This is a genomic window from Corynebacterium sp. ACRPE, from assembly GCF_022347435.1.
GTDB classification, from domain to species: domain Bacteria; phylum Actinomycetota; class Actinomycetes; order Mycobacteriales; family Mycobacteriaceae; genus Corynebacterium; species Corynebacterium tuberculostearicum_D.
In genome coordinates this window covers 1-56,266 of sequence record NZ_JAKRNA010000011.1, presented here as the reverse complement: position 1 = coordinate 56,266, position 56,266 = coordinate 1, and the positions used below count along the sequence as shown (strand labels likewise).

Below are 56,266 nucleotides of genomic sequence, written 5' to 3'. Positions count from 1 at the left end.
TTCCTGCTGGACACACCGTAGCTTTAGTGGGAGCTTCTGGTGCGGGAAAGACCACGGTCGCAGCTCTTCTAGCCGGACTGCGAGTCCCGGCTACCGGAACAGTCTTGGTGGATGGAGTAGAGGTATCGGCCCTTTCTGATTCCGAAAGGGTGGCGCGTTTAGCGATGATTTCCCAAGAGGTTCACGTATTCTCAGGAACCCTGCGCGAAGATTTGTCATTGGCCGCCCCGCAAGCCTCAGACGCACAAATGGAAGATGCACTACAGCGCGTCGGCGCACAGTGGTATCTGCAGCTAGAAGAGGGCCTAGATACGGTCATTGGTGCTCGGGGAATCCACCTTGACCCAGTAGCAGCGCAGCAACTAGCGCTGGCGCGAATATTGCTTTTAGATCCCAAGATCGTCATCATGGATGAGGCCACCGCAGAAGCCGGATCGGTGGGGGCAGGAGCTCTGGAAGAAGCCGCCGTAGAGGTCACCCGTGGGCGAACATCACTGGTAGTGGCGCACCGATTAGATCAGGCCGCACGAGCCGATAGCATCGCCGTGATGGATAACGGGCGGGTGGTGGAGCAAGGCAGTCACCACGAACTGTTAGATTATGGTGGCCGCTATAAGCAACTATGGACCGCATGGCAGAAGGGACGACAAAGATGAACGCGAGGTCGCTACGGGCCGTGGTCGGTGCGGTAGCAGTGAGTTTCCTTGCGGTTGCCGGCGCATCATGTTCGGCCGATTCGCCCGACTCCGCGCCCCAAGCAGTCCCAACTGAGACGAAAAACCTAGGGATTCCAACCTCCGCACCGCTGAGTGGACCCGAGCCAGGAAGCTATACCACCGTTAATCTTCCCTCGGGCCGTTCCTTCATCCTCAGCGTGCCCAAGGACTATACGGGGGATAAAAAGTGGCCCATCGTCCTGGCCTTTCCAGGCTGGGGACAATCTGCCGAAAATCTCCGCGGCTATTCCCGCCTCGATGCCGCTGATGCCATCACCGTTTTCGCGGAAGGCAAAAAGAAGGCATGGAGCCCTGCTCCCTATGCCAAGACGTCAACAGCAGAAGACAAAAAATTTGTTCGCGACATCATTGGTGCCGTTCGAGCAACATATCGGGTAGATGACTCCCGAATTTTTGCCACCGGCATGTCGAACGGCGGCGGGTTTGCCGCCTACCTGGCCTGTCAGATGCCCGATGTCTTTAAGTCCGTAGCTACAGTTTCCGCTGCCTACTACAAAGATATTCTCAAAGACTGCGCTCATTCCCCCGTCGGGCGATTGGATATGCACGGCACCGTGGACCCCGTGGTGGGTTACTACGGTGGAACGCGCCATAAGACCAAGTATTATTCCGTGGAATCCGTGCTGGAACAAGACCGTAAACGTAATGGTTGCTCTACCAAGGTCGATACGACCCGCCTGGTTAACAATGCACTCGATATGAAGTGGAGCGGCTGTACCGCACCGCTGGAACACATTCGTATCGCCGGAGGCTCACACGTATGGCCTGGTGGTACAGCAGATGCGCACAATGAAGTAGGTAAATTCTTCGCTACCGATCGCGTCCTAGACTTCTTCGGCATTCCCGGTCGCCCGTCTGGTACCGCACAGACTTAGTCCGGTCTATAGACCTGAAAGGATGCGCCTGGAACCTTGCGCACCCTTTCAATGCAAATATCTGCAACGGTAGAAAAGCCCGTGCGATGAGCAGCGCTACGCGGGGAGGTAGGCTCTGGAATTTGCACAAGGTGAAAAGACCGAGTGCCCCCATCGTCGTTATTGAGTTCCACTACCGCCTGTGCAGTGGTGCCGGAGCCCGCAAAAAAGTCAAGGACGCGCGCATCCTTTCCACCCGCAATGGAAATGAGGTGCTTAATCAAGCGCACCGGTTTGGGAAACTCGAAAACACCCTCTAGCCCCATGACGTCCTCAGCATCGCGCCGGCCAGTGCGGGTCACCCCAAAGCGCTCCCCGTCCAAGATGGAGCGTGGGCGCGCTCCCACCTTTTGATAGTTCTTGGTATAGACAAAACCTCGCCGGAAGACGAGCTCATCGAAGCGCTGTTCAACCTTATCTCGGCCCCAGCGCCAACGGGCGACTTTTTCTTTTCCCACCGGCTGGTCCGGCCAATATTCCTTGCCATCGGGCCCGGTGATAGGGAAGTCGAGGGAGGGAAGGTACCCAAGGGTCTTAGAGTCCAAACGCACCAAGGAGTACTTCCCTTTGTCGTCCTCATGGTTGTATTTCGTGGAAGTATAGCCTTGGAGATCGACATTGAATCCAGGATTATCAGGAGTACGGGCGTAGCACAGAATATATTCGTGCTCTACCACTGCGTACTTAGAATCATTCTTGCCGGTTCCTGCCTTCTTCCAAATCAATTGGCCAGCAAAGCACTCCTCTCCAAAAACTTCATCGAGTACCTTGCGCGTATTGGCCACTTCGTCTTCTCCAATGGAGACAAAAATGAAACCTTGTGCGGAAAGTACGTCTCGGGCCAAGATGAGTCGGGGAAGCATCATCGACAGCCATTGCGAGTGCCATTCTGCATAGCTTCCGGAACGCATTTGACGGCGTAAACGATAGTTATCGCGGTAGACAAAGTCTTTGCCGGTATTATAAGGCGGGTCGATATAGATGACGTCAAAGAGTTCCCCGCGGTTGGCAAGCCCTTGCAGAACCGGAAGGTTATCTGCCGCAATAATCGCGTTGTCCGTGTCGCAGGCTGTGCTGAGCGCAGAATCACGCGTGAAACGTTGCGTCAGCGGCGCGCTGGCGGCTGCTCGGGCAGCCTCTTTGCCCGGCCATACTAAGCCAAAGAATTCCGTTGCCGCCTCCGAAGTGGACGGTGGCGCTGGGGTAGTTGAAGCCATGGTGCGAAGCCTTCGTTGGTAAATCGTCGATACCGTCTAACGCTATCATTTGCAAGACTGAGGAAAATTGGCCTGAAGCTAAATTGTGCACCCTGATTTTGCTTATACTTCGCTAGGGAAGGGCTAAAGCAGCAGGCCTTATTGGGTGTTCGATAGGCTGCGGAGCATCTGGATGCCCCCTGAGAACAATCGCGCTGTGGGGCGGCAGAATATTTGGTCTAGTGACCAAAGAGACTTTTCGGTGGCATGTTGGCCCAAGTGTCGGTACGTTGGGGTGTGTTGCCGGACACGGCAGCTTTTAGATAAAGCTAGAACTAGAAGAAAGGAAAACCACATGGGTATCTTCGATAAGGCAAAGGACGCACTGAACTCCGACAAGGGCGAAGAGCTCAGCGACAAGGGCTTGGACAAGGCAGCTGACGCAGCTAAGGGCAAGCTGGGCGAGGACAAGGCAGATCAGATCGACAAGGCTCGTGACGCAGCTGACGACAAGCTCGGTAACGAGTAAATAGCTTCCGCCCGCTTAAAGGGCGAATGCCTACTTTCTATTTTGGCCCCCAGCCCGCAAGGGTAGGGGGCCAAAGCTATATAAAGACCAGCGGCATAAAGCTGGCAAAGGTCTATATTGGCGCTCCCACCTTTTCGTGGGTGACTCAACTTATAAAGTGAACGTATCCCAAGCAATTTTGCATGAAATCGCTAGGATTATATTTGTGAACAATCTTGAAGGCACCGTTTCCCATGCGGGCTCAACTAAGCAGCGGTTGCTGGAGCAGGGTGCCCGGATCCTAGCTAAGGGCGGGCGCGACGCCTTAAAGGTTTGTGCTGTGGCGGAGAAGATCGCGGTTCCAGTCGATGAAGCTAAGTCTTTCTTTGAAGATGACCACGACCTTTACATTCAGACCAGCCGGTTCTTGGATGAGCGTCTCCGAGTAGCGTCTTTCGAGGCACTCGATAAATTGCCGGGTGACGCGACCGCGATTCAGAAACTTCGCGAGTCTGCCAAGGGCTACTTCAACTGGGCTGTTGAAAACCCCACTTACTTCTCCGTCTATAACAACTGCGAGACGGCAACGAGTTTTCCCAACTTTGAGGAAGGCATCGAGGAGGGGAAAAGCTTTGATGCCTTCCCGCCCACATTCCGCTGGATGCTTGAGCACATGCGGGAAGCCGCCATTGCAGCACGCGGCGATTTTGATCACCGCTTGGTAGTGATCCAAGCCCTTACTTTCCTGTCTGAGCTGCAGGGTATTACCCACTTGGCCACGTTCGGCATTATGCGTCACCTCTCGCCCACGGCGAAGAAGCAGACCTTCAATGCTTGCATTGAGACTTTATTCTCTGGGCTGGAAGATAGCCTGCGTGACGGGAAGATTGCGCCCTTTGAACCGCTAGCACTCGTTGGAGAGCCAGCGGAACCATTTACTACAGCAGCCAAGGACCTGCCAAAGACTACTGCTGAGGAAAAGCGTGCAGCCATCTTCCGTGGTGCGGCCGAAGAGATTGCCTATAACGGTCTTCCTAGCTTGCATCTCGGCTCTGCTGCTGCACGAGCAGGCGTAGATTTGGCAGATGCGGAGCATCTCTTCGATGGTAATTCTCACCTGCTGCGGTCTTTGGAAGAGTTTTTGGATGAAGCCAATACGCTAGCGATCATGCGTCAGAACCGGGCCGTGCCGGAAGGATCCCACGGGTTGGCTTATATTAAGGCAACCGGCTTCGGATATTTGGAGTTTGCGCTGGAAGACCCCGTCGGCTTCGTTGCCCTCATTGAGGTATCAAGCCGCTCGATTGTCCCCGTCTCTTTCGATGAGCCCGGCGATACTGAGCAACCATTTGATATGGGTAAGGCCTTTACCTTCATCATGAATCTGGTGCGCGATGCTATTTCTGAGTCGAATGGGCCACGATCGCCATGGATTCTCTTTTCCCAAATTGCGGCGCTGTGGGCTTCCATCCACGGTCTCTCGCAGTTGAGTACCGTAGGAGCCCTGCGCTATCACTCGGCTGATTTCTACTTCAACCTAGCTTCCAAGGTGATGGACGTGGTTCTTCAGGGCATGGTCAATGTCCTTGAGCTAAAGAAGCCAGAATAGGAAACCAAGCAATAGGGGGGACCCGCAGCGGGATCCCCTTTCTATATCCATCCCCGGGCATGTGCCGTAGTTGCTGCCTCAAAGCGGTTCCCAGTTCCTGTCTTGGCGATAAGGGAAGAGACAATATTGCGCACTGTGCCAGTGCTCAGGTGAAGTTGTCCGGCAATCTGGCGGGTGTCGCTGCCCTCCAAGACATGACGTGTGACCTCCTTTTCGCGTGCGGTTAGTGGATTGTCGGGCGTGAAAATTGTCTCTTGGGCCAGTGCAGGGTCAATGACCTTTAGACCGGCGTGCACTCGCCTAATGGCTTCGGCAAGTTGTTCGGGTGGGGTGTCCTTGACTACGAAGCCAGCTACGCCCGTTTCCAAAGCACGTTTGACGTAGCCACTGCGCCCAAAGGTCGTGACAATCAGGCTGCGGCAACCCGTGTCCTCAAGCTCAGCGGCCGCATCAAGACCGCTTTTACCGGGCATTTCGATATCAAGTAGCGCAACGTCGACGCCATGCTTGGCGACGAACCCCGCAACCTCCACGCCCGTTGCGCACTCAGCCACAACGCTGATATCTGGCTCTGCGTCCAAGAGGGCAACTAGCGCCCCACGCACCAATGATTGGTCCTCAGCAATGAGAACTCGGATGGGATTAGTCATTGCCCGAGCCTCCGGCGGTAGTAAGAGGAAGAAAATCCGTGTCGCCATTCATAGTAACCAAGGCCAAAGTGCAGCCATTGCGGCGCGCAAAGAGCAGCTGTCCGCCAGCATCTGTTATGCGCTTGCGCAAACCGGCAATCCCACCGTGGGCACGAGAAAGACTTTCGTCAGCGTCAAACCCGCAGCCATCGTCCACCACTTGGAGTTGGTGGCCTGTCACCTGGACCCAACAGTGCGCTGCACCCGAGTGGCGGACCACGTTTGTGATCAGCTCTCGCAGAGCCCAGGAAAATTCGGCGTCGTAAAGCCCAGCGCTATTGGCAGCAGAGGGCAAGTACGACACAATGCCGGCAGTGTCGAGAGCCCTGTGAGCCGCGTGGATTTCCCCTTCAAAAGTAGGCATGCGCATCCGGGTTACTGTGGAGCGGACTTCCGCCAAGCCTCTCCGAGAAAGCGTGCTCACCTCCTGGAGCTCCTGCTGCGCCCGTTGCGGATCCGAATCTATTAGCCGGCGGGCAAGCTCTGATTTGAGGTTGATAACGGTTAAAGAGTGGCCCAAGAGATCGTGAACATCGGTAGCGATGTCCTCGCGTTGGCGTGCCAAGTCCAATTCATGTTCCAATTCAGCGCGGCTATCTTCGCGCTGGAAAAATGTACCTAACAGCACTAGTAGTATCGGCCAGGCGAAGAGGATTATCAGGGCCCAGCCGGTGCTTTCAGGAGCGAAGAACCACGTGGTGGTGGCGAGCACGGTCCCCATTAGCAGGGTAAGCGCAAATGCTCGTCGTAGCGGAAGGTTAAAGCCGAGCAGCGCCGCAAGGTAAGGCACATACGTGACGGCTATTATCCCGAAGAAACCAATTGATGCCGCTGCGATGACCGCGAGTGACACCCAGTAAAGCCCGATCCGCTGTCCTAACCGCCATCCGCGTGGGTAGTAGCCCACTGCGCCAAAAGAAAAGAAGTAGACAGCACTAAACGCTAAAACGCACGCAGAAGCCCCAATTCGTTCAGTGAGCGTCGTGCCCGGCGCGGCAAAGGTCATCACCAACCCGGGAATGAGGAAGACCAACCATACGCTGGCAAAAAGAGCGCTGTTGAGTCTAAAACCACGCCACGGCTTGCGAAAGGGGCCCATTAGCGGCGCGCCTTGTCGCGAGAGCGCAGGACCTGGCAAGCTGTGAGAAAGATGGTCGTCCATACCGCGAAGTTTAACCATGCGGCCCACATGGGGTGCGACACGGTGCCTTCCTCCCCGTTGAGAATCTGCATGCCTTCTGCAAGGGGCCACTGGGCGAGCACGACCGGGCCAAAGAGGGGAGTGAAGCGGCCCAATTCCATCAGCGGCTCGGTAAGTGGAGTGAATACATTGGCGGCAAAGAGGAAGAGGACAACGGAGGTCGAGGCGATTGCGACAGAATTGTCGGTGGGCAAAGCCATGGCCCACACCAAGCCATAAAAGCCAAAGGGAATGGAAACTAGGACGCAGGCGATAAAGGCTAAAACCCATTGGTGTGGTTGCATTGCAGCTTGTGTCATGGCACCGGTGATAAACACCGCGGTTATGGGGAGCAGTGCCTGAAAGCCGATTGATATGAGGTTTGCCCACAGAATCTGCCGTGCGTGTAGGGGAGTAAGTGCTAATTGGCGCTCCCACCCAGTCTTCGCAGCGGTCACGGCGGAGCCAGCGGCAGACACGGAACCTGCGACGCCGCCGTAAAGAGCCATGCTGATCATCTCTAAGGCGGCGAAGTTTCCTCCCTTAAAGGAGGTATCGCCAAAATCCATCATGGTGCCAAAGAGAAGGTAGAAAAATACCGGCAAGATGGTGCTGAAAAACAGCGGAGTAAGGTTGCGACGAAGGCGCAGCAGGTTGTGAGTGGCAAACCGGAGAGTGCGCGCACTGGTCGTTACAGCTTGTGTGGTCATGGCATGTTCCTTTCACGAAGTGGCCAACGGAGTGACGGGTTAGGACTGGGATGCTGTCAAAGCAAGAAATGCGTCCTCTAAGGAGTGTTTGCGAATAGTCAGGTCATGGGCCGAGGTGTGGTTGAGAAGGAATTTCGCAAGTACATCGGAGTCACTGGTGGTCATCCGGGCGTAGCCGCCAGACAAGGAAATCTCGGCGACGGTGGGTAGCTCTTTCGCATTTAAAGGTGTGCCGTCGAACTTCGCCTCGACTATGCGCTTGCCTGAATGTTCGCGCAGTTCTGTGGCCTTTGCATCGGCTCGCAGCTTTCCTTCGTGTAGGAGAATTATCCTTTCTGCAAAATTGTCTGCCTCTTCGAGGTAGTGCGTAGCGAAGACAATGGTGCGTCCGTGGTCTGCTTGTTTGTGCATGGTGGACCAGAACTCGTGGCGCGTTTTCGCATCCATGCCAGCTGTTGGCTCATCGAGCAATAGGATTTGGGGATTGCCCAAAATAGCGAGGGCGAATCGCACACGTTGTTGCTCGCCACCAGAGCATTTTCCTACTGGGCGGTGCAGGATCCGGTCTAGGTCTGCTTGTTTGGCAACTTCTCCGATGGGAAGGGGATGGGGAAAGGCAGAGGAAATCATCTTTAGGGTGTCCTGGACTGTGAGCTCGGGTAGCAGGCCACCGGTTTGCAGCACGGCTCCAATCTGCGCTGCGCGGATCGCAGCGTGCGGTGTGTGTCCGAGCACGGAAATGTTGCCGGAGGTGGGTGTGGTGAGCCCGAGGATGAGATCAAATAGGGTGGTTTTACCTGCTCCATTGGTGCCTAGTAGGCCTACGATCTCGCCTTGGGCGATGCTGAAGGAAATATCGCTGAGCGCACGGATAGGTCTGGAGGATTTACTAGCAAAGGATTTGCTTACTCCGGATACGTCGATGGCTGGCGGCTGTGCAGTAGATGGGCTTAAAGTGCTCATACCTGGAAAGTATCCGTAGCCAGCAAGAATGATGTATAGACCCTGTCATTACATTTTCATGACAAGTGTCATGACGCGATAAGGTAGGAGAGTGCTTACTACTCTCGCAGCAGCTGCTGGACTATTCATGGCCACCAACATCGATGACATTGTGGTGTTGTCCCTCTTCTTCGCCCGTGGTGCTGGTCGCAAGGGCACGACGCCCGCGATTCTGCTAGGTCAGTATGTGGGTTTTCTCGGCATACTAGCGGCCTCGGCCATTGTCGGATTGGGCTTCAATGCCGTATTACCTGAGGAATTGATTCGCTACTTTGGCCTCATTCCATTGCTTCTAGGCCTATGGGCAGCGTGGCAAGCATTCCGGGGTGAGGATGACGATGAGGATGTTTCGGGTAAGAGGCTGAGCGCACTTGCGGTAGCCGGGGTGACCTTTGCCAACGGTGGCGACAATATCGGCGTCTATGTACCAGTGTTTACCACCTCTACGCCGGCTGAGGTTGCGACTTATTGCGTGGTCTTCGTAATCCTCGTGGCGCCCCTAGTGTGGGCAGCGCGGTTTGTAGCCACGCGGCCGGGCATTGCAGAAGCACTGGAAAAGTGGGAAAGCGTACTGTTTCCAGCGGTTTTAATTCTGTTAGGAATTGCGATCTTGCTCGCGGTGTAAAAGCAGAATAGAAAAAGCCGGCACCTTCACGGTGCCGGCTGAACTTTTTGTCGGGCTAACAGGATTTGAACCTGCGACCCCTACACCCCCAGTGTAGTGCGCTACCAAACTGCGCCATAGCCCGCCGTCGAACTGTGCGACTTGTCTAGATTACATCAGTAGGATTCTACTGTGAAATTTGGGGTGTAACCTGCGCTAAAACTCGCCGCTGGAGTAGACCCAAGCGCCGCCGACGCGGCGAAACGACGACCGCTCGCGTTGTGAGCCAACGGCTGCTCCCTTATAAAAGGCCTCAAACTCCACTTCGCCGGAATTATCGAGCAATCCGCCTGCTTGGGTATCCAGGATATCGAGGCGATAAAACCGGACGGGGGAATCAGCCAAGTCAAGGGTTGCAGGGCGAGTATCGGGATCCCACGTACGGAGCAGATAGGCTTCGTCGCCGGTAACAAACGCGCTAAAGCGCGAACGCATGAGGGCCTCTGCGGTAGGCGCATTGGTGCCGGCATGGTACTTGCCGCAGCACTCGCCGTAGGTCAGGCCGGTGCCGCACGGGCAGCGGCGTGAGGAATCAAAGGCTGCCATTAGTGCGCGTCCACGTCCACGATGGTGACGTTGCCGAGCATGCGTTCAACGTCGGTGTCCTTCGCTGCAGAGCGCAGCGTGGATTCTTCTGATGCAGACAGGTTCCCTTTAAGCTCGATGCGGCGCTCGAAGCTGGTGGGGCCGGTTTGGGTGATGCTCACGTGGACGTCGTCAAGCGCAAGCTTCTTGCCGGCAGCCTTGATTGCTTGGGTCGCGGCCGTAGCCAGGGCGGACATAATAAGACCCTCGGCGGTAAAGCCCTTACCCTTGCCGCCATTCTTCTTCGTGCGGTCGGCGCTGAGGCTATGGTCATTGTGGCGGACGACTACGCCGAATTTGGTGCCGGTGGCCGGCTGTGCAACGGCGGCGTCGGTGCCTACTTCCTCCGGGCGGTAATCAGGAACGATGAACTGCTCGGCCCATGCACCGATGAGATCCGCAGCGCGGGCGGCCGTGCCCTGCTTGGTGAGAAGGTGATCGGTCTTGTCCAAAGAAACCAAGGACTTGGGGTAGCGCGTGAGCAGGAAGATATTTTGCGCATTGTCAATACCCACCGTCTGGTCAATGGGCGAGTGCAATACCATCAGCGGCTTGCGGAGCTTGGGCAGGTATTCCTCGGGGTTAGTATCCGCCAAGTCCTCGAGGAACTTGCGGGAAATGATAAGGCCGCGGCCGCCGAGGATGACTTCCACCTCGCCGTTGGCGTCGACCTCGCCGATCTTGTCCGCATAGTGCAGCACGGAGTGGGCAGGATCAAAGGGAGCGCCAATGGTGGCTACCGCCTTAAGTGACTTCATGGTGGTGGCCGCCTTCAACGCAGCGGCGCCACCTAACGAGTGGCCCATGAGCAATTGTGGGGCAGAGTAGTTCTCCGTTAGCCAGGCGGCAGCGGCATGGATATCGTCAACATTCTGGCTAAAAGTAGTATCGCCAAATTCACCGGCGGACTGGCCAAGGCCGGGAAAATCGAAACGCAAAGTGGCGATGCCGAACTCGGTGAGCTGCTTCGCGGTGCGGGCAGCACCGGGAGTGTGGCGGGAGCCGGCGAAGCAATGGGCAAAGATGGCGTAGGCGATCGGGGGAGAGTCCGGGAAGTCGATGGTTCCGGCCATCTCGGTACCCCGGCTCGAAGGCAGCTTAACGTTGACGGATTGCATGAGAACTAGAATAACGGGCCTCTTACCCGCAAGCCATACCAGGTTGACTACAGTCGATAGGAGCAATCCAAATAAGGAGGATGAGGTATGGGCGCGTTCGATTGGTTCTGGAAGGCAATGGGTTCGCAAAGCGAGCGTAACGATAAGAAATCCAAGGCCATCGTGGGTTCAGCCGATGAAGCGGCACGGGCATTGGTCCAGCAGGACGACACAGCTGTAGCCCAAGCTGCACGCGATGCCGTGAAAGGCGGCGAGATCGCCGATAAGGCGCAGTTCCTCGCGGCCTTAGCAGTAGCGTGCGAGCGCACCCTGGGCATGCATCCCTTCAACGTGCAATCCCAGGCAGTCCTGCGCCTGCTCACCGGAGACGTCATCCAAATGGCAACCGGCGAAGGCAAGACTTTGGTGGGCGCCATGGCGGCTACAGGTTTCGCGTTGACTGGCAAACGCGTCCACGTTGTCACCGTCAATAACTATCTCGCTGCCCGCGACGCCGAATGGATGCGCCCTGTCGTGGAGTTCTTTGGCTTAAGCGTTGCCTCGGTGACGGAGGGCATGACACCGGACGAGCGCCGCGCTGCCTATGCGCAGGATATTATCTACGCACCGGTCAACGAGCTGGGCTTTGATCTGCTCCGCGATAATCAAATTACCGACCGCTCTCACACGGTGCAGGCCGCCGGCGACGTTGCCCTCGTGGATGAAGCCGATTCCGTCCTAGTGGATGAGGCCCTTGTGCCCCTAGTGCTGGCCGGTAATCGGCCGGGTGAAGCCCCCACCGGGCACATCACCAATGTGGTTTCCCGCCTGCGCGAAAAGCTGGACTATTCCATCTCTGAGGACGGCCGCACCGTTCAGCTGACCGAGAACGGTGCCCGCCGCGTGGAGCAGGAATTGGGCATTGATTCGCTCTATTCGGAGGAGAATATCGGCACCATCTTGGTGAAGGTCAACCTCGCCCTGCATGCCAAGGCCCTGCTTATCCGAGACATCCACTACATCGTGGCGGATGGCAAGCTGCAGCTTATCGACGCCTCTAGGGGCCGCGTTGCCGACCTACAACGCTGGCCCGACGGGCTCCAAGCGGCAGTAGAAGCCAAGGAAGGCCTAGAGGTTTCCGAAGGCGGGCGCATCCTCGACACCATCACGCTGCAAGAACTTATGCGGCGTTATCCATTGGTGTGCGGCATGACTGGTACCGCGGTGGAGGCGACCGATCAGTTGCGGCAGTTCTATGATCTTCATGTATCCGTGATTGACCGCAATAAGCCGCTGCAGCGCTTTGATGAGCAAGACCGCATTTTTGCGACCGTCGATGATAAATCCGCCGCCATCGTGGAGGAAATTGCCACCATTCACGCCACGGGCCAGCCCATCTTGGTGGGCACGCAGGATGTTGCCGAGTCGGAAGATCTGGCGGATGCTCTCCGCGAGCGGGGCATCGATGTCAATGTGCTCAACGCTAAAAATGATGAGCAGGAGGCAGAGATCGTCGCCGAGGCCGGCGATATTGGACGCGTTACCGTCTCTACCCAGATGGCCGGACGCGGCACCGATATTAAGCTGGGCGGTGCTCACGAAGTTGACCACGATGCAGTAGCGGAACTGGGCGGCTTGGCGGTTATCGGTACCTCCCGTCACCGCACAGCCCGCTTGGACAACCAGTTGCGCGGCCGTGCAGGCCGGCAAGGTGATCCGGGCCTGTCCTTATTCTTCGTCTCCCTCGAAGACGATGTAGTCCAGCAAGGCGGCGACGGCGAGACTGTGCGTGCCCAACCGGCAGAAGACGGGCGCATTGAATCCAAGCGAGTGAGCGACTTTGTAGCGCACTGCCAGCGCGTTACCGAGGGCCAACTGCTCGAAATTCATGCCCAGACCTGGAAGTATAACCAGCTCCTAGCTGATCAGCGCATCATTATTGATGAGCGCCGAGCCAAGCTGTTGGATACTGATCAAGCCTGGCAGGAACTATCCGAGCGCGCTCCGGAGCGCGCAGCAGAGCTAACAGAGGTTCCGGAGGAAGCTCGCATCAAGGCCGCGCGTGAGATCATGCTCTATCATTTGGACTTAGCCTGGGCCGACCACCTGGAGCTCATGGACGATGTGCGCGAGTCGATCCACCTGCGGGCCATCGCACGTGAGACGCCGATCGACGAGTACCACCGCATTGCAGTGAGGGAGTTTAAGGACTTGGCTCAGAGGGCCGTCGACAAGTCTGTGGAGACTTTCCGCACAGTGCTTATCGACGCCGCCGGGGCGCACCTTGATGACGCCGGCCTCGCTCGTCCGAGTGCTACATGGACCTACATGGTCTCCGACAACCCCCTTGCCGGCAAGGGAAATTCCGTGCTGAGCGGCATCGGAAATATTTTCCGGTGAAATAATTCCCCGCGAAGGAGTCATGGACTCACATGAGTCGCTAGTATTGTTATAAGTAACTCGTAACTAATCCCCGGAGGTAACAATGAGCGAGAACACCGGAACCCCGGAACCACAGGTAGAGACCACATCTGTATTCCGCGCAGACCTGCTCAAGGAGATGGAAAACGGCGCTAATGGCAATGATGCTACCGCTGCCGGCACCGACAACCTGGCGGAAGGTCAGGCTCTCCTCGTGGTCAAGCGTGGCCCGAACGCGGGTGCCCGCTTCTTGCTGGATCAGGCGACTACTACCGCCGGCCGCCACCCCGAGGCAGATATCTTCCTCGATGACGTTACGGTGTCCCGCCGCCACGCGGAGTTTCGCAAGAATGATGACGGCAAGTTTGAGGTAGTTGATGTGGGATCCCTGAACGGAACCTACGTGAACCGCGAGCCCCGTAACTCCCAGGTCCTCGAGGTGGGAGACGAAATCCAGATTGGCAAGTTCCGCTTGGTTTTCATCGCTAACCAGAGCTAATTTTTTACGTAGACTAGCCGCGCTTCCTTACCAGGAGGGGCGGTGTAGTCTACTTATGGCACGATAAGAACTTTCAGTACCCCTAAGAGATAGACACAGTGAGCGCAGCAGATTCTTCGGCAGCAGCAGTACGCCGCACCAGCCCTAAAGCTAAGAAGCCAAAGACCATGTCCATTGGCGTGGTTTTGGAAACGCTGAATCAGCAATTCCCAGACGTCACGGTGTCCAAGATTCGCTTCCTCGAATCTGAGGGGCTCATCAGTCCACAGCGCACGGCTTCTGGCTATCGCCGCTTCACCCAAGAAGACGTGGACAGACTGCGGTATATTCTCACCACTCAGCGCGATAACTATACCCCGCTGAAGGTTATCCGTGAGCAGCTAGAAGCCATGGATTCCGGCCAGGTGACCGCCATCGTTTCCGCAGGAAATGCGGAAACCCTGCTCTCGCCGCAGCAGTTTAAGGCCCCTGTGGTCACCCGCCTGACCGATGTAGAGGTAGCTACCCAAGCTAGTGCCACCGAAGATGATGTAGCCTCCCTGGTTAAATTTGGCCTCATCCGCCCGGATGCCGCAGGCTTTTTCAATACCGACGACGTAGCCATTGTCTCGGCCGCAGTGGCGCTGAAGGCATTTGGTTTCGGCTCCCGTGAACTCAAGTCCCTGCGCAACAACGCCCGCCGACAGGCAGACCTGATCTCCCAGGCAGCGGCTCCAGTGGCGCACTCAAACTCCGATACCGCGCATCAGAAGGCGGAGGAAATCTCCCAGCAAATGACCGCGCTCGTGGTGTCTTTGCACGCAACTCTGGTGAAGTCGGATCTGCGCGACGAATACCACTCCTAATACACACCCGCTCCCGTCTTTGTGGGAGAGTGGTAGCTATGAGTGATGTATCCCTAGAGTTCCACGGTATCCACCAGGTCGGTCCCGAAGACGATGTGTGCGCTGTGCTGCGCTGGCCCGAAGAAAACCGCTTGATACCCGTGTGGATTTCTCCCATCGAGGGTATGCAACTGGCCGCAGTCTTGGACGGACACCAGCCAAACCGTCCCACCTCGCACGATCTTATCTGCGAGGTACTAGAGGGCACTGGCGGGGTAGAGGCCATTGAAATTGCCAACTACCACCAGGGAACCTTCATGGTAGACATTAAGGCTCCGAACGGCGAGGTTTATGACTCTCGGTTAAGTGACGCACTTGCCGTATCCGCATATTTCAACGTCCCTATTTCAGCCGAGGCGGAACTTCTTGCCCAGGTATCCGTATATGCCAGCGATGCGGACGTGAAAGAGTACTTCGACCTGGAAATTTCCACCCCCGGCGCCGGCGATGATGTGCAGACCAGAGAAAACAAAGATTCCTCGACCTCTGCATCGGGAAATGCGCAGGCAGATGCTGATTTTGAAGCCATGATGAGGTCTTTGGGCATGGAGGAAAAGGATTTTCTTTCAGGGGATGATGACGAAAAAAGTTAATGACACGCGTGTGACTAATGGTGACAATGGGGTTTGAGAAGTCTAAAGTTGTACTTGACAGTTGAGCAAGCAGCGCTTGACGGGCGTATGCGCTTGGCTTTTAATTGATCTTTAGAACTTCCAACAAACCCCATTGGAGTAATTACGTGAGCATTAACGAGGACACCCAGTCCGCATCCACCTACGTGCAGGAATCGCTTTTTGACGTCGGACCCGACGAAGAGGTGGGCTACCGCGTTCCCATCGCTTGCCAAGTTGCCGGCATCACCTACCGCCAGCTTGACTATTGGGCACGCACCAACCTGGTTAACCCTTCCATCCGCACGGCACGCGGCTCCGGCTCCCAGCGCCTGTACTCCTTTAAGGATGTACTGGTGCTCAAGATTGTGAAGCGCCTGTTGGATACCGGCATCTCTCTGCAAAATATCCGTTTGGCAGTTGAGTCCCTACGGGATCGGGGTGTGAATGACCTAGCAGAGCTGACCCTCGTATCCGACGGCACTACCGTTTATGAATGCCGTTCCAACGATGAGGTCATTGACTTGCTCGCCGGCGGCCAAGGCGTCTTCGGTATTGCAGTTCCGGGTATCTTGAAGGAACTGTCCGGCACCATTTCTTCCTTCCCTTCGGAGCGCATCGAAGACTTCGCCGAGGACAACGTCGTCGGCCTCGACGAGTTGGCTGCTCGCCGCAAGCGCAAGAGCTCCTAAGCTCGTCCACACAGAATCCACCCTGCTTCCCAGCTCACGGGGAAGCAGGGTGGATTTTTAATCTCTATCGCCACGAGTACACCATGCAAGACAGTTCCTCTCTGCGCTATGTAGCTGGTGGTATCGAGGTCGAGCCCAGGCGCCTAGTGCCCGAGCCGACTCTCAGCTTATATTTGGGAAAGTGCCCGTAGCTCCGCGGCGTAGGGGAGCAGTAGTCACTACGGTCGACAATAAAGGCATCGAACGAGTCGTCGTTCGGTGCCTTGGAAAAGAAAGAGTCGCGTATTAAACCCCTGCGGCCTTAGTAATCGCCCCAGAAACCGTGGCCTCATCGGCTGAGTCAACGGAGGTGAAGCTATCAGCTGCGGACTTCAGTGCGGCATCGACATTGCCTTCACCGACATGGACGACGCTGAGGGAAACGTCCTTAGAGGCGGCGTCGTCAAGAGCGGACGTGAATTGCGCGTCATCCATGTCCTGCTCGGTACCAGTAGTTACCACGACCACGCGCGCCTTGTCGCCAGTCCCTGTGGCTTGATCGGCGGCATTGGCGACAGCTGCTATAACGGCGCTGCGCGTTTGCGGAACGCCGCCGGTTCCAAAGCCACCGAGCGTTCCGGATACAGCGTTGCCATCACCAAAGCCCAGATTTTGGCGGAAGCCAACCGTGGCGGTCTCAGAAATAGGAGAGGAGTAGTTCCACAACGAGACTGCCCCGCCGTCCGCGGCTAGGTCAGAAGCAGTGTTGCCCAAGGCTTTGGATACAGGTCCGTACATTGGCGCCATGGCCGAAGAGGTATCCAAGAGCAGGAGCGTATTTGCCGCCATTGTCACATCGGGTTTGGGTGCTGCTGCGGAACTCGTCGCAGGAGCGGAGCTCTTCGGGGAAGAAGAGCTCGTGGGCGCAGCGGACGTGGAAGCACTGGAAGTAGCTGCCGTGCTGGTCTCCGGTGCAGCCTCGGTGGTGGTTTCCACTGCGGCGGGGGCGGCGGAGTCTTCGCCGTCGTCGTTGCCCGCGCCGCGCAAGAGGAAGGCCACCAAGGCAATTATGGCCAGCATCGCGATAATAGCCACCGCAATAACCCATCCCGCTACTGCGAAGCTATTTTTCCCGTTTGAATGCCGTGCCATGTGGTGTCTTCCTCCCAAGCAAACTGCCGTTGTTAGTGGCTCATTCTAGCGGGGCAAGTGCCTGATCTATCACAGCGACAAGCCGGTCTCGCAGTGGTTTAGCTTTGTGTGCCAGCGTTCTTTGCCTCGAAACGTACTCGGCCTTGCCCTCAGGGGTTTCGATGGGCACGACGCCAAGTCCCCAATCACGGCAGTCATAAGGGGATGCCTCCATGTCAAGGATGCGCGCTTCAATCGCCAGATCCAGGCACTCAAGGAAAAGTTCGCCTGGAACTAGTGGTCCCAGCTTCCATGCCCACTTATATAAATCCATCGTGACGTGTACGCAGCCTGCCTGGTCATTGTCGGGCTGGTCTTCACGGTGCAAAACGGTGAGGTTGAGGGGCCGAGCGGGAGGAGTAAAGAACCGGAAGGCATCATAGTGAGAACACTTAATTGAGTGCTCATCTACAACCCGGTTGGTGCCGTCCGCACCGAGCCGCAAGGGCAGCGAATGGCGCGGGGAATCCGTGTGGTAGACCATCGCCCATTCATGTAGACCAAAGCAGTCAAAGTGGGCCGGATTGGTAGCGGAACGCCGAAGCAGATTAGAAATATACCGAACCGAGTCACCACGACGCTCTAGAAAGCTGCCGATGTCGACGGTGATGCCGTCTGAGGTGGCGTGGTAATCCCGCCATTCGGCGTGCGGAGGAGTGCCTGCTAGCGCAGTTCCTACACCCGGGTGCCAGCGCTTTAGGTGAGAAGGGCGTACGGGGTAGTACTCAAAGAGGAAATCGAAAACAGGGTGGTAGCTGCCAGGATGCCGGAAGCGCTCCAAGCGGTCGGTGGCTTGCTTTTCGTGTTCATGCTGTTGAGCACTCCATTCCTCAGGGCTCAAGATGCGCATGAGCGTTTACCTCCTTGACTTAGCGGCGTCGGCGGCGGGCGACTTTGCCGCCCGAGCGGCGGTATTGGGAATTGGACTTCTTGACAGATTTCGCCGGTTTCTGGGGCGCGTCCTGCCCGGGTGGGGGAAGGGCAGGGCCATTGGGTTTGCGAGCGCCCGTAATCTCCTTAAGGATCGGTGCGCCAGCAGGATTGTCACGGTGGGAAATATCGTGCTCAGTAGCCGTGACGCCAGCCTTTTCTATGAGAGCAGCTACTTCTTTGCGCTGTTCATCCATAACCAAAGTGATCACGGTACCCGCAGCACCGCCGCGTGCCGTGCGGCCGGCGCGATGGAGATAGGCTTTGTGCTCCGCGGGCGGATCGACGTGAACGACGAGTGAAACGTCCGCAATATCGATACCGCGGGCGGCAATATCGGTGGCGACCAAGACTGGAATGCTGCCATCGGCGAATCCTTCGATTGCACGGGTACGCGCGCCTTGGCCTTTATCGCCATGCAATGGATAAGCGTTGATGCCGGAGCGACGCAATTTCTTGACCTGCCTGTCCACGCCGTGCTTGGTGCGCATGAACATGATGGTTTTTCCTTGGCGGGCAGCGATGCGTAGCACCACCTCGTTGCGCGCGGGCCGCTCCTCGACGAAAAAGAGGTGATGGGACATGGAATCCACTGCAGCTTGCACCGGGGCAGTGGAGTGAACCACCGGATCATGGAGGAATTGCTCCACCAGCTTGTTGACGTCGCCGTCGAGCGTTGCCGAAAACAGCAAGCGCTGGCCTTGCGCCGGAGTTAGGCGCAGAAGCTTGCGTACCTGGGGCAAAAAGCCCATATCGGCCATCTGGTCGGCTTCATCCAGCGCAGTGATCTGGACCGCATCCAAATGCAGCTTGCCCTGGTCAATCAAATCCTGGGCACGGCCAGGGGTCGCGACAAGGACATCAACGGGGCGGGCGAGGGAGCGGATATGGTGTTTGATATTTACCCCGCCCACGACATCGAGCACTCTTAAGCCCAGCGTCGCCGCTGGTTCATCAAGGCGCTGGTGAATCTGAGTGGCCAACTCACGGGTCGGGGCGAGGATAAGCGCACGGGGATGAGCAGGCTTGGATGCACCTGTTCCGGCAAGGCGGGCAAGCATGGGCAGGCCAAAGGTATAGGTCTTGCCCGACCCGGTAGGGCCGCGGCCGAGGACGTCTTTGCCTGCGAGGGCGTCGGGAATCGCGGCTTTTTGAATAGGAAACGGTTCGGTAATGCCTTCGTTGTGCAGAACGTGCACTAGGCGCTGGGGAAGGCCGAGATCGGCAAAGGTAGTCATCGCTTTCCCATCCTATCGGCAGCGTGGCGGATCGCCGCATTCCACGAGAAAGACCTGCTTGGAAAAGGCGAAAGGGCCCCCAAAGGGCCCTAATCACGTCACTGCGAATCTAGTCGGTTTGGGTCAGGCTGCGGTCACCGGACCACTCAATGTGGAAGGTGCCTGGCTTGTCGGTGCGCTTGAAGGTGTGGGCGCCGAAGAAATCGCGCTGGCCCTGAATGAGAGCCGCCGGCAGGCGCTCGGCACGCAGGCTGTCGTAGTAGGAGAGGGATGACGCAAAGACCGGTGCCGGCAGTCCCAGCTGGGTAGCGGCGACGACCACGCGGCGCCAAGGGTCGATGAGGTCTTCCAGCTCGCCCTTGAAGTAGGGGTCGAGAATGAGGGCGGGCAAGTCCGCATTATTGTCATAGGCTGCGCGGATGCGATCCAAGAACTTGGCGCGGATGATGCAGCCGCCGCGCCAGATCGTTGCCAGATCGCGCGGGTCAACGTCCCAACCGAATTCTTCGGACCCGGCCTTAATCTCGTCAAAGCCCTGGGAGTAGGCGATGAGCTTGGCGGCATAGAGCGCGCGGCGCACATCCTCGATGAACTCGGCCTTGTCCACGTCCAGCGCCTTGATGGTGCCGGCGGGAAGCTGGCCTTCTTGGGCGGCGCTGCGCTGCGCGGTGGAGGAGGACAGCGCGCGGGCGAAGACGGATTCGGCAATACCGGTAATCGGAACGCCGAGTTCCAATCCATTGATGGCAGTCCAGCGTCCGGTGCCTTTCTGGCCGGCGGCGTCCACGATGACGTCGAGAAGCGGGGCGCCAGTCTCCGGATCCTTTTGGGCCAGAACCTCGGCGGTGATTTCAATGAGGTAGGAATCAAGGTCGCCGGAATTCCATTCGCGGAATACCTCTGCGATTTCGGCCGGCTCCATGCCTGCGCCATAGCGCAGCAGCTGATAGGCCTCGCCGATGACCTGCATATCGGCGTACTCGATGCCATTGTGGACCATCTTGACAAAATGGCCGGCGCCGTCTGGACCAATGTGGGTTACACACGGAGTGCCGTCCACGTTGGCGGCGATGGACTCAAGAATCGGGCCGAGGGTCTCCCACGACTCCTTGGGGCCGCCGGGCATGATGGCCGGACCGTTGAGCGCACCCTCCTCGCCGCCGGAGATTCCGGCGCCGACGAAGTGCTTGCCGCGGGCGGCTACGTCCTTCTCGCGGCGAATGGTGTCAGTGAACAACGCATTGCCGCCGTCGATGATGATATCGCCATCATCCATGGCCTCAGCCAGCTGATCGATGACGGCATCGGTGGCCTTGCCAGCCTTGACCATGATGATTGCCTTGCGTGGGCGCTCCAAGGAAGCCACAAAGTCCTCGATGGTTTCCGAGGGCACGAAGTTGCCTTCCTCACCGTGAGCCTCAATGAGTGCATGAGTCTTTTCAGGGCTGCGGTTATACACCGCTACGGTATTGCCGTTGCGGGCAAAGTTACGGGCCAAATTAGAGCCCATGACCGCCAATCCCACGACGCCAATCTGAGCAAGTTCATTCTTATCAGTCATGCTGCCTATCCTACGTCACTAGGATGCGAGGCTGGCATCAATGGCTAGGCTGGTGGACTATGTCGGATACGCAGAAACTCAATCACTTGCTCCACCTCGCGCACACGCGAGTGCTCAACGCAGAAGAACTGGAGTCTCTCAATGCCTTAAACGGCGGCCTTGCAGAATTGCTAGGACTGCAGTTCACCCACGTGGGCCCGCGCGAGGCCCGTGCGAAACTGCAGGTGCTGCCGGAGCATCACCAGCCCTGGGGAGTAGCCAACGGTGGGTTGTATTGCTCCATCGCAGAAACCGTGGCCTCCATTGCCAGCGTTGCGGCTGCCGACGCCCCCGCGGTCGGCGTTAATAACTCCAGCGACTTCATCCGCTCCACAGGTGAGGGCGAGCTAGAAGCCGTGGCTACACCCGTGCAGCTAGGCGGCCGCACCCACGTGTGGAGCGTCGAGATGCGGCAAGGCCGCGACCTTATCGCCCGCACCACCTTGCGCACAATGATTCTGCGCTAGTTCACCCGAGCGGCGGTAAAAGTCATGCCGTGGGTGGAAAGCCGCTCAAGATAGGACTTTCCAAGCCCGGTGGCCGGGGTAAGTACGCCGCCTGCGCGGCTAGTAGCGGAGCGCGAATCGAGCAAGCAGAGCGCAGCCTGGCTCAGCATCATTGCGGTGACTTCATAGCCTGGGTCGCCTTGTGCCGACACAGTTGCCCGCCAGCGTTCGCCATCTTCGGTAATGCCGTGGTGGCTGACCTGGAAATGTGCGCCGCTAGGTCCGGGTTTGGGCAGGATCTTTTCCACCAGTGGGCGCAGGCGCGATTGAGTGCCATCAAAAAGTAGCTTGGTGGCGAGCGCCAGCCCATAGGCGCGTGCGCGACCGGGAAGACCGGTGCCAGCCCACCATGCTTCCTTGTAAAACAGACGTGCTCCCCACGCGCGCCCCAGCAGAGCGTTAGAGCGGCGCACCACGCGGGTATTAAACATGGACATGAAAAATGGTCCTACCCAGCCCACGCCGTCGACCTCTTTAATTTCGAAGTCATTCTGGAGGCCGTCTAAGCGTGGTCCGGCCTTGGGATCTGGGTCCAGCGAGTAAGGATTGTGCAGGTTACGGGCTACCTCTTTGTCCGCGTGCGCGGCATGCGAGACCTGCAGGGAAGACTCGATGGTGCCTGGCGAGATTCCGCCTTTGAGCTTGTCGACGACCATCTGTACTCGTGCAAACGGCTTTCCTGCTGCCTGGTAGAGATTGAGTATGCCAATATCCGAGGGCACGGAATCAAAGCCACAGGAGTGAACGATGCGCGCACCCGTGGATTGGGCAGTGGCGTGGTGAGAATCGATGCTCCGGCGAATAAAGGGAACCTCACCGCAGAGGTCAACATAATCTACGCCATGGCGCGCACAGGCGGCAACGACGTGGCCGCCATACAGGCTGTAGGGACCCACCACGGTGATTAGTACCTTGGTATTTTCCACCATGTGCTCTACAGCGTCGGCATCATCGGCGGCGGCGATGGCGATGTCCCAGTGCTGATTGAGTTCATCGCGCAGCGCGGCTAGCACCGGTCGGTTCCGGCCGGCCAGAGTCACAGAGGGCGCGTTAATCGAGGCAAGGTAGCGCGCCACCAATTGGCCGACCAGCCCGGTAGCGCCGTAAACAGTGATATCGCTCATAGTGTACGAGCGTACCGGAGGGATTAGAGCCAGTGGTTCTTTCGGAACCAAGCCCACAGGCCTACCACTACCAAGATCATAATGATAATTGCCATGGGGTACCCCAGCGCCCAGTGCAGCTCCGGCATGATGTCGAAGTTCATCCCGTAGATACCCGCCACCAGGGTAGGCGCGGCCCACATGCCAACGACCGCGGAAATGGTGCGCATATCCGAGTTCTGTTGCATCGTTACCTTGGCCACGGAGGCGTCGATAAGCGAGGTAAGGCGCTCATCGAAGCTGGAGACCTGGTCCTTGACCACTAGCTCATGGTCGTTGACGTCGCGCAGGTAGGAGCGCAATTGTTTGGAAATTAAATCCTTGTGGTCAGAAACCATGGACTTCAGCGCCACTGAGAGCGGGTCAATGGCATGCTTCATCTCTAGCACCTCGCGCTTGAACATGTAGATGCGGTCCACATCAAACTTGAGGCTCGGGGTGAAGATTTCTTCTTCCAGCTCATCGACTTCGATGCTGATAAGGCGGGAAATCTCCGAGTAGCGGTCCACCATCATATCCAGGATCTTCCAGGCCATGGCCACCGGTCCAAGCTCCACCAAGTCCTGTTCATCTTCTACCGTATAAGCCAGGTTGGGCAGCTTTGCGCCGTGGCGCACGGTGATGATGAAGTTGGAGCCCATGATCATCTGGATCTCACCGGTGGAAATGATCTGGCGCTTATCCGTGACCTCATCGTGATCGCGGTAGTTCACGGAACGCGCGACCACGAAGAGCTGATCATCGTAACGCTCGAGCTTGGGGCGCTGGTGGGCCATAACGACGTCTTCCACGATAAGTTCATGGATGCCAAACTGGGAAGCCACTTTGGTCATTTGGGACTCGTAGGGCTCATGGAGGCCCACCCAAATAAATCCGCGGCCGTATTCCTCTATGGCTTCCAGCGCGGAGCTGGTGGAATACTCCCCGGGAAGCGCCTCGCCATCCACAAAGACGCGGCAATGTTCGATGGCGCGCTCCGGTGGTACCGGCAGGGAAGTAGGCTTACTAGGAGGCTCGGATTTCTTGCGGCCCCTAAAGGGTGAAGGTACGGATGGCATCTTTTCAGCCTCCTTTGCGCGGTAGTGCGGGTATTTTCCCAATGGGCAGGCAGCGATTTTACGCAGCGGGTAAATCTTACACCGAAGCCGGGTAATATAATCGAATCTATGCCTACGTGGAAAGAAGTAACCGAAGCTAATCCCGAGCACTCCCATAACTTTGCCCGCAAATGGAAGGTGCTTGCCGCACAGGGCAAAGACATCAATGGCGAGGCCCGGCTTATCGACGCCATGGTGGAGCGCAACTCCACCATCCTCGATGCCGGCTGTGGCACCGGCCGCGTCGGCGGCGAGCTGCTTCGCCGTGGCCACAGCGTTGTGGGCGTCGATGTAGACCCCATTCTCATCGAGCACGCTGAGCACGATTTCCCAGAGGGTCAATGGTTCGTGGGAGATCTGTGCGAGGAAGAGGTGCCAGAAGGCCCCTTTGATATCGCCGTGTCCGCGGGCAATGTCATGGGCTTTCTAGCGAAGGACGGCCGCGAAGCCGCGCTGCGCAATATCTATAATTCCCTAAAACCAGGCGGTCGCCTCGTCAGTGGCTTTGGCGAGGGCCGTGGGTGGGAATTTGCTGATTTCCTCGACATGGCGCAGAAGGTGGGCTACCGAGTCGACTTCACTTTCTCCTCGTGGGACATGAAGCTCTTCTCGGAGCATTCCACCTTCCTCGTCGCCGTCCTTTCGCGGCCCGGCTCAGACCTTCTGGCTTAAAAGCGCCTATCGGCTTGGTCGAAGAAATCGACCTCATGGTGGCTGGCGGTAATATAGGCGCGCTCGGCACGCAGGCGGGTGCGCTCATCCGCCCCGGCGAGAGCTTGTTCGACGATGTCGAGGCTCGCGCGAACCCCGTTGAGGAAGTCCTCGCCGCCGTACATGGAAAGCCAGGAGTGATAGGGGTGTTCGGGGGAATCAAATTCTGCAAGGTGGAGGCCTACCTCTGCATATAGCCAGTAGCAGGGCAGTACCGCCGCAGCACCTACCACGTAGTCATCCGTATGCGTCGAGCGGATAAGGAAATCCGTATAGGCGCTAGTTACCCGGGAGGCTGCGGTCGTGATATCGCTCTCGAGCCACCCGCGGTGCAGCTCCGCCTCTACAGCCAAGCAATCATGCGCTCCCTCAGCCCAGTGCAGTTGCTGTGCCGCTTCTGGGGCTTGGCTGGCGAGGCGAGCCAACGCCTTGGAGTAAGCATTCAGGTACTGGGCATCTTGGTCGAGGTAGAAGCCAAAGGCATCCTTCTCCAACGCTCCCGTGCCCAAGGCCCGAATAAAGGGCAGCGCCTTGATCGCCTCCCAGTGGTCCCCGGCTAGGTTCCACAGGCGTTGCGTGTGTGGGCCGGCCGCAGGAACGCGGGGCTGGTCGACGTTTTCCGGTTCTACCAGGTTGCCGGATAAGTACGGCTGGGGCAGGGTAGAGGCAGCCTGCATGAGACGCTGCGAGCGATGCAGGTGGTCCACGGGCCCGTGTCCCTTGCCCACGTGAAGCGCATCCGCATGGGCAATGGCCTCGTGCAGCCATTGGGTGGACCACGTTAGAGCTGCCGCGGGACTATCGCCGGCTCCCAGGCGAGTGGCTAGGGCAGAGGAAAGGGAACAGCCAGTACCATGCGTATTCTTCGTGTCCACACGGCTGGAAGCAACGCGGTGCACAGCCTCATCCGCATTGACCACCGCATTATCGGCGATGTCGGAATCGAGGTGCCCGCCCTTGACGACGACCGCGGTACCAGCACCCTTCGCCCATTCCTTCGCCGTGGCAATAGCCTCTTCTAGGTCGCTCGCCTCGTCCGTCTGGGTAAGGACTGCCAATTCCTTCAAGTTGGGGGTGATGAGGTCCACCTGGGAGCAGAGTTCGCGCACGGCCTGTTCTGCTTCCTCTTCCAGCAGGCGGTCTCCGCTGGTAGCCACCATGACCGGATCAAGGACCACGGGAACATCGTCCGGCAGGCGGCGCAGGAAGTCTGCGACCTTGGCGGTAATGGCGGCGTCGGCAAGCATGCCAATCTTTACCGCATCAATCTCCACATCATCGATGACGGAGTCTAGCTGCTCCTGCAGAAAGTCGACCGGTGGTACGTGGACGCTGCGAACGCCCTGGGTGTTTTGAGCCACCAACGCCGTCACCACGCTCATACCGTAGCCGCCTGCGGCAGAGATGGATTTCAGATCGGCTTGAATGCCTGCTCCGCCGGTGGGATCGGTTCCGGCAATGGACAGTACTCGGGGATAGATGCCTTTAGCCATGGAAAGCCTCCTTAAGGTGAGCGGCGGCTGCTGCGGGGTCCTTGGCCGCCATGATGTCGCTGACTACGCAAATTCCAGCAAAGTCGCTGCCCGCCAGCTCGTGCGCATTATGGGTCTTGATTCCGCCGATGGCGACGGATTCGATACCTCGCTCATGTGCGGCGTGGGCGAGTGCTGCGGCCGCAGCCGTACCCATGCCGGCTGGGGCGTTTTTCTTCGTTGCAGTCGAATGCACGGGCCCGATGCCGATGACATCTGGGCGCGCATCGTCCGCAATAGCAGCAAGCTCCTCGTTACTGCCGATGGATAAGCCAATAAGCTGGTCCTCACCTAGCTTCTCCCGGGCCTCGCGAAAAGCCATATCATCCTGCCCAATGTGTAGGTGGCAGCCGAGTTTTGCGGCCACTTCTACGCGGTCATTGATGAATAGCGGGACATCGCCCAGTACGCCAAGCAGCTCGCGGGCCGTGCGCTCAATCTGTTCATCGCTAGCTTCCTTGTCCCGGAGTTGGACGACGCTAACGCCGCCGCGTACAGCCTCCTGCACGATGGAGACCACGTTGTCTCGCCCGCCAGCTAGATCTGGATCGGTGACCAGGTAGAGAGTCCAGTCAATAGACACTTAAACCTCCTCGACGTCAGTGAGCTTGACCAGGCCCTCGATATCCGCCGTTGGGACATCGTAGAGCGCATCCAGCCAAGCGACGGCAAAGGAGCCGGGGGCGTGGTGTTTTTCGGCGGCCACGCTACCTGCCGCGCCAACGTGCGCGTGGGCGGCGATGATCGCTTCGAAAGCATCCTCCCACGCTGCCAGATATGCGGCGCAGATAGCACCAAGCGAACAGCCGGTACCGATGACGTTCTGGAGCATCGGGTGCCCCGATTCGAGGTAGACGGCACGCGTTGTATCGCCGACGTGGACGATAAGGTCCCGTGGGCCGGAAATGGCCACGACGGCGCCGGTATCCCGGGAAAGTGCTACTGCCGAATCTAGGGCGGCTTCCACGCCATCGGTGGATTCGACGCCTCGGCCGCCCTGCCCGGTTCCTGCGAGGGCAATTATTTCTGATGCATTACCCCGAATCGCGGCCGGTCCAAGTGGCAGCACCTCGCGCATGAATTCGGTGCGGTGGCTCAGGCCGCCGGCGCCTACCGGATCGAGTACCCAGGGGGTGTGGGCGGAGTTCGCCCCGGCGATGGCCTCGCGCATGCCGCCGTATTGCTCGGAGCTGGGCGTACCGCAATTGATGAGTACGCCGCTGGCTACCTGCGCGAATTCGCGCGATTCCTCCGGCGTATCGACCATCGCCGGGCTAGCTCCGATTGCCAGCAGGGTATTGGCGGTGACGTTGCTGACGACCTTATTGGTCAAACATTGAATAAGCGGCGTGGACTCGCGCACAGCGTCGTGTGCGCGCAGAAAAGCATGATCCACAACTATCCCTTCGCTAGTTCTAACTGAGTGCAGGTTCGATGGGTATTTCTCAGCCGCACCGCGTGCGGCACCCCATGTTGCGTGTCTCAGCCTAACAAAGGTCACGGAAACTATGTGCGAAAATCGACGTCCGGGCTCCCCAGTAGGGGAATCGCCGGCGCTAGCAGCAGTGGTCCGGGAAAATAAAAATCGCCGCCCAGGACCTGCTTTTGCAGCAGGTGGGGCGGCGATGTGCGAGCGAGGAGGTATTACTTCTCGTTCTTGTTAATGATATTGCGTGCGATGCGCTGCTGGGTGGTGATCTCCAGATTGCCGCGATCGCGGGAGAGGATATTGGTTGCCCAGTTAACCAGAACGGCCAAGCGGCTGCGCAGACCAATAACGTAGGTCAGGTGCAGGCCGAGCCATGCTACCCAACCGGCAAAGCCACCGAACTCAGTCTTGCCCAGCTTAACGACGGCGTTGAAGCGCTTGACAATGGCCATGGAGCCCTTGTCAAAGTAGTCGAAGGCTTCCTTCTCATTAGCGGTAGATTCCTCGTCCACCTTGGCCTGAATGAGCTTAGCGACGTGCGCGCCACCCTGGATTGCAACCTGTGCCAGACCTGGCAGGCGGTTGAGGGAGATCATGTCACCGACCATGTAGACGTTATTGTGCTCGCCCACGGTCAGGTCCTCGTTGACGGAGACGCGACCTGCGCGGTCTGCCTCGACGCCAGCCTGCTCTGCAACCATCTTGCCCAGTGGGGAAGCGGCCACACCAGCGGACCAGATCTTGGTAGCACCCGTCAGGGTGGTTTCCTCCTCTGTCTTCATGTCCTTGTAGGTGACGGTGTCCGCGGTTACATCGGTCACCATAGCGTTCAGGTGCACCTGTACGCCTTCCTTCTCCAGAGTGCGCTGAGCCTTGCGGCCCAGGCGCTTGCCAAATGGCGGCAGTACCTGTGGGGCGCCATCGAGCAGGTAAATCTTGGCCGAGGTGGTGCCGTAGTTGGAGTAGACATCGTTGAGGGTACGGTTTGCCAATTCGGCAATCTGGCCGGTGAGCTCAACGCCGGTCGGGCCAGCACCAACGATGATGAAGGTAAGCAGGCGCTCGCGCTCTGCGGGGTCGTCAGTAAGCTCAGCCTTTTCAAACGCCGAGATGATGCGAGAGCGCAGTTCCAGGGCATCGTCCAAGGTCTTCATGCCTGGGGCGAATTCAGCGAAGTGGTCGTTGCCAAAGTAGGACTGACCGGAACCTGCGGCGACAACCAGAGAGTCATAAGCGTAGGTGCGGGAGAACTCGTCCTGCTCGGCGGTCACCGTCTGATCCGCCAGGTTGATATCAGTAACCTCAGCGTTGACGAAGTGGACGTTGTCCTGATCGCGCAGCAGCTGGCGGGTGGAAGGGGCAACCTCACCGGCGGAAATCATGCCGGTTGCTACCTGGTACAGCATCGGCTGGAACAGGTGGTGGTTCTTCTTATCGATGAGGGTGATTTCCACATCGGCGTTCTTCAGCTTCTGAACGGTGTTGAGACCACCGAAGCCGGCGCCAACCACGACGACGTGGTGGCGGCCACCGTTGGGGCGATAAGGGGTATCAGTCATGGATTTAATGCGACCTTCCTTAAGAAAGCTAATGTTTAGTACCCGTACAGTCTAAACACTTCAAACAGAACGCGCATACTTAATGACTGATAAACTTCCGCCGCTGCGTTGCGGTTTCCGTGGGAAGAACCGGCGCGGCTGTCCGGAGCGCCTCAACCGGGGTGCGCACAAAGCTGACTAAGGTTGTTCCGGATAGTGACTTCCTCCGCCCACCAAGGAGCGCACCTGGCATTATGACTTTTAGCCGCCCTGAGCATTTGAGCTCTATCGATGCAGAATCCTGGCCCAATGTGGCTACGGTTCCCGCACCTCGTTGGCCTGGAATGAAAACCCGCCGGGCAGAGGCAGAATTTGCCAAGGCCTGCGATGATGCCGGACTAGAACTAGACCTAGAAGCCGAAGGCGGACCAGATCTCAAGGTGGGGCATGATGCCTTGTTTGAGCGCATTGCCGCTAGCGGTTGGCTGGGATTTGCGGAAAGTTATATGGCAGGAGAGTGGACCGTTACTTCTTCCTCGCAGCTGGTAAAGGTCCTCGGCCGCTTATTGGGAGTGGGTTACCTCCCCAAAGCCAAGATGCTGGGTGCCGGTAAGTCGGAGCCAGGGGAGCTGCCGCTGGAATTGGTTCGACTCTATGCCGGCGATGGTTTAAGCCATGTCGGTGGAATTTTCTCCAGTGGTGTACCGACCACCATAAGGGAAACGGTGGAAAGCTATAGCCCCAAGGCTGGCCGCAAGGAGCCGAAGAGCCACTTCGTCGATGTCACGACGCTGAGTGAGCCCACGAGAGTGGACAGGGATGATCTGGGAGATGCGCAGCGCCGCGCGGCGGATTGGCTGCTTGACGTCACCCGTACCGGCGCCGGAACCCACCTGTTGGTGTACCCGGCTGCCGGAATGCAGCCAGCGATGCGGGCGACTAAGCGACGCGCTACGGTTGACGTTTTGACCAGTGATGTGGACCAAATGAGCCACATGCGCGAGGCCCTCGTACTCGAGGGCGCGGACGATTCCATCCATGTCGAGCGCATTCCCGGCGTCGTCCCGAACCCCAAGCAGTGGCACGGGCACTATGACGCCATCGTCACCGTAGAAAAGGTAGAGCAACTAAACGCTAGTGAGCGCAAAGAGTACATTCGCGCAGTCGACTGGTTCTTGACGCCTAATGGGCGGGCAGGAATCCAATCCATCGTGGCGACCGAGTCGATGACGGAGGCCGGTAAGGCATCGCTTCAGGCCTTGCGAGCCTATGTGTGGCCGGGGTTGGACTATCCGCGCACCACGGAGATGCACCAGCTAGTAGATAAAAACTCTAACCTGCGCATCGTGTCCGAAACACACGTGGGCACCCATTACTTGGAGTCCCTGCGCCAGCAGCGATCCTTTTTTGATGGGCACCTGCGGGAAGCAGCGGCCGCTGGTTTCGACCCAGTCTTCCGCCGCTTGTGGACCTTCCAATTTGCCCTCCGCGAGGCCCTTATGACGCTTGGGATGATTGACTCGGTGCAATTTGGGTTGGCCCACCGCAACCGCGGGGGCCGGCGTTAGGCAGGTGGCCCTTAGGCCGACGGCAGCTCGTCGAAGTTCTTCATCAGATCCGCGCTGGGCACAAAGAAATTGGTGCCTGTAAGCGCGGTGGAGAAGTCCAAGATGCGGTCGTAGTTTCCCTCCGGCTTGCCAATGAACATATTGCGCAGGCGCTCCATGACGTTTTCTGGGTCCTTGGCATAGCCGATGAAGTAAGTGCCCATCTCACCCGCGGCGAAAGAGCCGAAGACCATGTTTTCGCGGTAAATATCTTCCTCAAGGTCATTCAGGGCCACGTGAGAATTAGTGGGCTTGGTATCGTCATCCAACTCGATATCGTCGACCTTGGTGCGGCCGATGACCTTTTCTTGCTCCTTGGTGCTCAGCTCGTTCCACTTGGCCAGGTCGTGGATATATTTTTGAACGGTGACGTAGGAGCCACGGGGGTAGTCGGCGTCGTCGCCAAGCAGCACGGTATCCAAAGCCTCCTCGGCGAGGGGATTGGCGGTGCCATCCACAAAGCCTAGTAAATCGCGCTGGTCCAAGTACTTAAAGCCGTGGGTCTCATCGATAACCCTGGCGGCATCGCCCAGCTGATCCAGTACCTGGCGGGCCATCTCATGGCACAGGTCATAGGTATTCGCACGGAAGTGGAGAAGAATATCGCCCGGCGTGGCCGGGGCCTTATGCGCGGCATCGATTGCCTCAAATTCCTTCAGGCGTTCCGGCATAGGCGCGCTGGTCAAACGTGGCCACATGGAGGCACCAATGCCGACTACGGTATAAAGCTCGCCTTCGTTGTAGCGGAAGTTAACGGACTTAAACAGTCCGGCAAACCCCGTGAGCATATCGCGAGTGGCTTGCTCGCCGCCGTCCTTGATTTCAAGGACGAGGAAGAGAGCTGCGCGGGAAGGCTTATCTACTACGTGCTGAATCGTCATGATGTCGATTCTACGCACCCTGTGGAGATGAGGTCCGTTCGCCGGCTTGGAATCGCCCCTGATAGAGACCTGCTTGGCCGTTATATGCGCTAGTGTGCGTTTTGGTTGAAAACTAACCGATAGCCGGGTGAGAAGATGTGGACATGGATACGAAGAAGTAGAAGAAAAGGAACCGCGCGGCTCTTCGTATTGTTTGCGCGGAAAGACGATTCATATGATGAGTCTTTTGCAGGAGTTGCGCTGACGCGCGCTCAAGAAAAAGCGATGGGACAATGTGTAGACCGCTCAGGGGTAACCTGTTGGACTGAAGAGGCACACCTGCGTGGGTGGAAAGGTCCACTGGATGTAGAACACCATCCGGAAGTGGTTTATATCGTATTTAGCGGTGGACACGCGCAGGGATCGGATCCGTCGAGCGCTGAATTCGATCCAGAGCTTAAGGCCGCATGTGCTACGAGAGGCCTAGCCGAGAAAGAAGTCATCCGCCGTATGAGAAATGACGAGAGCCCAATTGTCGTGAAGGAATGGCACATCTGGGAAGCTTCATTCGGGCGCGTGTTGTCAGGAGCGAACAACAGAAGCGAGGTGCAGGTATCGATGTATGGAGTCAGGAGCTAAAAGGGGGAATGCCACCCCTAGTTAAAATGACATAATGTACATTATCGGACAATTACAGATATCCGGAGGTTATCGTGTGTCGCCCCCATAGGCGCCCCGGGCGCTAACACATCTTCCCGGTCCATCTAGTGGGCCCCGGTTCAGCATCCTTAAATCTCCATGCAATGTTACAGCGCTTTGCTTGGCAACGCCTCGTGGCCTCTGCGTGGTCTCTGCCGCGCCATCCACCGGCCGCCAGACTCAGGCGCAGGTATCGATTCCGGCTGTAGCTTATTGGAGCCCGGATTTGCGGCGGCCGGGCCCATCAATCTTTCGGGACTTCTTCATTCCGGTGCCAACCTTTGGCGGCGGTGTTTCGCTCGGCGACCGAAAACCTAATATGGGGCGAAAATACGCCCTACTGGCGGGACCAAGTACACCACTATATAACGTCACACTGACGTTATTTGAGGAAGTTCCCCCAACACCGTGAAGGACTAATTATCGGTTCCGGTAAGCGCTCCACAGCTGCCAGATAGTCAACAGTGCCAAAAGAACCGAGATGGCCACAATGACCCACATCTGTTGAACGGCCACGAAAATGGTAAAGCCGATGACGACGATGAGTCGCAGCCACATGAACGGGATAATCTGACGGGAATTCACAGGCTTGGCCTTCGCTAGTTCTTCTCGAAGGAAATGCGGAGATTTACCTCGCCGTTTTCCTCGACCTTCGCGGCGAGCATCTCTGGGGTCTCCACGCCATAATCAAGGCGATCAACTGGCACGGTGCCGCCGATGACGATCTGATCGCCATCGCGAAGAACGTCGAAGTCTTGGGAAATCTCGTGCGTTTCATCCTTGATAGTCAGATCTCCGGTGAGCTTGACTGTGCCAATGGTGCCGTCATCCGGGACGTCGGCAAGCGAAGCAGGCTTAGTCAGCTCAAAGGATGCCTCTGGGAAAAGCTGGGTCTCAAAGAGCTTGGACTTCATGTTCTGATCGCGGACCTTCTTGTCCGTGGTCAGCTCGTCCATATCAACAGTGACCGCGGCGGTTTTCAGGGTGGAATCAGAAATATCCGCCTGGCCGGTGACCTCCGTGGTTGAACCCGATGTGGTGGTCTTTTCCGCAGGTAGAACCTCATTAAAGGTAAAACCAACCGAGGTATGGTTATTGGCGCGTCCCTTGGCTACCTCCCAGGTGCCATCGAGCTCCGTTGATGCGGCCTTTGCGCCGTCGGCGGAAACTGGTTCGGTCTTTACTCCGGCGCCCTTGAGGAGCGAATACACCATCGGGCCAATGGCCACGGCGGTGAGCAACACAATCAGCACCACAAAGATGGTGATGACGAGCTTGCGGTTATAAAAAAGCTTTTTCATCTGCTATCGAAGTCCTTCTAGGCGTCGCGCCAGGGCAACAAGCTCTTCGCACAAACCGGCAAGCTCCTGCGCACTAGCGCCTTCCTCCGCGGCGGTATTGATATCTTCTGCGGAACAACGTAGTTCAAAAAGTCCGTCGCGCAAACTCTCTGCCTTTTCTGGAGTAAGGATCACGGCATTGGCGGGAATCCCCGTGCCACTGACGTTATTTCGCTGCTCATAAGCGCGCTGCTTGCAGGAGGCGCTGCAAAACTTCCGTGGCCGTCCCCTACCGCCTTGGTCAATGTCCTTCCCACACCATTGGCAGGAACCGACGTTGCGTTCACGACTAGCTGTACGGATCACCCGATACACTTTAGTCCATTTTGGGCGGGCTGGGAACAAAGACGCGTGGGTGTTCGTTATAATTAGTAGCTCTTAGGCGAAGTTTTGCTTCGCACTCAATCAGGGATCTCTTTGAAAAGGATGATGTTGCATGGCAGATCGCGTACTCCGTGGCAGCCGTATGGGCGCAGTCAGCTACGAAACCGACCGCGACCACGACCTCGCACCGCGCCAGATGGTGAAGTACCGCACCGAAGACGGCGAGATTTATGAGGTGCCTTTCGCGGATGATGCTGAAATCCCTGAAGAATGGATGTGCAAGAACGGCAAGCTGGGCCACCTAGTAGAAGGTGAAGGCGTTGAGTCTAAGCCCGCTAAGCCACCACGCACCCACTGGGATATGCTGCGTGAGCGCCGCTCCATCGAGGAGCTCGATGAGCTGCTTGAAGAGCGCATTAACCACCTGCGCTCCCGCCGCCGTTCCGCAGCTCGCCTCTTGAAGGAACAGCAGGAGCAGCAGCAAAAGAACTCTTAAAGTTCTGCGGCAGCAAAAAGGCCCGTACCTCCCTAGTCTGACTAAGGGACGGTACGGGCCTTATGCGTTGCGGTGGCGCCTACTTCTTCAGCTGCGCAATCTGGTGCTTTGCCAGATGGCCAATCTCGCTGGCGAAGTCAGAAACCCAGCCGGCGCCCTTACGGGCCTGAACGCCTAGGTCATGAATGGAGCCGTCCTTGACTTCACGGTTGACCAACTTGGACACCGCGCCGCCAAAGTCCTGCAGCTGCTCAGCGCGATGAGCAACGCCCCACTTGGTGACCTCGAGCAAAGAATCCTTCACGAAGGAACCATCCAGCTTGGACTCGCCATATTCGCGCTCGGTGAAGGTAATGGGAACTTCGCGAACGTCAAAGCCAGCCTTGACAGCACGGAAGGCCAAATCGACCTGGAAGATGTAGCCGGCCTTGGACAGCTCATCAAAGTCGATGGACTCGAGCAGCTCGCGGCGGAACGCACGGTAGCCGGCGGTCATATCGGACAGCCCAGCGCCCAGCGCTACGGAGATGTAAATATTGCCCAAGCGGGACAGGTACTCACGAGAAGCCGGCCAGTTCACGGTCTCGCCACCCGGGATATAACGGGAGCCGATAACTAGGTCCGCGCCCTTGTCCACCTCTTCCAACAGTAGGTGAAGCTGTTCCGGCGCATGGGAGCCGTCTGCATCCATCTCACACAGCACCTGGTAGTCGCGCTCCAAGCCCCACTCAAAGCCGGCGATATAAGCGCCTAGCAGGCCGCCTTTGCCCTCGCGGTGAAGAACATGGATGTGGTCATCTTGCGCTGCGAACTCATCGGCCTTGTCACCAGTTCCATCGGGAGAGTTATCGTCCACGATGAGGATATGGACCTCTGGGACGGCCTCGCGGACGCGTCCAGTAATGAGAGGAAGATTTTCGATCTCGTTATAGGTCGGGATGATGACCAAGGTCGAGGATTCAAGCGTGCTCACAGTGTTTATGCTCCTACGTATGTATCTGTGCCGGAGCGGCGCGGGGTGCGTCGCAGGCGGTTTGTGCGCAAAGCTACCAGTGCGCAGACTGTTCCAATAATAACCATGAGCCATTGCAGGGGCGAACCAAACCTGACGGAAAAGGTCTCGCCACTACGCAAGGGCAACTGCTCTACTAAGGCATCTGGCGTAAAAATCTCCGTGGACTGGCTAACGTGTCCATCTGGGTGAACAATGGCGGATACTCCAGAAGTCGCCGCCACCACCACGGCTCGGTCCGTCTCCATTGCACGCAATCGGCTCATGGCCAATTGCTGGTAGGTCATATCGGAATGGCCAAAGGTGGCGTTATTGGTGGGAGTAGTCAGCAGTTCTGCACCATTTTTCACCGACTCCCTAAAGGCGCTATCGAAGGAGACCTCGTAGCACGTGGCCACGCCAACCGGCACGCCCGCCATGGAGACCACACCTGGGCCGTCGCCGGGCTTAAAATCGCCGGCGAGGTCCACATAGTCAGAAAATTTGGCAAAGAAATCCCGCATGGGCATAGTTTCGCCGAAAGGTTGTAGGTACTTCTTATAGTGATGGTCTCCCACCGTATGACTAGGAGCGAAGACCTGCATTGTGTTGCGGGCCCCCACCTCATCCCGCGTGGCGGTGCCAACCAAAACAGGTGCGTCTATCGCATCGACGGCGCCGCTGATTGCCGAGGCTGCCTTGCCGTCACGGAATGGGTTGATATCAGAGGAGTTTTCGGGCCAGATGACTAGGTCAATGTCTTTTTCGCGGGCGGCCAGCTTCTTTGTTTCGGCCACGTGGTTGTTGAGGACCGCTTGGCGTTGCCCAGCGAAGTCTAGGCCCATGCGAGGTACGTTTCCTTGGATTGCGGCAACCTTTGCTTCCCCGACAGTGGAATCGTCTCGGTTGATTCCCAAGCCTGCCACCGTCGCGCTTGCAAGGGGAAGGATCGCTGCTAAGAGTGCGACGCTCTTTGCCTTCCATCCACGTTGAATCAGCAGTGCAGCGAGACCGCAACCGCACAGAACCGTGGCTGCGGTAATGAGCGAGGTTCCACCCCACGGAGCCAGGTTGGCTAGCGGTCCGTCGATTTGTCCCCAAGCCAATTTCACCCAAGAAAAACCGCCGAAAGGTACCGAAGAACGCAACACCTCCACCGCGAGGTAGAAGAACGGGAAGACAATAAAACCGTATTTCCACCGCGCTACTGCCGCGCTGCCAATGCCCAGTAGAATTGCGTATACCGAAAGCCATATAGCCAAAGCGATGTATGGGCCGCTGCCTACCAGCTCGCCGATCCAGGGCAGTGTGAGCAGATACAGCACGAGCGAATGTGTTACTGCAAGAAGCGCGCCCACACGGGCGGAAACGTGCCTAGTTCCCCACGGCAGCAAGCTCACGTACAGCAAGCCCACGCCCACAACGGCAGCCCACCACCAGCCACGGGGCTCGATGGCGGCATACGTGAGCAGGCCAGAAAGGCCCGCCACAACGAGGCGGGCAAGAGTCACCATCACTAGCTCTTTCCACCTTTGGACTCGCCACCGGAGGGTCCGAAGTCATCTGGATCCAGGTTTTCGCTCCAACGGCGGATCTCTTCCTCATCCAACACCTCATGCGGGCCAGCATCCTGCGCGCTGGGGTGCCCACTTTGTGTTGCTTGGCCACGACCAAAGGAGCCAAAGTCGCCATAAGAATCGTGCTGCTGTGCCATTGGGGTGGCCTCGTAGATCTTAACGCCCATGTTTTCGATCTTGCGGTACAAGGAGGCCGCCATCATCGTGCGGAAAATGGCGCGGGTCGGCGAGAAGATCAAGAGGGCTCCGAGGATCGTCGTCAAGAAGCCCGGCAAAGAAAGCAACATGCCGCCTACCAAGGTAAGGCCCACATTGCTGGCGGTCTTGCCCACATTGTCGCCGCGCACGACGTACGTACCGTCCCCTGTGCGTTCGACCTGCTTTCCCATCAAGCGGCGCACTTCAATGCCAGCGATGGACATTCCGAAGAACATGGTGACAAAGAGTGCGATAAGCGCCCAGCCAACACCGATCCATTGAGAGACGGCCCAGAAGGTCAGGGTCTCTGCGACCATGTAGAGAGCAAAATACATAAACGGCATGGCCTAAGTCTAACGAGGCAGACTGATAAAGTGCTGGCAACACTCATGCGCGAAGCTGCAGCCGCGGCAGGTTAAACTAGTGCGCATGTTTACTCCTGCGCTTTTTGAAGACCCCCAGTACGGCACGTGCATCCGCATCCACGTTGCCGGCGGCAGCACCCACGCCCAGGATTGGGTCACTTTGGCGCAGTGCGCCAGTGCTGTTGCGGATGGGTATGTCTACATCGACCGGTTCTCCGCAATCGAGTTGCGCGGCATTAAGGATGCGGAGGCACTCAATCAGCAGCTTCAGGAGTTGCGATTGCGCGCCACGGCGATGCCGGTGCTGGCTTCGCCTTTGTCGGCGGAGGCCAAGCACACGGCCCAGGATATCGCGGCTGAGCTAGGAGCGGCGGAAGGCGGTCCCGGACTGGCTGTTATCGCCCACGACGACGTACCGACCGGCGCGGCTGCAGTCAGCCTTAGCATCGACGGGGACGGAGGGCTGCGCCTTGAGCATTCCCCGCTTGGCGACGCCCTCTCTGCCCCACTGACTCCGCACGCTGCCGCCCGACACTATGAGGAGGTACTCCAGCACGCAGATTCCGCGGAGCATAATGTCTCCGCCCTGGCAGAGCCCGGCCCCATTGGTTGGCTGGACGAGCATCTGCCTGCCGGCATCGTTGATCTGGGTGCCGGCGTGCACCGCGGCGCCATCCCTGCCGAGTTTGCGCAGCTCATCGGCCAACTAGAGGTGAACATCACCGTCACTCCGTGGGGCGGATTAGTCTTTCACAATATTGCCGAGGGTGACGCTGAAGTGGTACTGCGCGTACTCGCCCCACGCGGTTTTATCTTCGACATCAACTCTCCCCTGCTACGCGCAGACTGAAAAGAACGCAGGGTTTAGCGCGGCATGTGCCGCCAGATTGGGCGCGGTACAAGCCGCATGACCCACGCGAGGCACTGGAGGGCGCGAGGAATCCACACGGTGCGCGAACGCGGCTTACCGCGCCGTGCATCGCGGTCAATACAACCGACAACTGCCTCGGCCACATCTGCTGGTCGCACAGAAAGCGGCGCCGGCTTCATTCCTTCCGTCATGCTTCCGATGACAAAGCCAGGGCGCGCGGTGATAAGACCCACTTGGCTGCCATGCAGCTTATCGGCAAGGCCTTGGCAGAAGGCATCAAGACCGGCCTTGGTGGAGCCGTATACGTAATTCGCGCGGCGAGGGCGCCAGCCTGCGATCGAGGAAAATGCGACGATGTGGCCGCGGTGCATGCGCTCGGCCACCAACGTGAGCAGGGAAATTTGGGCCGCATAGTCGATCGTGGCGATGTCGACCGCGTGGGAAGCATCGCGTTCCGCCCGCTGCTGATCGCCCAAGATGCCGAAGGCTACAACGGCAAGCTCGAGGGGGCCTGCCAGCTCTATGGCGCGATCGACCACACCGGCATGGGACGGAAAATCTGCGGCGTCAAAATCAAGCAGATGGACGCTGCGCGCACCCGCCGCCCGGAGCTGGTCTTCCACGCCTTCCATACCGTGGGTGCCACGAGCGGCGAGCACAATATCTTGGCCTGGGGCTACTCTCCTAGCGATTTCTCCGCCAATATCGCTGCGGCCGCCCAGAATCAGTACGCCAGCCATTAACGGACGTCACGCGGAGCTTGGTTCAGGGACTCGTAGCCATCGTTGGTAAGCACCACGATGTCTTCCAAACGCATACCCCACTTGCCTTCCAAGTAAATACCCGGCTCGATGGAAAAGGCCATGCCCTCCTCCAAGGCGAGATCGTTGCCTTCCATAATGAAGGGCTCCTCGTGCGTGGACAGGCCGATGCCATGTCCAGTGCGGTGGACAAAGTAGTCGCCCCAGCCTGCTGCAGAGATCGCCTGGCGGGTGATGGCATCGATGTCTGCGGCGGTGCTGCCGGGGTGGGCTGCGGCGCGGGCGGCAGCTTGGGCGTCGGCAAGCACGGCATAGGCATCCTGGAAATCCTGCGGGGCCGTGGAAATATCCCCGCCCACTACGTAGGTGCGGGTGCAATCGGAGTGGTAGCCGGAAGGCAGAGTGCCTCCGATATCGACGACGACTGGTTCTCCCTCAGCCAGCACGCGATCCGAAAAGCTATGGTGCGGGTTGGCGCCATTCGGGCCCGATCCGACGATGACGAAATCGATAACGGAGTGCTCCTGCAGGATGAGCTTTTCCAGTTCGTGGGCCACCTCGGCCTCGGTGCGGCCGGCCTGCAAAAGCTGTGGAACTTGCGCGTGGACTGCGTCGATGGCATGGCCAGCCTTGCGCAGCTCAGCAATCTCAGCCTCATCCTTGCGGGTAAAGAGTTCGGCCAGTGCGTAAGTGGCCAGTTCATAGCTGGCGTGTGGAAGCAGATCTTGGAAACGCAGCACGTGGTCTGCAGTCAGCGACTGTCCCAGCGCTACCTTGCCTAGTCCGTCGCCTGCGCCACGCAGTGCAAGCTCATAAGGATTTTCTCCGTCATTCCAGCCACGCAACTCTACATCCAGCTCACCTACCGGTGCAGCCTTGATATCGGTGATATCGGTATTAGGCGCGACGATCCATGCATTGCCCTGCTGAGGCACGACCAAGACCGTCAGGCGTTCGTGGGAAGAGACCCAGGAGCCGGTGAGGTAGGCAAAGTCTGGCCCCGTGCCAATGAGGAGCAGATCGATGCCCTTGTCTGCAGCCGCCTTTTGGGCGGCGTGCAGACGCTGGGCGTAGACATCAGCGGAAAAAGTCTGAGTATCAGTCATGCCCCAGAGTCTACTCGTCCGCGCCGCGGATTTTAGGCGCCAATGGCTACGACACCGCGCTGAATCGCGTCAATGGCCCGGCGGGCGTTGCGCTGAATTTCGCCGTCGTACCCCGTCTTAGCCACTTGTTGCAGCAGGTCGATGACTTGGCGGCACCAACGGACAAAATCACCGGGGGTGAGTTCGGCCCCGGCTTCATTTGCCGCAGCCATGCAGTAGCCCAATGGCGCCCCGGCCGCCCATTGGTGTACCGCCAAGGCGAACCCGGCTTCCGGCTCTCGGGTAGGTGGCAGCCGGTGGCGCTGTTCATCAGCGGTAAGTTCGGTGTACACGCGCCACGTGGCATTCATAGCGTCAGCCATGCGCTCGGTGGCTGCTTCCGGTTGCCCACTGGTGGCCTTGCGGTTTTCGAAACAGCACAGGGAGGCAACGCCGGCAAGCTCTGCGGGATCGAGTTCATCCCAAATTCCGCGCTTGAGGCATTGGGCGACGAGCAGATCGGATTCGCTGTGAATTTTGGCAAGGCGTTCGCCTTCTTCTGTGATGACCGGCGTGCGGTCCGCGCCAGCCCCGGTGAACTCGACGTAGTCCATTTCTGCGAGGAGATCCACAATGCGCTCGAAGGTGCGGCCCAAGGTATCCGTAGCCTTGTTGACCTTGGATTGCAGCTTGTCCCGATCACGCTCGCGCCGTGCAAGTTTTTGTGCCAGGCCCGCCAGCTGTTCGCGGTCAGTAGCCGGCCAATCGTGAGCTGGATGAGCACGCAGTGCGTCGCGCAATTGCCCTACTCGCTTATTTGGCCGAGCGCGGGTGTGCGACTTCATGCGCTTGGGCCGGTCGAAGTGTTCGCGGTGCAGGACATCTTGCACATATCGGGTATTGCGGCGCGGATTCTTGCGCACCGGCTTGGGGATCTTGATGCTACCGACTTGGATCGGTGGGTTATTGATTCCGGCTGCATCGATACGTCCCGACCACCCGGACTCAGTGGTAATCCACGGGCGGGGATCCGCGGTTTGGTTAGCGGGAGTAACAACCGCGGCGAGAATTGGACGCTTCTTGCCGGGCATGGCAATAACATCGCCCAGCTGCAGGCGTCCCAGTACCGCGATAACCTCTTGATTTCGTTGATTGGCACTATCGATTTTTGATTGCTTTTCCTCGGCCGTGAGCTCGCGGCGCAGGCGGACATAGTCCATGAGAACCTCGGCAGGATCCTCCCCGTCCTTAGCAGGTGGTGCAAGCGACGCCACGGCATCATCGAGCTGGTTGCGCAGTTCTCGCACGCGATGTTCCGCGCGTTCAATCTCGCGAGTTTCCGACACGACGGAGCCATCGGCCTGGAACTGTGCGAAGGACTTTTCCAACAAACGCAGAGATTCCTCGAAGCCGAGCATTCCCAGCAAATTGATCGCCATATTGTAGCCCGGTGCAAAAGTGGAAATGAGAGGATACGTACGGGTAGAAGCAAGGCCAGCTACTTGACGCGGATCCATGGCGGGTGCCCATTGCACAACTGCATTGCCCAATGTATCGATGCCACGGCGTCCTGCCCGGCCAGTCAGCTGCGTGTACTGGCCTGGGGTGAGATCGACGTGCGCCTCACCATTGAACTTGATGAGCTTTTCTAGCACCACGGTGCGCGCCGGCATATTAATGCCAAGAGCAAGCGTTTCAGTAGCGAACACGGCACGGACGAGGCCGCGTACGAATAGGTCTTCCACGATGTGCCGGAACGCGGGCAGCATGCCCGCATGGTGTGCGGCAAAGCCACGGGACAGGGCTTCGCGCCAGCGCTTGAAGTCTAGAACCTGCAGATCCTCTTCAGGGATACCTTCCACACCCGCATCGACGATGTCTTTGATCTGCTGTGCTTCCTCCTGGGAGGTCAGCACCATGCGGCTGCGCAGGCACTGATAAAGAGCGCCATCGCAGCCGGCGCGGGAGAAAATGAAGGTGATTGCTGGAAGCATGTCCTGCGATTGCAATACCTTCAGTACCTCTGGGCGGCCCAAGGGGCGATAGCGATCCTGCTGCCGGGCGGCGCCGGAGCGCCCCCTTCCCTTACCGTGGAACTCGCTGCGCCCGCCACCCTTGTGACGCGCACGCGCACGAAAGCCCTTGCCAGACTTATAGTCCGCGCGACCATCGTCGGTATCGCCGGCCTCAAGGCGCTGGATCCTACGCTCGAGCTCAGCGTTGACATGGCCGCCAGATTCTGGCTCGAAGAGCGGATAAATCTTGCGCCCCAGCATCATCCATTGGTCGAGGGGAACTGGGCGGTGTTCGGAGACGATGACGGTGGTATCGCCGCGCACGGTAGACAGCCAATCGCCGAATTCTTCCGAATTGGACACTGTGGCAGATAGGCCGATGATGGAGACATGGTCCGCGAGGTTGAGGATGACCTCTTCCCACACTGCACCGCGCGATGCATCGGCCAAAAAGTGGATCTCATCCATGACCACGTGGGTCAGGCGATCGAGGGCCGCGGATTCTGCGTAAATCATATTGCGCAGCACCTCTGTGGTCATGACGACGATCTCAGCGTCAGAGTTGATCGATACGTCACCGGTGAGCAGGCCTACGGCTTCTTCGCCATGCTCTTCCACCAAGTCGTGGTACTTCTGGTTGCTCAAGGCTTTAATCGGCGTCGTATAAAAGCACTTGGTTCCCCGGCTCAGCGCCAAAGAGACAGCGAATTCGCCCACGATGGTTTTGCCGGCGCCGGTCGGTGCGCAGACCAGTACGCCGTGACCGTCCTCTACGGCCTGGCAGCCCTTTACCTGGAACTCATCCAACGGGTATGGAAGGGCTGCGGTAAAAGAATCCAGATGAGTTTCAGTCATGACTCCCCAGGCTACCCGTGCCTAGAGGACATCGTCGAAAAAGCCGCCGCTGGTCGACGAAGTCCCACTGGCGCCGGTGCTCCATGTCTGCTGCGGCTGCTGCTGTGCCTGTTGTACTGGATGTGAAACGGGCTGAGAGGGTCCCGGTGAAGGGTTTACTCTGCTCGGCGCCTCGACAGGGGCTGGCCCGCCAATGGCTCCTGGTCCAGCGCCAAGTGGCGAAGCAGTCTCATCATCGAGATCCATCCACTCGGGGCGTTCGCGCTGCATGCGCTTATCGTGGAGGCGGCAGAACTGGAATGCGATCTCGATGAGCAAGATCAGTGAACCAGCCAGTACCACCATCGAGAAAGGATCCTGGCCTGGGGTGACGAAGGCGGCGAAGATCATCACGATGACGATGACGAGACGTCGCTTATCCTTGACATGCTCATATTCGAGTACGCCAATAAGGTTCAGGGACACGATAAGCAGTGGAATCTCAAAGCTAATGCCGAAGATGAGAAGAAGGGCCAAAAGGAAGTAGAAATAGCGCTCACCGGTCAGGGCCGCTGTTTGATACTCGGCGCCGATACCCATGAGGAATTCCAAACCCACGGACAAGATGAAATAAGCCAGCACGGCACCGGCAACGAAAAGGCCCACCGCGGCGCTGACAAAGCTCAACGTGTAGCGGCGCTCGTTCTTATGGAGACCAGGCACAACGAAGGCCCAGACCTGATACAGCCACACCGGCGAGGACAATACAGTGCCGGCCAAAGCGCCTACTTTCAGGCGCAACAGGAGCATTTCAAACGGGCTGGTGGCCAATAGACGGCACTCGCCGTCCGCGCTAAAGGAGGCGCGCTTATCGGGGGGCAGCGCACAATACGGCTCTCGTAGAATTTCACCCAACGGAGACAGCCCGAATGGTGCTCGTTGGTACCAAATGAACCCAATGATGGCCCCGACAACAACCGCTAACACGGAAATAATGATGCGGCGGCGCAGCTCCTGCAGGTGCTCCACCAAAGTCATCTCCCCGGTAGGGTTCTTCTGCTTGCGCGAAAAGCGCAGCTTTCCCTTCACGCTCTTGCTTGCCTTCTGGGCAGGTACAGGCTGTGACTGTGACGACATCAGTGTGGCTCTTTCAACGCAAAGAAGCGAACACTTCCCTACTGCACGGATTGCGGATGCATATCCGCGCGCTGCAGGGGTGTTCGCGCGACGACAGGTTAGGGGCGTTTACTGCTGAGTATTGGTGTTGTTCTGCTGGCCCGGCTGCATGTCTGGTCGGTTCCAGAATTCCTCATCGGACTGCTGCTTCTGGTTCAGCTGCGCCTGAGACTGAGAACGCTGGGCATCCTCGGAATGCATCTCATTGACCTCAGACTTGAAGATGCGCGCGGAACGGCCAATAGAGCGTGCCAATTCCGGCAACTTCTTTGCACCGAAAAGCAAGACGATGGCAAGAACGATCAGGCCGATTTCCATAGGTCCTAGGCTCATGGAGAAACCTCTTTCAACTAGTGCACCAGCATGCCGGAAAGCATCACCGCCAACTTATGTGCCGGCGGGCGGGCGCAGTGAACGGGCAAGTAACTGGCTACTGAGTATAGCCGCTCAAGGCGGTGTTTCCTCGCTTCGCAATGAGATCTACTACGGATTGAGGAGCCACTACCCGCAACCTATCAGCTTGACCGAGGGCAAAGCGAATAAGCCAATCCACTGATCCCATAGGCATCGTTGCAGCTACTTCCCCATTTCCTAAGTCTTCACCCAGGCGCATATCGTAGTACTCAGCCAGCCACGTGAATTCTTGGTTAATTGCTAGTTGCACGGTGTCCCCATCGCCCAAATTAAAGGGTGATGCGGCATCAAAGTCGAGATCTTTCAGATGCGGCTGGGATTTTTCCTCCACGATACGAGCCTTACTAATGCGGTCGATGCGGAAGGTGCGATGCGCTTGCTTTGCTTCCTCCCAGGCAGCCAAGTAGGGCTCGGAATCGACGATGAAAATGCGGGCTGGGTCCACCACCCTCTCGGATTCAGCATTTGAGGAAGCGCTCCAGTAACGCAGCCGTACCCGCTTTTTTTCGTTGACCGCCTGGGTCAAAAGCGCCTGGATATCCGTCTCTTCAGGGGCGGGAGTAGACAGCGACTCATAGATGGCGGCTGTCTTTTCATCCATGATGCCGCGCAGCTTCGCGGCGGCGGAATCGACCGCATGGGCGTCGATTAGCCCGGGCATCGCCTGCAAGGACTCCAGGGTAAGGAGCAAAGCACCGGCTTCCGTCGGGGTAAGGCGCAGCGCCTGGCTCAAGCCCTGATCGTTGTGAATGGTTACCCCATCGCGATAACTGAAGGTGAGATCAATGAGATCCTCGGTATTGCGCCCAGTGCCGGAACAAAAGAGCCGATCGAGGGCTTCTTTCAATTCGCCAGGATCCATACCCAAATCTTTGGCCGCTTCCAAGGGTGTCTTGTCGGGGTGATTTTTGAAGTATGGAATCAGGTTTAAAGAGCGCACTAGCGCCTGGAGCTTTAGTGATCCATCAGCCATGACTAGCCTTCCTCCTGCGATTGTGATGCCTTGCGTAAAAGGGAGATGACCTCTTGGCGGACCCCGGCTGGTTCGAGCACCTGTACCTCTGGGGCGTAGCCGGCCGCGGTCCGCACGAGCCAATGCTTATCCACCTTGTGCAGCAACACAGTGCCATCGGGTTGTTGCTCGCCGGCATCTAAAAGCTCTCGTGCCTGCCCGTCAGGGATAACGAGGCGCGCATCGACTTTCTCCCCTCGCTGCAGTGCACGCTCTACTAACACCTGTAGGTCCTCAGTTGGATTGGGGTGCTCCGCGGGATCGTGCGAGCGTTTGATGTCAGAGACGCGGAGGGCGCGAAAGACGCGCGGTTCGTTGCGGTCCACATCGAATCCCACTATGTAGATATGACTATCGCGGTTGACCACTCCCCACGGGTCCATCACGCGGCGGACCGGCTCAGTAGCCGGATTAGCACGGTAGGAAAACGTAATGCGGAGCTGATTGCGCACCGCAGCGAGCACCGCGGTGATGATTTCTGGGGCAAGTCGAGTGATGTCATTGACCGCCGTGTATACCGGTGCGCCTGCGAGGTTGCGGGAGGCGCCGCTAGCGGCAATCTTCGTCCATCCCGACAGAGAAAAATCGCTTAAGCCGCCGGTGGTACCCACACCTCCTGCAATGCCTAGAACCATGGCCTCCTCAGGGGAAAACTCCACCGGCGGAAGCTGGTAGCTGCTCGAGTCAAGGCGATAACGCGCACCATCTTCGCTACCGGAATGAACAATGGGCACCCCGGCGCGCTGGAGGGTTGCGATATCTCGGGCCAGTGATTTCGCGAAGGCTTCGTCTGATTTATCGCCGTATCCTGCTACATGACGGCGAATCCAGGAGGCGGTGCGGTCCGGGCTACCGCCGGAGTTGGCGGCGCCCTGTAGCGCGAAAGAGAGGTTGGTGAGTCTTTCTACCGCCTCATCATGCCGTTTCGGCGCGGGGTTGTGCGTTGCCACGTGTTGTGTTGTCTCCCTGGTGCGGCTCGTGTGCTTCTAGCTGTGGTGTAGACGCATATAGTCTAGCAACGCCTCGACCCGATCATCGTCGGCCACGAAGGGGTCTAGGAGCTCCTCGGTGCGCGGCTCTGGGCGGTTGACCTTGAGGCGCGTCCAGTCAACGGTGACGTTGGCCCCGAGGCTACGCGCAGCGGCAAGGAACTGGCCGCGCAGCGCAGCACGGGTGGTGGCAGGCGCTGTGTCCATGGCTCGTTCGATTTCGGAGTCTGTGATCCAGCGTTCGATAAGGCCCTTGCGCAGCAAGACATGGTAGAGCCCGCGGCTCGGCCGGATATCGTGGTAGGTCATATCAATCTGGGCGAGCTTGGGGTGTCCCCAGTGACCGCCTAGCCGTGCGCGGTAGCGCTCGAGCAGTCCCAATTTAATGACCCAGTCGATTTCTCGGTCCACTCCGGAGAAGTCTTGAGTCTCTATGGCGTGCAGCGTGCGCTGCCAGAGATCCACCACGCGCCGCATTTCTGCCGTGGGAGTTCCGGCGTCTTCGCGTTCTTCCAACCATTGGGTTGCGCGCTGGCACAGTTGCTGTTGGACCTCGAGCGCGGTGACGGATCCCCCTCCTGCGAGTGGTAGTTCGGTCAAACCCGTCATATCGCGCGCGATGGCGCGGATATGGTGAATGGGTTTTTCGATGTCGAACTCCGGCAACTCAAATCCTGCCTCCAGCATTTCCAAGATGAGCAGCGTGGAGCCAACCTTTAGCGCCAAGGTTGGTTCGGCCATAGTGGAATCGCCCACGATGACGTGCATGCGGCGGAAGCGTTTGGAATCGCCGTGTGGTTCATCCCGGGTATTGATGATGGGGCGCGAGCGGGTGGTGGCAGAAGATACGCCCTCCCACACCTGGTCCGCGCGCTGCGAGAGCAGGAATTGGGCGGGCTTATCGCCCTTTGCGGGCTGCACCATGCCGGCGCCGCAGATGAGCTGGCGGGTAATAAGGAACGGCAAGAGCGCCAGCCCCAAGTCCTTGAGCACCATGAGGCGGCTAATGAGGTAGTTTTCGTGGCAGCCAAAAGAATTGCCGGCCGAGTCCACGTTGTTCTTAAACAGGTACACAGCGCGCGGGTGACCCTCGGCGGCAAAGGCCTGTTCAGCTTGTTCGCCCAGCCGGTTGACTATGGCATCGCCAGCGCATTCATAGGCCAAAAGCTGGCTCAAGCTATCGCACTCAGCGGTGGCTACCTCGGGGTGAGAGCCGACATCGAGGTACAGGCGGCTCGCGTTGGTGGAAAAGATATTAGAGGAAGAATGTTCCTGGACGATGGGCCGGAAAAGCACGCGCGTCACTTCATCGGGGCTCAGGGCGCGTTCTCTTGGGCCCGCGCTGGTGGTTAAGCCATATTCCGTCTCGATGCCCATGATGCGACGGGTGAAGACAGGGTGCTGGTCACTCACCCTTACTGCCCGCCCTTTTGAACATAAGAGCGCACGAATTCCTCGGCGTTGTTTTCTAGCAGCCCATCGATCTCATCGAGCAATTCATCGGTGCCGGTGGTATTGATGCTTAGCTGCGTAGAGCTAAATTCCTCATCTCCGGTGGAGTCATCGCCGCCATTGCCGCCAGTGACCTGGGACTGGTGAGTAGACATAGGAAGGAAGTCCTTTCTTTGGCTTCTGCCTAAATGCTTGGTTATTAATTACGGTACTCGGGCTGAATCCCGCTGTCAGTGAGTCCCTGGAGGAGTTCCTCCACCGTACGTGCGGCGTCGATGATCTCCTTGCACTGGGCGAGGGTCAGGCCGGTGGTCTCATCCATCGGAACCGTGGCCCAGGGCGCCGCGGTTGCCTCGCCTACCCGCACCGTGAGGCTTTGCCAGCTCGCGGCAATGATGTCCTCGCCGAATTTCTGCGTCACTCGGCCGCGGAAATACGCCCGAGTGTCCTCTGGCGGAATGGTGGCGGCGTCTTCAATCTCTGCAGCGCTAAAGAGCTGCCGCATCTGACCTTTACGCACCAGCGCGTGATGGAGCGATTTGGCAGGATCAATCTCCGCATACTGCAGGTCAATGAGCCGCAGCTTTGGGTCTGCCGGATCGATACCGCGGTCAAGGTAGCCCTTGATCAGGCGATACTTCGCCACCCAATCCAACAGGTGCGCGGCCTGCATCGGATCTTCCGCAAGAAGCGCGACTGCCTCGTCCCAGGCCGCGAGAACCTTATGGTCTGCGTCGGTGCGTGGGATGACGCGGTTTCGGTATTCGGCGAGGATTTCTAGGGCGGTGAGCTGGCGGGCGTCGGCAAGCTCGAGGCGATGCTGAAGGCTGAGATCGCGGCTGACGCGCGGGACCTCCGCCACGGCATCCTGCAAGCGGAGATCGCTAAAGTCCACGCCCTGCTCAATCGCATCGAGCACCAGCGAGGTCATGCCCAGTTTGAGCAGCGTCGAGGTCTGCGACATATTCGCGTCTCCGATGATGACGTGGAGGCGCCCATAGTCCGCGTGCACCGCATGCGGCTCGTCGCGGGTATTGATGATGCCGCGATTGAGGGTAGTTTCCAGCGAGATTTCCTGCTCAATATAGTCAGCGCGCTGAGAGATCTGGAAGCCCGGCTCCTCGCCAAACTCGCCGATCCCCATGCGCCCGGCACCGATGACTACCTGGCGGGCCACGAAAAACGGGATAAGGGCCTGCGCCATAGTGTCAAAATCCGTGGCACGGGAGTACTGATAGTTCTCGTGCGAGCCATAAGACGCGCCCTTGCCGTCCACGTTGTTCTTATAGAAACGCAAGGCAGGGCACGGGTCATGGTTGGCAAGGACAGACTTCCCTTGCTCAGTAAGGCCGGCTACGGCCGCGGCAGACTGCAGGAGCGTGGCGTCCCCTGCTGCGTCGTAAAGCGTGGCATCCCAGGCATTGGTGCATTCCGGCGCGGAATATTCTGGGTGGGCGTGGTCGACATAGAAACGCGCGCCATTGGCCGTGACTACATTGGCCACCCCGATGGCGTTGGGGTCCACCACGGGAACTGTCTGGTAGCGCTTGAGATCGAAACCGCGGGAATCGCGCAGCGGGTGCTCCTCGGCAAAGTCCCACCGCGAGCGCGCCCCAGTGTGCATAGCGGCATAAACTACCACCGCGTGCGTGGAAGAAATGATGGGCGAATACTCCGGCAGCTCCGGGGTGGCAATGCCGTACTCGGTCTCGGTACCTACTACGCGGCTCATGCGCTCCTCCTGGCGGTCAGTAGCTCCACCCGCTCAACGCGGGCACCAGCATGGTCTTGGGAGATGATCTTGGTCCACTCCTCTGGGTTGGTAGAGGTGGGCACGTACTCGGATTCGGCGCGCTCGGCCGCGATGGCCTGGAGCAAATGCTGCTTGGCGATGCCCCCTTCACGCTCGCCTATCCCCTGCTCACTGCCCGCACGCTGCTGCAGTTCGTCCTTAATAGCCAGCTTCTTGGCGCGGGAGAGGATATTGGCAATCATCGCGCCGGAGACAAAGTCCCGGTAGTGCAATACCTCGCGCTCGCCGCTGGAAAAGTGCAGCTGCACAAAGGGGCGATCGGCATAGAGCTCGTCCACCGCGGCGGCGATGAGCTCCTCTAGCGTGCCCTGGTGCGGCACGGATTCTGCAAAGTGGCGTGCAAAGATCTCGCGGGCGCCCTCTTTATTCGGCCGGTTGACTCGGATCTTGATATCCAGCCGGCCGGGGCGCATGATGGCGGGATCGATGAGCTCCTCGCGGTTGGTGGCACCGATGACTATCACATTGGATAGGCTTTCTACTCCGTCGAGTTCAGTGAGCAGCTGCGGCACTACCGTGGTTTCCATATCCGAAGACACGCCTGAGCCACGGGTGCGGAAGATGGATTCCATCTCATCAAAGAAGATGACCACCGGCCGGTCAGAACTCAGCTGGGCTAATTCGCGGGCGCGCTCAAAGATGAGGCGGATGCGGCGTTCCGTCTCACCTACATACTTATTGAGCAACTCTGGGCCCTTGACATTGAGGAAGTAACTCGGCCCATCACTACCCAGTTGCTGCGCCAAGGAATGGGCCACGGCCTTGGCGATGAGCGTCTTACCGCACCCAGGCGGGCCATAGAGGAGGACGCCCTTAGGCGGCTGTAGCTCGTAGTGGTGATAGAGGTCCGGATGGATAAACGGCAATTCCACGGAATCGCGGATCTGGGAAATCTGCTCGTCTAGTCCGCCGATGTCCTCGTAGCGCACATCGGGGACCTCCTCAAGGGAGAGCTGGGAGACCTCGGTCTTTTCCACCTTTTCCAGCGCGATGGCAGCCTTGGGATCAACGAGCACAATTTCTCCTGCTGGCACGCGGGTTTCCTCGCGCAGTGCCTGCGATAGGAGCACCACTTTTTCCTCGCCAGAGGAATTTGCCACGATGAGGCGTTGATCTCCTAAGCGCTCTACCACGGTGGCGAGCTCGCCCGTACGCTCGGGTGCGCAGCCTTCGACCACCACGAAGCCATCGCCCAAGCGAACCTGCTGGCCGGCCACTAGGCTGCCTGGTTCCACATTGGGCGAAACCTTAAGCTGCATGACGCGGCCGTTGGTGTAAACCTCCGCGGTGGTTCCCACCTCGCTGCGAGTGGGCGAATAGCCTAAGAAAACGCCGTAGGTCGATGCCGGCTCAGCCAGCGCGTTAAGCTCCGCAAAAAGCTGTTCGAGCTTCCCACGCGATTCCTTTAATAAGCCCGCCAACTTCTGATTGCGGGCAGCAAGCTGGCTGATCTGCCGCTTATAGTCCGTGGCTTCATCCATGCCCACTACTCTAACGCGGCTCAGCCGGCGAAAGAGGGCAGTTGCGCTTTAAATTCTGGGCGCTGAGGTGAACCTATTTCCAGCTCTACTTGCGGGCGCGGCGCTGCGGGCGCGGCGGAGTGACGCCATCAGCCAAGCGGCGGGTCCAGATAAGGAAGGCGGTATGCGCATTCATGCGGTGCTCAGGGCGCGTAGCCAGGCCTTCGACCTTCCATTCGCGCACCAGTGATTCCCAGGCCTTGGGCTCGGTAAAGCACTTGAGCTCACGGATGCCTTCCATGACCTTCATCAACTGCGGCACCGTTGCCACGTAAGTCATGAAGACACCACCTGGGATCAGGAGATCGCGCACGGTCTCCAAGTGCTCCCAGGGCTCGAGCATATCGAGGATGACGCGGTCGACCGGACCGCCCAAGTCCTCAGCGGTGACATCGCCCAGATCGCCGAGGCGCGGCGACCACCACTCGGGCTGCTCGCCAAAGTACTCCTTGACGTTATCGACCGCATACTCGAGGTGGTCATCGCGCACCTCATAGGAATACACATGACCTTCTGGTCCCACGGCGCGCAGCAGGGACATGGACAGCGCACCGGAGCCGGCGCCGGCCTCTAGCACGCGCGCGCCCATGAAGATATCGCCCTCTACCAAAATCTGCGCCGCATCCTTGGGATAGATCACCGCGGCACCGCGCGGCATCGACAGCACGTGGTCCACCATCAGGTGGCGGAAAAGCAGGAAGGAGGAGCCAAGGGTGGACTCGATAACCGAGCCCTCGTCCATACCCACGATGTCATCATGGTTAATGATGCCCTTGTGGGAGTGGAACTGGCCTCCTTCTTCCAGAATGACCGTGTAATGGCGCCGCTTGGCATCGGTAAGCTGCACGCGGTCGCCATAGGCAAAGGGGCCGGAATAAGCCATGTCTCAAGACTCCTCGAGGTTGCGGTTACTATCCCACCAAGTATGCCTCAAGAGCCTGCGCGAGCCATACTTGGTCCCGCTCGCCTACCATTTCTCGCGCCGAGTGCATGGACAGCATGGGCACGCCCACATCCACGGTGTCGATGCCCAGACGCGTCGCCGTAATGGGACCAATGGTCGAGCCACAGGGCACGTCATTATTGCCCACAAAGCGCTGTACTGGCACGCCTGCCTTCTTGCACGCTGCTTCCCACAGAGCCACCGTGGTGGCATCGGAGGCATAGCGCTGATTGCCATTGATCTTGGTCACCGGGCCCTTGCCGATGATCGGATGGTGCGTGGGATCGTGCTTGCCCACATAATTAGGGTGCACCGAATGCGCCGCATCGGCCGAGACACAGCTCGATCGGGAGAACATCTGGAAGCGTTCCTCCTCATTGGCCCCCAGCGCCCGCGCCGTGCGGGTAAGTACATCCGCCAGGATGGGACCGCCCGCACCATAGCGCGAGCTGGAGCCTACCTCTTCGTGGTCAAAGGCCATCATGACCAGGATATCCTTGCCCTGATATTCCTCTGCGGCCTTCTTCATTGCCTCCAACGAGGCATGAACGGAAGAAAGGTTATCCATGCGTCCGGCCGCGATGAACTGCTCGCCGGCGCCAAAGACTTCGCCGCGAGCGGCATCGGCCGTAATCAGGTTGAAGGAAGCAATATCCTGCTTGGCGACGCCCGCCTTCTCCCCCACTACCTGCAAGATGGACGCCTCTGGGTCGCCGACGCTCAAAACCGGCTGCATGTTGTGCTGACGGTCCGGTTTGAATTCATCCTTGCGGTAGAGGTGGATTGCCAGGGACGGAAGGCGCAGCACTGGGCCAGTATTGACCAGGTGCCGCGTGCCATCCTTGGTGACAATCTGCCCGGCCACGGTCAGTTCCCGGTCAAACCAGGTATGCAGTAGCGCCCCGCCATAGATCTCTACCGCCACCTGCTGCCAGCCGGCCGCGGAAAAGTCCGGCGTGGGCTTAAGGACCAAGCCTGGCGAGTCTGTATGCGACCCCACGATGCGGAAGCCAGAATTCTTGTCCGCGCCCTCTGGCACGTACCACGCCGCTACCGCGCCGCCGCGCACCATGACGTGGCCGCCAGGCGCAGCGGACCACTGCGTTCCCTCATCCTGTACCTCAAATCCCGCCTCGCGCAGCTGGCGGGATACCTCATCGGCAGCGTGGTACGAAGAAGGAGAAGCAGCAATGAAATCTAGGAAATCTGCGGTATAAGTCATACCTCCTAGCTTGCCACGAATCGCGCGGCGATAGGCTAGATACACCATGGCTACTTCATCTACACCCCGCCCACTCGCCCTGTCGCCCTCGCGCGCCTCCGACTATAAGCAGTGCCCGTTGCTCTATCGCTTCCGCGCCATTGACAAGTTGCCCGAGCCCAAGACCATCGCGCAGGTCAAAGGAACCCTCGTGCACGCCGTCCTGGAAGAGATGCACAAGCTACCGCGCGACGAGCGCACCTATCCTGCCGCGGTGAAGATGATTAAGCCTTCTTGGGCAGAGATGACCGCCAAAGACGAGGAACTTGTAGAGCTCGTGCCAGAAGAAGACACCTACGACTTCTTCGTCGCTGCCAGGGAACTGCTCAAAGGCTATTTCCAGATGGAAAATCCACAAGGCTTTGATTGCCAAGAAACCGAGATGTACGTCAACACGGTCCTGCCCAATGGCGTCCCCGTCCGCGGCTTCATCGACCGCGTGGACCGCGCCCCAACTGGCGAGGTCCGAGTCGTGGATTATAAAACCGGCAAGAAGCCACTTCCCCGCTATTCCCAGGATGCACAGTTCCAGATGCGCTTTTATGCGCTGGTCTACTGGCGCATTCTAGGCACCATTCCCCACCAGTTGCGCCTGATGTACCTCAAGGTGTTGGACTCGATGTTTCTTACGCCGAACCGTGAGGAACTCGAATACTTCGAGCGCGATCTCGGCGAGCTGTGGGCCAAGATTGAGGCCGACGGGCGCGCCGGGAACTTCCGTCCGAAGCCTTCCAAGCTCTGCGGCTGGTGCGCCCACCAGGATCTCTGCCCGGAGTTTGGCGGCACTCCGCCGCAGTACCCGGGCTGGCCGGGTTCCGCGGCGGATACAAAGGACTAGCGCCCCACCTGCCTAGAAAAGGCCCGAAATAGTGCCCTGCTTATCGACGTCGATATTATTGGCCGCCGGCTTCTTCGGCAGCCCCGGCATCGTCATGACGTTGCCTGTGAGCACGACGATAAATCCCGAACCGGTACGCGGCAGCAATTCGCGCACGTGCAGCGTATGGCCTTCCGGCGCCCCCAGGGCGGAGGCATCATCGCTGAAGGAATACTGCGTCTTGGAGATGACCACGGGCAGCTTGTCCCAGCCATTGTCCTGGATGTACTTAAGATCCTTGAGCGCCTTTGCCCCGTATTCCACACGGTCTGCGCGATAGATCTCGCGCGCGATGGTCTCGATGGAAGCCTCGATTCCCGCCTGCGGATCGTAAAGCTGCTTGGCGCCTCCCTGCAGGTTCTCCAGCAAAGTCTCTGCCAGCTTGGTAGCGCCCGCGCCGCCCTCGGACCACACGTTGGCTTCCTCCAAGGCCACGCCGAAATCTTCGGCCCACTGTCGCATAAACTCGCGTTCTGCTTCGGTATCGGACCAGAAGAGGTTGAGCGCTACTACCGGTTTGATCCCGAACTTGCGCAGGTTTTCTACGTGTCGCTCTAGGTTGACTATACCTGCCTTGAGGGCATCCAGGTTTTCCTCGGTGAGCTTATCCTTGGCCACACCGCCGTTGTATTTCTGCGAGCGGATGGTGGCAACGACCACGGCACCGGCAACATCTAGGTCGCCAAAGCGCGCCTTGATGTCGACGAACTTTTCTCCGCCTAGGTCGGAACCAAACCCAGCCTCGCTTAAGACGATATCGCCGAATTGCAGTGCGGTGTGGGTTGCCAGCAGGGAGTTGCAGCCGTGCGCAATATTGGCGAATGGCCCACCGTGCACCAAGGCCGGCACGCCGCCAAGGGTCTGTACCAGGTTGGGGTTGAGGGCATCACGCATGAGCGCCGTGAGCGCCCCCTCCGCATTCAAGTCGCGCGCAGTAACAGGGCGCTGATCATAGGTGAAGCCGATGGTGATATCGCCGAGGCGCTTCTTTAGGTCATCGAGGTTCGTGGCCAAGCACAGGATTGCCATGATTTCGGAGGCCGCGGTAATGGTGAAACCGGTTTCTGCAGGCACACCGTGAGCTGGCCCGCCCAGACCGGTCACCACGTTGCGCAGGGCACGGTCGTTGACGTCCATGCACCGCTGCCACGTCACTCGTCGCGGGTCGATGCCCAAGGCGTTGCCTTGATGGATGTGGTTATCAATGATGGCGGCCAGGGTATTGGTTGCAGAGGTAATGGCGTGAAAATCGCCGGTGAAGTGAAGATTGATGTCTTCCATGGGGACGATCTGTGCATAGCCGCCGCCAGCCGCGCCGCCCTTAATACCCATCACTGGTCCTTGGGAGGGCTCGCGCAGTGCAACGATGGCCTTCTTGCCCAACTTGTCCAGGGCGTCGGTAAGGCCAATGAGAACGGTGGACTTGCCCTCGCCGGCAGGTGTGGGCGATACGCCGGTGACAAGCACCAGCTTGCCCTGGTTTTCCTTGGAATAGTCCACCTTGGTGATATCGACTTTGGCTTTGGTGGTGCCGTAGGGAATCACGGCGTCGGCAGGAATGCCCACCTTGGCTGCGACTTCTGCAATCGGCTGCAATTGGTGGGCTTGGGCAATTTCAACATCGGATGGCTGAGTAGTCATGACCTAAGCCTACCGAGCGGTGGAGTTAAATAGGGCTCATTTAGGCAAGAAAGTGAAATGGATTAACTCGACCACTGATGCAGCAATCAAAAAGGCGCCCCTGAAGGGGCGCCCTGAACTGGCCCCCGAAAGTTGGACTGGTTTAATTCTAGGCGGTTAGGGCTTCAAGGGTCTGATTTCGATATTGCATCGGGGTTAGACCCTTGAGTCGTTGTTGGATGCGTTCGGTGTTG

The 56,266-nt window shown here is 58.4% G+C and carries 55 protein-coding genes, 1 tRNA gene and 1 riboswitch (1 of these 57 cut by a window edge); of the genes, 16 read left to right on the top strand and 40 right to left on the bottom strand.

The window, feature by feature from the left end; all coding sequences use genetic code 11:
- Window positions 1-656, top strand: the end of a protein-coding gene (locus tag MHY13_RS07000) for an ABC transporter ATP-binding protein (protein ID WP_239235429.1). It extends 1,087 nt beyond the left edge of the window; 656 of the gene's 1,743 nt are visible here — the last part of the coding sequence; the start codon falls outside the window, past its left edge; the stop codon is at window positions 654-656.
- The gene (locus MHY13_RS06995) at window positions 632-1,612 is read left to right on the top strand and encodes a PHB depolymerase family esterase (RefSeq protein WP_239282533.1); all 981 of its coding nucleotides are present in this window, start codon (window positions 632-634) and stop codon (window positions 1,610-1,612) included. The genes MHY13_RS07000 and MHY13_RS06995 overlap by 25 nt, the downstream gene beginning before the upstream one ends.
- On the opposite strand, the gene MHY13_RS06990 is transcribed toward MHY13_RS06995, so the two are convergent.
- On the bottom strand, window positions 1,609-2,868 hold the full coding sequence (locus MHY13_RS06990; protein ID WP_239235391.1) for a site-specific DNA-methyltransferase: 1,260 nt from the start codon (window positions 2,866-2,868) through the stop codon (window positions 1,609-1,611). The two genes, MHY13_RS06995 and MHY13_RS06990, sit on opposite strands and share 4 nt — an antisense overlap.
- 334 nt (window positions 2,869-3,202) lie before the next feature.
- On the opposite strand from MHY13_RS06990, the gene MHY13_RS06985 reads away from it, so the two are divergent.
- Window positions 3,203-3,376 carry an antitoxin gene (locus tag MHY13_RS06985; RefSeq protein WP_204609146.1) on the top strand — a complete coding sequence of 58 codons (174 nt, stop codon included), beginning with the start codon at window positions 3,203-3,205 and terminating at the stop codon, window positions 3,374-3,376.
- Between the two features lie 205 nt (window positions 3,377-3,581).
- Window positions 3,582-4,964 carry a hypothetical protein gene (locus MHY13_RS06980; protein WP_239282531.1) on the top strand — a complete coding sequence of 461 codons (1,383 nt, stop codon included), beginning with the start codon at window positions 3,582-3,584 and terminating at the stop codon, window positions 4,962-4,964.
- Between the two features lie 41 nt (window positions 4,965-5,005).
- Here the strand turns inward: MHY13_RS06980 and MHY13_RS06975 are convergent, their stop codons facing one another.
- Genes MHY13_RS06975 through MHY13_RS06960 form a run of 4 tightly spaced genes read right to left on the bottom strand, consistent with a single transcriptional unit; the run spans window position 5,006 to window position 8,506 of the window.
- Window positions 5,006-5,614, bottom strand: coding sequence for a response regulator transcription factor (locus tag MHY13_RS06975; protein ID WP_239282529.1), 609 nt, complete (start codon window positions 5,612-5,614; stop codon window positions 5,006-5,008).
- Window positions 5,607-6,815 carry a sensor histidine kinase gene (locus tag MHY13_RS06970; RefSeq protein ID WP_367398075.1) on the bottom strand — a complete coding sequence of 403 codons (1,209 nt, stop codon included), beginning with the start codon at window positions 6,813-6,815 and terminating at the stop codon, window positions 5,607-5,609. The genes MHY13_RS06975 and MHY13_RS06970 overlap by 8 nt, the downstream gene beginning before the upstream one ends.
- Complete coding sequence (locus tag MHY13_RS06965; protein ID WP_239235386.1) at window positions 6,752-7,543, bottom strand: ABC transporter permease; 792 nt, start codon at window positions 7,541-7,543, stop codon at window positions 6,752-6,754. The genes MHY13_RS06970 and MHY13_RS06965 overlap by 64 nt, the downstream gene beginning before the upstream one ends.
- Before the next feature lie 39 nt (window positions 7,544-7,582).
- Entirely contained in the window at window positions 7,583-8,506 is a 924-nt protein-coding gene (locus tag MHY13_RS06960; RefSeq protein ID WP_239282527.1) for an ABC transporter ATP-binding protein, read from the bottom strand.
- Between the two features lie 91 nt (window positions 8,507-8,597).
- On the opposite strand from MHY13_RS06960, the gene MHY13_RS06955 reads away from it, so the two are divergent.
- Window positions 8,598-9,170, top strand: coding sequence for a cadmium resistance transporter (locus tag MHY13_RS06955; RefSeq protein WP_239235384.1), 573 nt, complete (start codon window positions 8,598-8,600; stop codon window positions 9,168-9,170).
- Between the two features lie 50 nt (window positions 9,171-9,220).
- Here MHY13_RS06955 and MHY13_RS06950 read toward each other — a convergent pair.
- The 3 genes from MHY13_RS06950 to MHY13_RS06940 all read right to left on the bottom strand — a co-directional run bounded on the left by MHY13_RS06950 (window position 9,221) and on the right by MHY13_RS06940 (window position 10,912).
- Window positions 9,221-9,294: transfer RNA gene (locus tag MHY13_RS06950), tRNA-Pro, on the bottom strand.
- 71 nt (window positions 9,295-9,365) lie between these two features.
- A complete protein-coding gene (locus tag MHY13_RS06945) occupies window positions 9,366-9,755 on the bottom strand; it encodes a YchJ family protein (RefSeq protein WP_204609132.1) in 390 nt (129 codons plus the stop codon).
- Entirely contained in the window at window positions 9,755-10,912 is a 1,158-nt protein-coding gene (locus tag MHY13_RS06940; protein ID WP_239282525.1) for an alpha/beta fold hydrolase, read from the bottom strand. The genes MHY13_RS06945 and MHY13_RS06940 overlap by 1 nt, the downstream gene beginning before the upstream one ends.
- A gap of 87 nt (window positions 10,913-10,999) precedes the next feature.
- On the opposite strand from MHY13_RS06940, the gene secA2 reads away from it, so the two are divergent.
- The 5 genes from secA2 (at window position 11,000) to MHY13_RS06915 (ending at window position 15,998) form a co-directional block, all read left to right on the top strand.
- A complete protein-coding gene (gene secA2, locus MHY13_RS06935) occupies window positions 11,000-13,291 on the top strand; it encodes an accessory Sec system translocase SecA2 (protein ID WP_239282523.1) in 2,292 nt (763 codons plus the stop codon).
- Between the two features lie 85 nt (window positions 13,292-13,376).
- Window positions 13,377-13,811 carry an oxoglutarate dehydrogenase inhibitor Odhl gene (gene odhI, locus MHY13_RS06930; protein ID WP_005324732.1) on the top strand — a complete coding sequence of 145 codons (435 nt, stop codon included), beginning with the start codon at window positions 13,377-13,379 and terminating at the stop codon, window positions 13,809-13,811.
- Window positions 13,812-13,909: 98 nt separating this feature from the next.
- Window positions 13,910-14,656 (top strand): MerR family transcriptional regulator, encoded by a 747-nt coding sequence (locus MHY13_RS06925; RefSeq protein WP_239282521.1) that lies wholly within the window; start codon window positions 13,910-13,912, stop codon window positions 14,654-14,656.
- A gap of 38 nt (window positions 14,657-14,694) precedes the next feature.
- Window positions 14,695-15,288, top strand: a complete 594-nt coding sequence (locus MHY13_RS06920; protein ID WP_204609124.1) for a bifunctional nuclease family protein — start codon at window positions 14,695-14,697, stop codon at window positions 15,286-15,288.
- A 146-nt stretch (window positions 15,289-15,434) separates the two neighbouring features.
- Complete coding sequence (locus MHY13_RS06915) at window positions 15,435-15,998, top strand: MerR family transcriptional regulator (protein ID WP_284821200.1); 564 nt, start codon at window positions 15,435-15,437, stop codon at window positions 15,996-15,998.
- A 285-nt stretch (window positions 15,999-16,283) separates the two neighbouring features.
- Here the strand turns inward: MHY13_RS06915 and MHY13_RS06910 are convergent, their stop codons facing one another.
- The 4 genes from MHY13_RS06910 to gndA all read right to left on the bottom strand — a co-directional run bounded on the left by MHY13_RS06910 (window position 16,284) and on the right by gndA (window position 20,897).
- Complete coding sequence (locus MHY13_RS06910) at window positions 16,284-17,129, bottom strand: hypothetical protein (protein ID WP_239282519.1); 846 nt, start codon at window positions 17,127-17,129, stop codon at window positions 16,284-16,286.
- A gap of 40 nt (window positions 17,130-17,169) precedes the next feature.
- Complete coding sequence (locus tag MHY13_RS06905) at window positions 17,170-18,018, bottom strand: 3-methyladenine DNA glycosylase (RefSeq protein WP_239282517.1); 849 nt, start codon at window positions 18,016-18,018, stop codon at window positions 17,170-17,172.
- 19 nt (window positions 18,019-18,037) lie between these two features.
- Window positions 18,038-19,336: a DEAD/DEAH box helicase gene (locus tag MHY13_RS06900; RefSeq protein ID WP_239282515.1), complete on the bottom strand. Its 1,299-nt coding sequence runs from the start codon at window positions 19,334-19,336 to the stop codon at window positions 18,038-18,040.
- Between the two features lie 109 nt (window positions 19,337-19,445).
- Window positions 19,446-20,897, bottom strand: coding sequence for an NADP-dependent phosphogluconate dehydrogenase (gene gndA, locus MHY13_RS06895; RefSeq protein ID WP_239282513.1), 1,452 nt, complete (start codon window positions 20,895-20,897; stop codon window positions 19,446-19,448).
- A 59-nt stretch (window positions 20,898-20,956) separates the two neighbouring features.
- Between gndA and MHY13_RS06890 the strand changes: the two genes are divergently transcribed.
- A complete protein-coding gene (locus tag MHY13_RS06890; protein WP_239282511.1) occupies window positions 20,957-21,403 on the top strand; it encodes a PaaI family thioesterase in 447 nt (148 codons plus the stop codon).
- Here the strand turns inward: MHY13_RS06890 and MHY13_RS06885 are convergent.
- Window positions 21,400-22,566, bottom strand: a complete 1,167-nt coding sequence (locus tag MHY13_RS06885; protein ID WP_239282509.1) for a trans-acting enoyl reductase family protein — start codon at window positions 22,564-22,566, stop codon at window positions 21,400-21,402. The genes MHY13_RS06890 and MHY13_RS06885 overlap by 4 nt on opposite strands.
- A gap of 23 nt (window positions 22,567-22,589) precedes the next feature.
- Window positions 22,590-23,663 (bottom strand): magnesium and cobalt transport protein CorA, encoded by a 1,074-nt coding sequence (locus MHY13_RS06880; RefSeq protein WP_204609105.1) that lies wholly within the window; start codon window positions 23,661-23,663, stop codon window positions 22,590-22,592.
- 108 nt (window positions 23,664-23,771) lie between these two features.
- Between MHY13_RS06880 and MHY13_RS06875 the strand changes: the two genes are divergently transcribed.
- A complete protein-coding gene (locus MHY13_RS06875) occupies window positions 23,772-24,374 on the top strand; it encodes a bifunctional 2-polyprenyl-6-hydroxyphenol methylase/3-demethylubiquinol 3-O-methyltransferase UbiG (RefSeq protein WP_239282507.1) in 603 nt (200 codons plus the stop codon).
- On the opposite strand, the gene MHY13_RS06870 is transcribed toward MHY13_RS06875, so the two are convergent.
- The 4 genes from MHY13_RS06870 to MHY13_RS06855 all read right to left on the bottom strand — a co-directional run bounded on the left by MHY13_RS06870 (window position 24,371) and on the right by MHY13_RS06855 (window position 28,933).
- Window positions 24,371-25,906 (bottom strand): bifunctional hydroxymethylpyrimidine kinase/phosphomethylpyrimidine kinase, encoded by a 1,536-nt coding sequence (locus MHY13_RS06870; RefSeq protein WP_239282505.1) that lies wholly within the window; start codon window positions 25,904-25,906, stop codon window positions 24,371-24,373. The two genes, MHY13_RS06875 and MHY13_RS06870, sit on opposite strands and share 4 nt — an antisense overlap.
- Entirely contained in the window at window positions 25,899-26,528 is a 630-nt protein-coding gene (thiE, locus tag MHY13_RS06865) for a thiamine phosphate synthase (protein WP_239282503.1), read from the bottom strand. Before thiE ends, MHY13_RS06870 begins: the two co-directional genes overlap by 8 nt.
- Complete coding sequence (thiM, locus tag MHY13_RS06860) at window positions 26,529-27,341, bottom strand: hydroxyethylthiazole kinase (RefSeq protein WP_239282501.1); 813 nt, start codon at window positions 27,339-27,341, stop codon at window positions 26,529-26,531.
- A riboswitch (TPP riboswitch) is annotated at window positions 27,329-27,426 on the bottom strand. It overlaps the preceding gene by 13 nt.
- Before the next feature lie 163 nt (window positions 27,427-27,589).
- Complete coding sequence (locus MHY13_RS06855) at window positions 27,590-28,933, bottom strand: NAD(P)/FAD-dependent oxidoreductase (RefSeq protein ID WP_005324756.1); 1,344 nt, start codon at window positions 28,931-28,933, stop codon at window positions 27,590-27,592.
- Window positions 28,934-29,166: 233 nt separating this feature from the next.
- Between MHY13_RS06855 and MHY13_RS06850 the strand changes: the two genes are divergently transcribed.
- Complete coding sequence (locus MHY13_RS06850) at window positions 29,167-30,480, top strand: class I SAM-dependent methyltransferase (RefSeq protein ID WP_239282499.1); 1,314 nt, start codon at window positions 29,167-29,169, stop codon at window positions 30,478-30,480.
- A gap of 11 nt (window positions 30,481-30,491) precedes the next feature.
- On the opposite strand, the gene MHY13_RS06845 is transcribed toward MHY13_RS06850, so the two are convergent.
- From MHY13_RS06845 to MHY13_RS06830, 4 genes are all read right to left on the bottom strand, one after another.
- The gene (locus MHY13_RS06845; RefSeq protein ID WP_239282497.1) at window positions 30,492-31,400 is read right to left on the bottom strand and encodes a Dyp-type peroxidase; all 909 of its coding nucleotides are present in this window, start codon (window positions 31,398-31,400) and stop codon (window positions 30,492-30,494) included.
- 1,098 nt (window positions 31,401-32,498) lie between these two features.
- Window positions 32,499-32,663, bottom strand: a complete 165-nt coding sequence (locus MHY13_RS06840) for a hypothetical protein (protein WP_204611469.1) — start codon at window positions 32,661-32,663, stop codon at window positions 32,499-32,501.
- Between the two features lie 14 nt (window positions 32,664-32,677).
- Entirely contained in the window at window positions 32,678-33,379 is a 702-nt protein-coding gene (locus MHY13_RS06835; protein ID WP_239282495.1) for a YceI family protein, read from the bottom strand.
- A gap of 3 nt (window positions 33,380-33,382) precedes the next feature.
- A complete protein-coding gene (locus tag MHY13_RS06830) occupies window positions 33,383-33,724 on the bottom strand; it encodes a hypothetical protein (RefSeq protein WP_034655353.1) in 342 nt (113 codons plus the stop codon).
- A 130-nt stretch (window positions 33,725-33,854) separates the two neighbouring features.
- Here MHY13_RS06830 and MHY13_RS06825 point away from each other — a divergent pair, with 130 nt between their 5' ends.
- Window positions 33,855-34,238: an RNA polymerase-binding protein RbpA gene (locus tag MHY13_RS06825; RefSeq protein WP_023021567.1), complete on the top strand. Its 384-nt coding sequence runs from the start codon at window positions 33,855-33,857 to the stop codon at window positions 34,236-34,238.
- A 79-nt stretch (window positions 34,239-34,317) separates the two neighbouring features.
- Here MHY13_RS06825 and MHY13_RS06820 read toward each other — a convergent pair whose 3' ends face one another.
- From MHY13_RS06820 to MHY13_RS06810, 3 genes are read right to left on the bottom strand one after another with little or no spacing between them, the layout of a single operon-like run.
- Entirely contained in the window at window positions 34,318-35,211 is an 894-nt protein-coding gene (locus MHY13_RS06820) for a polyprenol monophosphomannose synthase (RefSeq protein ID WP_005324764.1), read from the bottom strand.
- A 5-nt stretch (window positions 35,212-35,216) separates the two neighbouring features.
- Window positions 35,217-36,746 (bottom strand): apolipoprotein N-acyltransferase, encoded by a 1,530-nt coding sequence (lnt, locus tag MHY13_RS06815; protein WP_239282493.1) that lies wholly within the window; start codon window positions 36,744-36,746, stop codon window positions 35,217-35,219.
- Window positions 36,746-37,348 (bottom strand): FxsA family protein, encoded by a 603-nt coding sequence (locus tag MHY13_RS06810; RefSeq protein ID WP_204609088.1) that lies wholly within the window; start codon window positions 37,346-37,348, stop codon window positions 36,746-36,748. Before MHY13_RS06810 ends, lnt begins: the two co-directional genes overlap by 1 nt.
- Before the next feature lie 85 nt (window positions 37,349-37,433).
- On the opposite strand from MHY13_RS06810, the gene MHY13_RS06805 reads away from it, so the two are divergent.
- Entirely contained in the window at window positions 37,434-38,219 is a 786-nt protein-coding gene (locus MHY13_RS06805) for a precorrin-3B synthase (RefSeq protein ID WP_239282491.1), read from the top strand.
- A 14-nt stretch (window positions 38,220-38,233) separates the two neighbouring features.
- On the opposite strand, the gene MHY13_RS06800 is transcribed toward MHY13_RS06805, so the two are convergent.
- The 13 genes from MHY13_RS06800 to MHY13_RS06740 all read right to left on the bottom strand — a co-directional run bounded on the left by MHY13_RS06800 (window position 38,234) and on the right by MHY13_RS06740 (window position 53,476).
- Window positions 38,234-38,980 carry an SDR family oxidoreductase gene (locus MHY13_RS06800; protein ID WP_239282489.1) on the bottom strand — a complete coding sequence of 249 codons (747 nt, stop codon included), beginning with the start codon at window positions 38,978-38,980 and terminating at the stop codon, window positions 38,234-38,236.
- On the bottom strand, window positions 38,980-40,107 hold the full coding sequence (locus MHY13_RS06795) for a Xaa-Pro peptidase family protein (RefSeq protein WP_239282487.1): 1,128 nt from the start codon (window positions 40,105-40,107) through the stop codon (window positions 38,980-38,982). Before MHY13_RS06795 ends, MHY13_RS06800 begins: the two co-directional genes overlap by 1 nt.
- A 32-nt stretch (window positions 40,108-40,139) precedes the next feature.
- Window positions 40,140-42,956 (bottom strand): RNA helicase, encoded by a 2,817-nt coding sequence (locus MHY13_RS06790; protein ID WP_239282485.1) that lies wholly within the window; start codon window positions 42,954-42,956, stop codon window positions 40,140-40,142.
- A gap of 21 nt (window positions 42,957-42,977) precedes the next feature.
- Window positions 42,978-43,973, bottom strand: a complete 996-nt coding sequence (gene tatC / locus MHY13_RS06785; protein ID WP_204611439.1) for a twin-arginine translocase subunit TatC — start codon at window positions 43,971-43,973, stop codon at window positions 42,978-42,980.
- 207 nt (window positions 43,974-44,180) lie between these two features.
- The gene (gene tatA, locus MHY13_RS06780) at window positions 44,181-44,444 is read right to left on the bottom strand and encodes a Sec-independent protein translocase subunit TatA (RefSeq protein ID WP_005324774.1); all 264 of its coding nucleotides are present in this window, start codon (window positions 44,442-44,444) and stop codon (window positions 44,181-44,183) included.
- Between the two features lie 97 nt (window positions 44,445-44,541).
- Window positions 44,542-45,498: a YafY family protein gene (locus MHY13_RS06775; protein WP_239235348.1), complete on the bottom strand. Its 957-nt coding sequence runs from the start codon at window positions 45,496-45,498 to the stop codon at window positions 44,542-44,544.
- A 2-nt stretch (window positions 45,499-45,500) separates the two neighbouring features.
- On the bottom strand, window positions 45,501-46,487 hold the full coding sequence (locus MHY13_RS06770) for a YafY family protein (protein WP_239235346.1): 987 nt from the start codon (window positions 46,485-46,487) through the stop codon (window positions 45,501-45,503).
- 36 nt (window positions 46,488-46,523) lie between these two features.
- A complete protein-coding gene (gene pafA / locus MHY13_RS06765) occupies window positions 46,524-47,903 on the bottom strand; it encodes a Pup--protein ligase (RefSeq protein ID WP_239282553.1) in 1,380 nt (459 codons plus the stop codon).
- Window positions 47,904-47,941: 38 nt separating this feature from the next.
- Window positions 47,942-48,133 (bottom strand): ubiquitin-like protein Pup, encoded by a 192-nt coding sequence (locus tag MHY13_RS06760; RefSeq protein WP_239193925.1) that lies wholly within the window; start codon window positions 48,131-48,133, stop codon window positions 47,942-47,944.
- A 44-nt stretch (window positions 48,134-48,177) separates the two neighbouring features.
- On the bottom strand, window positions 48,178-49,710 hold the full coding sequence (gene dop, locus MHY13_RS06755; RefSeq protein ID WP_239282483.1) for a depupylase/deamidase Dop: 1,533 nt from the start codon (window positions 49,708-49,710) through the stop codon (window positions 48,178-48,180).
- Complete coding sequence (arc, locus tag MHY13_RS06750; RefSeq protein ID WP_239282481.1) at window positions 49,707-51,272, bottom strand: proteasome ATPase; 1,566 nt, start codon at window positions 51,270-51,272, stop codon at window positions 49,707-49,709. The genes dop and arc overlap by 4 nt, the downstream gene beginning before the upstream one ends.
- Before the next feature lie 85 nt (window positions 51,273-51,357).
- Window positions 51,358-52,194, bottom strand: a complete 837-nt coding sequence (locus MHY13_RS06745) for a tRNA (adenine-N1)-methyltransferase (protein WP_005324783.1) — start codon at window positions 52,192-52,194, stop codon at window positions 51,358-51,360.
- Between the two features lie 28 nt (window positions 52,195-52,222).
- On the bottom strand, window positions 52,223-53,476 hold the full coding sequence (locus MHY13_RS06740) for a M18 family aminopeptidase (RefSeq protein WP_239282479.1): 1,254 nt from the start codon (window positions 53,474-53,476) through the stop codon (window positions 52,223-52,225).
- A gap of 46 nt (window positions 53,477-53,522) precedes the next feature.
- Here MHY13_RS06740 and MHY13_RS06735 point away from each other — a divergent pair, with 46 nt between their 5' ends.
- On the top strand, window positions 53,523-54,353 hold the full coding sequence (locus MHY13_RS06735) for a RecB family exonuclease (RefSeq protein ID WP_239282477.1): 831 nt from the start codon (window positions 53,523-53,525) through the stop codon (window positions 54,351-54,353).
- 12 nt (window positions 54,354-54,365) lie between these two features.
- Here the strand turns inward: MHY13_RS06735 and MHY13_RS06730 are convergent, their stop codons facing one another.
- On the bottom strand, window positions 54,366-56,033 hold the full coding sequence (locus MHY13_RS06730; protein ID WP_239282475.1) for a formate--tetrahydrofolate ligase: 1,668 nt from the start codon (window positions 56,031-56,033) through the stop codon (window positions 54,366-54,368).
- 148 nt (window positions 56,034-56,181) lie between these two features.
- Window positions 56,182-56,266, bottom strand: an 85-nt coding sequence (locus tag MHY13_RS06725; RefSeq protein WP_239274592.1) for an IS3 family transposase, incomplete at its 5' end; no start/stop codon positions are given.

What these genes read in the sequence shown, in the direction of transcription:
- MHY13_RS06995 (WP_239282533.1), top strand. Translation starts at nt 632, where the DNA reads ATGGCAGAAGGGACGACAAAGATGAACGCGAGGTCGCTACGGGCCGTG.
- MHY13_RS06990 (WP_239235391.1), bottom strand. Translation starts at nt 2,868, where the DNA reads ATGGCTTCAACTACCCCAGCGCCACCGTCCACTTCGGAGGCGGCAACG.
- MHY13_RS06985 (WP_204609146.1), top strand. Translation starts at nt 3,203, where the DNA reads ATGGGTATCTTCGATAAGGCAAAGGACGCACTGAACTCCGACAAGGGC.
- MHY13_RS06975 (WP_239282529.1), bottom strand. Translation starts at nt 5,614, where the DNA reads ATGACTAATCCCATCCGAGTTCTCATTGCTGAGGACCAATCATTGGTG.
- MHY13_RS06970 (WP_367398075.1), bottom strand. Translation starts at nt 6,815, where the DNA reads ATGGACGACCATCTTTCTCACAGCTTGCCAGGTCCTGCGCTCTCGCGA.
- MHY13_RS06965 (WP_239235386.1), bottom strand. Translation starts at nt 7,543, where the DNA reads ATGACCACACAAGCTGTAACGACCAGTGCGCGCACTCTCCGGTTTGCC.
- MHY13_RS06960 (WP_239282527.1), bottom strand. Translation starts at nt 8,506, where the DNA reads ATGAGCACTTTAAGCCCATCTACTGCACAGCCGCCAGCCATCGACGTA.
- MHY13_RS06945 (WP_204609132.1), bottom strand. Translation starts at nt 9,755, where the DNA reads ATGGCAGCCTTTGATTCCTCACGCCGCTGCCCGTGCGGCACCGGCCTG.
- MHY13_RS06940 (WP_239282525.1), bottom strand. Translation starts at nt 10,912, where the DNA reads ATGCAATCCGTCAACGTTAAGCTGCCTTCGAGCCGGGGTACCGAGATG.
- secA2 (WP_239282523.1), top strand. Translation starts at nt 11,000, where the DNA reads ATGGGCGCGTTCGATTGGTTCTGGAAGGCAATGGGTTCGCAAAGCGAG.
- odhI (WP_005324732.1), top strand. Translation starts at nt 13,377, where the DNA reads ATGAGCGAGAACACCGGAACCCCGGAACCACAGGTAGAGACCACATCT.
- MHY13_RS06920 (WP_204609124.1), top strand. Translation starts at nt 14,695, where the DNA reads ATGAGTGATGTATCCCTAGAGTTCCACGGTATCCACCAGGTCGGTCCC.
- MHY13_RS06910 (WP_239282519.1), bottom strand. Translation starts at nt 17,129, where the DNA reads ATGGCACGGCATTCAAACGGGAAAAATAGCTTCGCAGTAGCGGGATGG.
- MHY13_RS06905 (WP_239282517.1), bottom strand. Translation starts at nt 18,018, where the DNA reads ATGCGCATCTTGAGCCCTGAGGAATGGAGTGCTCAACAGCATGAACAC.
- MHY13_RS06900 (WP_239282515.1), bottom strand. Translation starts at nt 19,336, where the DNA reads ATGACTACCTTTGCCGATCTCGGCCTTCCCCAGCGCCTAGTGCACGTT.
- gndA (WP_239282513.1), bottom strand. Translation starts at nt 20,897, where the DNA reads ATGACTGATAAGAATGAACTTGCTCAGATTGGCGTCGTGGGATTGGCG.
- MHY13_RS06890 (WP_239282511.1), top strand. Translation starts at nt 20,957, where the DNA reads ATGTCGGATACGCAGAAACTCAATCACTTGCTCCACCTCGCGCACACG.
- MHY13_RS06885 (WP_239282509.1), bottom strand. Translation starts at nt 22,566, where the DNA reads ATGAGCGATATCACTGTTTACGGCGCTACCGGGCTGGTCGGCCAATTG.
- MHY13_RS06880 (WP_204609105.1), bottom strand. Translation starts at nt 23,663, where the DNA reads ATGCCATCCGTACCTTCACCCTTTAGGGGCCGCAAGAAATCCGAGCCT.
- MHY13_RS06875 (WP_239282507.1), top strand. Translation starts at nt 23,772, where the DNA reads ATGCCTACGTGGAAAGAAGTAACCGAAGCTAATCCCGAGCACTCCCAT.
- MHY13_RS06870 (WP_239282505.1), bottom strand. Translation starts at nt 25,906, where the DNA reads ATGGCTAAAGGCATCTATCCCCGAGTACTGTCCATTGCCGGAACCGAT.
- MHY13_RS06855 (WP_005324756.1), bottom strand. Translation starts at nt 28,933, where the DNA reads ATGACTGATACCCCTTATCGCCCCAACGGTGGCCGCCACCACGTCGTC.
- MHY13_RS06850 (WP_239282499.1), top strand. Translation starts at nt 29,167, where the DNA reads ATGACTTTTAGCCGCCCTGAGCATTTGAGCTCTATCGATGCAGAATCC.
- MHY13_RS06845 (WP_239282497.1), bottom strand. Translation starts at nt 31,400, where the DNA reads ATGACGATTCAGCACGTAGTAGATAAGCCTTCCCGCGCAGCTCTCTTC.
- MHY13_RS06835 (WP_239282495.1), bottom strand. Translation starts at nt 33,379, where the DNA reads ATGAAAAAGCTTTTTTATAACCGCAAGCTCGTCATCACCATCTTTGTG.
- MHY13_RS06825 (WP_023021567.1), top strand. Translation starts at nt 33,855, where the DNA reads ATGGCAGATCGCGTACTCCGTGGCAGCCGTATGGGCGCAGTCAGCTAC.
- MHY13_RS06810 (WP_204609088.1), bottom strand. Translation starts at nt 37,348, where the DNA reads ATGCCGTTTATGTATTTTGCTCTCTACATGGTCGCAGAGACCCTGACC.
- MHY13_RS06805 (WP_239282491.1), top strand. Translation starts at nt 37,434, where the DNA reads ATGTTTACTCCTGCGCTTTTTGAAGACCCCCAGTACGGCACGTGCATC.
- MHY13_RS06800 (WP_239282489.1), bottom strand. Translation starts at nt 38,980, where the DNA reads ATGGCTGGCGTACTGATTCTGGGCGGCCGCAGCGATATTGGCGGAGAA.
- MHY13_RS06795 (WP_239282487.1), bottom strand. Translation starts at nt 40,107, where the DNA reads ATGACTGATACTCAGACTTTTTCCGCTGATGTCTACGCCCAGCGTCTG.
- MHY13_RS06790 (WP_239282485.1), bottom strand. Translation starts at nt 42,956, where the DNA reads ATGACTGAAACTCATCTGGATTCTTTTACCGCAGCCCTTCCATACCCG.
- tatC (WP_204611439.1), bottom strand. Translation starts at nt 43,973, where the DNA reads ATGACTTTGGTGGAGCACCTGCAGGAGCTGCGCCGCCGCATCATTATT.
- tatA (WP_005324774.1), bottom strand. Translation starts at nt 44,444, where the DNA reads ATGAGCCTAGGACCTATGGAAATCGGCCTGATCGTTCTTGCCATCGTC.
- MHY13_RS06775 (WP_239235348.1), bottom strand. Translation starts at nt 45,498, where the DNA reads ATGGCTGATGGATCACTAAAGCTCCAGGCGCTAGTGCGCTCTTTAAAC.
- pafA (WP_239282553.1), bottom strand. Translation starts at nt 47,903, where the DNA reads ATGGGCATCGAGACGGAATATGGCTTAACCACCAGCGCGGGCCCAAGA.
- MHY13_RS06760 (WP_239193925.1), bottom strand. Translation starts at nt 48,133, where the DNA reads ATGTCTACTCACCAGTCCCAGGTCACTGGCGGCAATGGCGGCGATGAC.
- dop (WP_239282483.1), bottom strand. Translation starts at nt 49,710, where the DNA reads ATGAGCCGCGTAGTAGGTACCGAGACCGAGTACGGCATTGCCACCCCG.
- arc (WP_239282481.1), bottom strand. Translation starts at nt 51,272, where the DNA reads ATGGATGAAGCCACGGACTATAAGCGGCAGATCAGCCAGCTTGCTGCC.
- MHY13_RS06745 (WP_005324783.1), bottom strand. Translation starts at nt 52,194, where the DNA reads ATGGCTTATTCCGGCCCCTTTGCCTATGGCGACCGCGTGCAGCTTACC.
- MHY13_RS06740 (WP_239282479.1), bottom strand. Translation starts at nt 53,476, where the DNA reads ATGACTTATACCGCAGATTTCCTAGATTTCATTGCTGCTTCTCCTTCT.
- MHY13_RS06735 (WP_239282477.1), top strand. Translation starts at nt 53,523, where the DNA reads ATGGCTACTTCATCTACACCCCGCCCACTCGCCCTGTCGCCCTCGCGC.
- MHY13_RS06730 (WP_239282475.1), bottom strand. Translation starts at nt 56,033, where the DNA reads ATGACTACTCAGCCATCCGATGTTGAAATTGCCCAAGCCCACCAATTG.